This window comes from Paenibacillus farraposensis (genome assembly GCF_020736845.1).
In the GTDB taxonomy this organism is placed as follows: Bacteria; Bacillota; Bacilli; order Paenibacillales; family Paenibacillaceae; genus Paenibacillus; species Paenibacillus farraposensis.
This window is the reverse complement of the sequence record NZ_JAFFQR010000064.1, coordinates 115,344-171,745: the sequence shown is the minus strand read 5'-3', so window position 1 is coordinate 171,745 and position 56,402 is coordinate 115,344. Positions and strand designations below refer to the sequence as shown.

Sequence of the window (56,402 nt, the reverse complement as noted above, 5' to 3'; positions counted from 1 at the left end):
ATTTAAGAAATGGGTTAAGGGTTTGCTCAAGCAGCTTCGCCAATCCACCGGACTCGAAGGCTTTCAAATCTTCCGCATGTTGGACAAGGACCACCAAAAGGAGGCCATGCAGAAACTGCGTTCCAGCTTAAAACAGCCTGTGCGCGTTGACTTCATTAAAGCCAACACGATAGCGAACAAAGCTGTCTCTTCTAAGTACGGTCACCCGAAATTGCTCAAAAAGGATCAAATGACACCGGACATGCTGGTTACCCGCCAAGAGATTTTGGAAGATACGGTTGACTTGATGGGCACCAAAGAGCGGTTTGGATTGGACATTGCGGTGAGCCAGACGATTTACGATAAGCACATACATTAACCGAAAGGAGCATGCACACACATGCACAAGCCTAATGATGAAAGGTTACGTGAGCTTTGCGAATTCTTCGGCAAAATGGAACGCCGGATGTTAGAGAATGGTCGTGTTCTGATAGCTCTACACGCTCGGGGCCAGTACCGCAAGTATCATCGGCAGTTGGTAGGGCGGTGGACAGCATGAAGGTTTTGGTGTCAGGTAAAGACGCTTGCTGTGCTATATGCGGAAACGTAATGCATAAGCAGTTTCTACGCCGCTGGAACGACCAGGACGTATGTAGGCCGTGTATATCTGAAATGACTCAGGATTACCCGGAGGGAGGTGAACACATTGCAGAATCACGAACAGCAGTTATTCCTTCAATTCTACAACTCTCTTGCCCCGGAAGTGCAGCGGGACATTAAGCATTATCTATTCTTGTACGATTGGTACCTGGACGAGAAGGACCCGAAAGCTCGGGGAACGTTGCAGATAGAAATGAACATGCTGGAGCGCAAATACAATTTGGAGGTAACACATGGCGGTAATAAAAATAATCAGCCTGCGGGCGCATAACTTTAAGGCGCACCGTGACCTGTCAGTTAACTTTGGCGAGGTAACACAGATCACGGGCGACAACGCACAAGGCAAGTCCACTATTTTGGAAATACCTTCGTGGACATTGTACGGCACAGATACCATGGGTGGCAAGCTTGATCCTACACCCACGAATTATTCTTTTGATCATGTTAATGCCGAAACTCTGCTAGACATTGACGGAAAACAGGTGCTTCTAGGTCGTGGAATTGAGAAGGGCAAGGCTACCTATTACGTCAATGAGGTTCCCAGTAAATACGGCGACTTCGACGAAATCGTTAAATCTCTTTTTGATAAAGATTTGTTCTTGTCTCTTTATAACCCGTCCTATTTCTTCACTCTTCATAAGGATAATCAAAGGGATCTACTGCTGCGGTATGTGACTCCGGTTTCTAATAAGGAAGTATTTTCGGAAATGAGCCGGGCAAGCCCGGAACAGAAGATCAAGGACATTGCCTTAAATCCGCAGGCTGCCAAGCTGTCGGAGTTGGTTAAGAAGCACACGCTACCGGAGTTAGAAAGATTCCATAAGAAGAACAAGAACGACAAGGACACGGCCTATAAGCGGGCTCAAGGCCGGACAGAGGCGCTTGTCGATCAGCTCCAGAAGCTTCCTGCAACACTGGAGGATATCGAGGCGGTTAAAGCCGAGGATGCTGCGCTGCTTGAGCAAATACAGGTATTGGAGGTACAGACCGATCTTGCCGGGGAAACGAACCGCAAGCGTACCGTATTGGAAAGCACCATACAGTCCCTACAGCGGCAGATTGCCCAGGCCAAGGACAATTATATGAAGGTGTATAACGAGCCTATTGAAGATACCTGCCCAGCCTGTAAACGTCTGCTTGATACAGAGTCTGTAGAGGCAGTTACAAAGGATAAGGAGCGCCGGAAGGAAGAACTCCGGGCAGCGCACCAAAAGCTTATCAACGAGCGCAAAGAACTCGAAACCAAGCGTGCTGAAATTGAGCCTGTTGATATTTCAGAACAGATTGCACGAATTCGAGAACTGGAGCGGCATCGGGATCAAACAGCGGACATAATCGCAGCTCATAATTCACGTCGGGGCATGCAGGCCGACATCGACAAAGCCCGCGCTGACGAGGCTGATACACTTGCCAGCCGGAATGACTCTATCTTTGTTCTGGACGCAATCAAGGCGTTTGAAGCCAAGGAAGCCGAATTGCAGGCAGCCAAGGTGCAAGGCCTGTTCTCGACTCTATCAATCTCTTTATTTAAAGAACAGAAGAATGGGGAACGAAAGCCTGACTTTGTGATTGAAAAGGACAATAAGCCGTATCCGATCTTATCGCTTTCTGAATCTGTCCGTGCTGGTTTAGAACTGCGGGAAGTCCTGTCCGAACAAAGCGGCGTTATTTCCCCGAGCGCGGTGGACAACACCGAAAGTACCTTCAAGATTAAAAAATCATCCAGTCAGCTCATTCTGGTCAAGGCCGTCGAAGATGCGCCTTTAGAAATAAAACAGATCGGGGGCGATGCAGAATGAAGCCACATGAACAATTGGAATTTGAAATGGCAATGGAAAACATGCTCAAGGTCCTTCCTGCCATGTTGGGGATGTATGGGGCAGTAGCCAAGGCTTCAAAAGCATATTTTGACGAACTGGTCGCCGCTGGATTTAGCGAAGCTCAGGCAATTCATATCGTTTCTGCGCAGGGCATTACAGCGCGCTTAGGAGGCGGTCAGTCTTGAAAAACGGAAAGAAGCCTACCCGCCGCCAGCAGGACGCAATCACAGAAGCGAATTTAAATCCTGACAACTGGCTCGTATTCAAGGTTGAACCGGCTGCAATGCATATCGTACACCGCACTACTGGTAAGACTCAAATCATTAAATCATAGGAGGCTTTCAGCCCATGGCAAATACAAACAACCAATTAACAATCTATAACTCTTACGCTTTCGGAACACTCACCCAAGAGGATGTCCAAACAGTTCATCAAACAATTGCAAAAGACTGCAATGAGTCGCAATTCAGGCTCTTTATGGGTGTTGCGAAGGCAGCCGATGCCAATCCGCTGATTGGAGAGATTTACCCAACCGTCTATCAAGGAAAGCTCACCTGGCAATTCGGAATTGACTACCATATCCGCAAAGCAAAAGAAATGGACGGATATATGGGGTATGACGTGCAGGTTATCCATGAAAACGATGAATTTGAATATTCCATGGAACGTGCTGAGGATGGTCGTTATTATCTATCAATTGAGAAATATAAAGGCGGGTTTCCACTCGGCAAGCCAATTGGCGGGTACGCGATGGCCTACAAAGAGGGGTTCATGCCTTTCTCGGTCCTGATGGACATAGAAGAGGTTGAGCACTATAAGCGGTCTGCTATTGGGATGCAAAAAACGATGTGGACCAACAATTTCAAAGACATGTTTAAAAAGCACATGGTTAAACGGGCATTGAAAGCAGCCTTCGGCCTTCGATTTGATGATGGTGATGGAGAGCAAGGGGAAGGTCCAGCTCCATACAATCCATATGAACGCAAAGACATTACTCCAGAAGCGGATGCTGTAGCAGTGGCAGAAAAAGAAAAGCCACCTTTACAAGGGAACGGAGAAGAACCAGCAGTTAACCTGCTCGATCAGGCACGTTCGGACATGAAACGCAAGTTTAGCCAATTGGGGATAACCGACCCGGCAGACATGCAGTCATATATTTTGAAACACGCCAATCCAAAGGGGTCCAAGCCCACGCTTCCAGAACTCAAGGGCCTGCTGAAAATTATGGACATGCATATCGCTGAGAAGGCCGCCCAGGAGCAGGCGAATGACGAGCTTCCAGTATAACAACCAAGTTGAGATATACGTCCGCTGCGAGGACTGTCACGTTTGCGGCAATGAGATAAACCCAGGCCGAGAGGAGTACATCCGTAATTTGCGGGTGTGCCCCCGATGCTATGGGGATCTGAGGGGAGGCGGCAGAGTTGTCCGAGGACGTGGAGCAACTGGACCTGTTCGACTTCTCCGTTGATCCTCCTCAGTCCACAGGACCGGTCCTGAACGGAATGTACTACGAGCGCAGCACGGATATGTTTGTCTCTTACGTCAAGGGCCGCAGGCATTACGAGGAGCCTGCCAAGGGGTGCCAACACCTTAAAGAGTGGCAAGAGCGGATTAAAAAGGAGAGGTCCATATGAAGCAGATTACCCAAAAACACTTAACTTTTTTAAAAGAAGCGGCAGAAGCTTTCGAGGGGAATGACCGTTGGGAGACTTACACCAACGAAGAAAAAGACCTTATTGCCTTGCGGTACGGAGTAGATAGAGATTGCATTAAGGTGATTGAACTAGGGGATGAGGTTGCATTCTTTGCGCAAATGATCAGTTCCTCTACTACGCCACGGCAATCCGTACATGATTTTTATCTTGAAATGGAACGTCAATTACAAGCCAACGATCATAGAGGCGGATGGGAGAATCGTTCGATAGAAGCTCTTGCAGCGGGGATTACCAAAAATTTTGGGAAGCTGTGGAAATGTCGGTCTCATGAGGAGTTTCGCCGCCGCTGTGCTAATATTGCCAATTTCACGATGATGATGTACGAAAATGACCGCCGAGAAGAGGCTGAGCGCAAATGAAAGTTGATATCCTGGCATCCGGCAGCAAAGGCAATTGCATCGCGCTCACATCACAAGATCAAACCATCCTAATTGACGCAGGGATTGCCAAGACAAAAATCGAAAAGCGGCTGCTGGACGTTGGTGTACGGCCTGATCACATTGCGGGTATATTCATCACTCACGCTCACAGCGACCACATTAAGGGCCTACCGATGGCGAACAAGTACCGGATTCCGGTATATGCGACTGAGGGTGAATGGAAAAGCATATCGGGTGTTGATGCTGACCTGCGGTGGACAGCGGAAACCCGCTACGGGAAATACGAAACTATCAAGATGGGTGAAACCTGGATCTATCCATTCCGAACCCATCACGATGCTTACGAGCCAGTTGGTTATGCAATCGAGGACGACAGCCGGGAACGGGCTTGCGTATTATTCGATACCGGAAAGTACGATCAGGAAATGCTCGACATGATGGAAGGCAGTATTTACGTGCTTATTGAAGCTAACCACGAACCCGACATGGTAGAGGCTTCTGATTACCCTATCAGCATTCAATCTCGTATCCTGAGCGACCTTGGACACCTGAGCAACCAACAGACAGCCGCGGCGCTCCAGAAGCTTATACAAGGCCGTGGAGAGCGAATATACCTTACGCACTTATCTAGTAAAAACAATATGCCCGCGCTGGCTGAAATGACCGTAAAGGCGGCTCTTAAGCAGCGGGGATTCATAGCAGGAGAACATTACACATTGGAGGTCGTGAGCGAATGAAGATAAAAATTGTTAAAGAGTTCCGCACAAAAGGAGAGTGGTTCTTGGCTGGAGAAGAGCACGAGGCCCGCCGCCTCTCCTATGCGTTAATTGATTTTACAACACCTTTCCAAATTGTATCCGGTCCAAAATCAGGCCACTCAGTTCCGTTCAAGCATGCAATGATCCTGCCGGACGAGCCAAGGCCTACACAGCAGCAGTATGACAGACTCAGCCAACAAAATGCTGATTTATTGGATGAGTTGGAACAGATAAATGCGGTAATAGGCAAGTGTGATGGGCAATTAGTGGATGCGGTTTTGCAACTGGTGCAGGATAAGGCCGAATTACTCCAGAAGATTGAGCGCCACACGGACGAGCAGCTTAACAGCGAAAAGCTTCTGCAGCGTATCCGAGAACTGGAGACGGTAGCCGGTGGTCGTGCCGAGTTTATTACAACTTTCACAGATAAGCTTGTTCCTTATGTGAACAACGAAGAAATGGGACTGCACGAGGTTATTGACCGCATCCTTGAAGAACTGGAGGAACTTCGATCTGCTCAAAAGCCAGTTGAATTGCCGCAGGATGTTGTCGATGCGTTGGATTCTCTGAAATCCTCACGCCATAACGCAGCACAGATTATAAGGCTTGCATTAGATGGCAATAACGGCCCTTCGGAGTCCCAGTCCTTATATCAATTCGTTTCAACGCGAACAGGTCTGAACGAATTAATTTACGCCTTGGTATACGGATATACAGCAGCGCCAGAAAAGGACGAGGCTGCCTCCATGTTGGAAGGTGTGACTGCTCTTGTAGAGAAGTGGTATCACGCCCCTTGCGCGAATGATGATAAAGAGGTCTTGGTTGAACGAATCTGCGATTTCATCAGAGAACGGGAGATAGCAGATAGTAATAAGTGGATTTTTTAAAGCAGGTGAATTGAATGGCAGGACCAGAGCTCGACAACGGATATACCCGTGTAGCGAATGAAATTTACGAAGAGGTGGCAATGCGAAAGTTTAATGGCATACAGCTTAGAATGCTGCTGATCGTCTGGCGTTACACCTACGGGTTCAATCGGAAGTCAGCGGAGTTGTCTGCCACATTCCTTGCTACTGCCCTACGTTCTGACCTGAGCGGCACCAAAAAAGAACTGAAAAAGCTCTTGGATATGCATGTCTTGAAAGTGTTCAGACAGGCTCAAGGTAAACATGGTCGCATGATCGGCTTCAATAAATATTATGAGCGGTGGCTAGTGGGGTGCAATCCTCCACCGCAACCATTAGAACCCGATGAATCTACTGGTGGAGAATCACACCCCCTTCCAGTGGACGATTGTCCCCCTCATGAGGGGGAGGATTGTACCCCCAAGAAAGAAAGTATAAATAAAACTATAAAGAAAGGTGAGATAGTCTTGCCTAGCATACATGAAGAAATCATTTCCTATCTCAATGAAAAAACAGGGAAGAATTATAACTTCAAGGTGAAAACCACCAAGGAGTTTATTAACGGGAGAATCAGCGAAGGTCGGACCGTTGAAGATTTCAAAAATGTGATCGACATCAAATGCAGTCACTGGCTTAATGATCCGAAAATGAGTCAATACCTTCGTCCAGCCACTTTGTTCCGGCCTAGCAATTTTGATAATTATCTTAATCAGGAGCCAGAAGAAAAAGAGGGCGACAATCCAGGTCAGATGTCGAAAGATGAAAAGATTGACTATGACGATGCCATTAGAGAGTGGGTGATGAAAGGTAATGACCCAGCAGATTTTAGATTCGACACCAATGATTGATATCCAGGCCGAGCTTTCCACGCTTGGGGCAGTGTTCCTTGATTCCAGTGTGATTGACGAAATCAGCTTTTTAGAGGAACGGGATTTTTCCACCACTACACACCAATTGATCTATAAGGTTATGCGCTACTTGAACGAGAGAGAGATCCCGATTGACCTTGTTACGGTTACTCAGGAGTTCGTCAAATTCGGTAGGACTGAGGAAATGGGTGGGGTTAGTTATCTTGCTAAATTAGCACAGTCTTCACCAACTGCCCGGAATGCTGCTTATTACGCCAATATCGTACGGTCCAAGGCTATTCGCAGACGCGGAAGTGACAAAGGCGCTCAGATCATGAACCTTTCTTACGAAAACTTTGAATCTGACGAAGACTACTTTTCTGCAGTAGAAGATATTATTGACGATTTACGTCCTAGCCACGTTGCGAAAATGCAAAGCATGCGGGATTCTCGGGACAGATATTTTGAACACATTGAGAGCAGCCCTGAGAAGCTCAAGACAGGACATTTCAAACAGTTTGATAATTGGGCCCAGTTATGGCGTGGGTGGCTGTATATCATTGCTGGAAGGCCTAGCGTGGGTAAAACGGCAAAGGCTCTGCAACTCTCCCATGGTATAGCGGTCATGAATCCTGACGCTGGCCCCGTGCTTATTTTCTCACAAGAGATGGACAAGAACGAGTTAATGGATCGGCTTGTTGCCATGGTGGCTGAAATCAATTATCCGCGCTTGATAAATAAAGGCGGTCCCGAAGGTTTCACCAATGAGGAATGGACAAAAATTTACGATGCTTATAAAAAAATCGAACTGCTCAATATTTTTGTACAGGATTCTGCTGGTGTAACGATTGATGAAATCAGATCCACCGTGAAACAGTTCAAGAAGAAATACGGAAAAATAGCTGCGGTCATTGTGGATTATCTACAGATTATGGAGATACCACAAAAACGATCAGAAACACGAGCGCAGGCAATTGGGAACGTGACTCGGACAGCTAAGAGCCTTGCACGTCGTCATAAATTCGTATTCATTATGCTGTCGCAGTTGGACCGTGCTGTTGACGATGAAGAACCGAAATTGAAGCATTTGAAGGAATCGGGCTCTATCGAGCAGGACGCAGATGTGGTTGAGTTTCTATACCACGATGCGAAAAACCAGAAGGACCCGACAAAGAAAATCATTGACTCTATTTTTGCGAAAGGCCGGAACGTTGGCACTAATAGATTCAGATACGAGTTTCGTTGGTGGCACCAGCGTTATGTAGAACTCCAGAAGAGAGAGGCGGCGCAGGACAATGGCGGTAAGGGTTCCCGAGCGAATCGAAAATGACGAGCAGTATAACGAAGTGCTGGCACGGATCGTGAAGGGGGCCGAGACACTTGACCACCCGCTTACTACTCCAGAGAACCGTGTAAAGCTCATGCCGCTGTACGACTCTCTTGTAGAAGTGGCCCGCAAGTATCGTACTGGAGGCGCAGCAGCCTTTGATCTACCATCCTTAAAAGAAGAGACGACCAACACACCTACCGAGCCTGAACAAGCTCCAGAAACGCCACCAGAGCCACCAAAATCTAAGCCGGATCTATCAGGCTGGTTGGATTAATTTAATAGGGAGAGGATGAACGGTATGCCTTACAAACCGAATCAAATTTACGATTTTGACCACGACTTTTGGGATGAACCAAGCGAATTCGAGCAACAGGTAGACGAATGGAAGGAAGCGCTCATGAACAGCATGAAGGAGGGACACAAACAGGAGATTGCTAGACTCCAAAAGGAAAATGGTGAACTGCGGTTAGTGAAAAGTCAATTGGAAAACATGAAACTCGAACACAGACAGAAGCTGCATGAACTAGATTTGCAAAAACAAGACCTCGAACGCAAAGTGAGGAGGGAACGACTCGACACATTGATGGAGGATTTCATACTTGAATTGTGGGTTCCTGAGTCTGATTATAAACTCGGTGAGAAATGCGATAAATGCGACGATAATCGCAGATTCCATTACAAAACACCAATGGGCCGTGATGACTCGGAGACTTGCGGTTGTGCGGTGAAAATCCCTTATTACAAGCCCGAATTATATACCGTCTATTCATTTGGGATGAAAGACGACGGAAAAAAACTCAGACCATGGTACAGAAAAAAATACCGTGATCAAGATTATTACGAATCCGACAGTTCATACGCTGCCGAAGCCATCTATGAAGGTGAAACATTCGAAGAATTCAGGAAGAAAGCAACGAATGAATATCGTGCGTTTTTTAAGGACAAAGGCGATTGTCAGGCGTATTGTGAATGGCTGGCAGAAAGAAGGAAGGAAGAGATGAAAAAGGCGGAGGAGAAGAAATGAGAATAAAAATTAACAACCTTCGGGCAAAACATCTCAATTATTCTGAGACTGTTAGTGTGTTGTCAGTTGATTTGGAAGCCGAAACATTCGTTTGGTATATGAATGGAAATGAGGTCCTTGATTCACTTGACTACGTTGAATATTGGGAGGCTGACGAGGCATGAGCGAACAATTTATAGTTTTTGCACTCCCCGTACTGGACTATCCGGTTCAGGGGTACCAGCCCGGCGATATGCGTGTGAAATTGCAAGAGGAAGTTAATGAGCTAATTGAGGAAGTGGAGTCCAAGGATTACGACCAGCGCCGGACTCTCTCAGAACTGTTCGACGTGCTGCAGGTGACGGTAGGGCTGATCCGGCAGCAGGCACGCGAGAGCCTTCCACCTGGAGAAGCTACCAAGGTCCTGCAAAACGTGATTGCCCGAGCCAATCAGGACCACCTATATAAGATTACAGAGTATGGGCGGCAGCGTAACTGGGAGGCGGCGAAGCGATGACTCTTTTGGAAATTGACCCGGCTATGAGATTTGTGGGAATCGACCCAGCGACGACAACAGGGGTTGTTGCTTTGGACATTGAGGGCAATGTGCTGGTCGAGAAATTATTACGGGGTAAAGGGAGAGACGTCCCAGGTGGCATAACGCCAGAACAGAAGGTGTCTCTTGAAAACCAACTCTTCCAGTTGCTCCAACCTGGGGACGTGATCGTTAAGGAGGGCATTGCAAACAGAACGCCCAAACTCATCACAACTTCCAAAATTCACGGGGCTCTTGAAGGAATGATCACCCGAAAAAAACTATCCTTCGATGAAGCAGCTCCTAACGCGGTTAAAAAATTTGTGGCTGTAACCGGCTGGAAAGGTCAGCAGGGAAGCAAAGAGCGTCTGAAAGGCACCAAGGAAAAAAAAGCAGCTATGGCGGCTGCAGCATTGAAGCACTTCAATTACAGCAATCCAAGCAATGATATAGTGGACGCGTACATTATCGCTAGAATATCACTTAATCTATATCTGGCTCGTGAATCCAAGCCTATGCTTGACACGTTTCCATACCAAATCGAAGTTATAGAATCCATCTTAAATAAGGCATAACACCCGGGGCTATTGGGTCCTGCGGCGGGTAGCTGCGCCCAAAAACGCTCAGAAAGGGGCATTTCATGGGAACATCCGTCCCAAATTGGAAAAATGAGTTGTCTTCGCAAGGTCAGGGTGATGTTAAAACGTACACACTCAGCCCGGAAGAACTCGAAAAGATTGTCGGCAAGCCTATACCAAAATCGCACACAAAGCCCTTATCATTCCGCGCCAAGACGAAGACTATTAAGGAGGAAATACCTGTGGCAAAAGTAAAGGACGATCCAAAACCTGTTGCTCCAATTGCAGAAACTGCAGCAGAAAACCCGCCTATCACTCAACCAGACGACGCACTCTCTAAACCTGTTCTGAGCAAGGCGGAGGACGAGGCTATTAAATGGTTACTGACCGAGTGGGATAAACAATCTCTTCTGCACGAACACGCTGCATCACCAAACGGTTGGCAGATCGGAACGCAAGCGGAGGCTTTGAACGGTATGTCTATCTGGTTGCTGGCTCAAGCGCTTATCTCAGGCTACGCGGTTAAACTAACTCCGGCTGAAAAGATGCTAGAGGCATTTGAAAGTAAATACGGATACGACAGAACTGATTATAGCGGAACAATGCCAGAAGTCCGGGCGTTTCAGGCTGGTATGATTACTGCCCTCGAAATAGCTGGTTTGAGATTTAAAGGCGTTAATAGGATATAGCCCCCAAGGGCAGAGAGGACAAACACATGAAAATTCAAATTGAAGGAAGTTTATATCTGGAGTCGGACGGTATGCAGTTCATTTTGAAAGAGTATACAGGCAAACAATCGGTCAATAAAAAAACTGGCGATTCCACAGATTTATATAAAACTCATGGATATTTTCCAACTGTGAAAAGCGCTCTTGAAAAGGTTGTAAAAATGAAGATCATGGACAGCACTGCTACAACGATTGGAGAGCTTTTAGAGGAGCTTGAGAATATACGTCAATATATTGAGTCCGAGGTAACTGTTTGACGCTTGTACAAGGCACGCATAGCCCCATAGGGGTTAAGAAAGAGGGTAACAGCCCTCCATAAGGGGGATAGACATATGATACTACACGGTAATTGCCTGACAGTAATGCCAACACTCCCAGCAGGCCAATATCACACTTCTGTTACGTCACCCCCATACTGGGGCCTTCGTGATTATGGCCTGCCCGAATCAGACTGGCCTGAGGCAACATACACACCTATGCCCGGCCTGTCACCTATAACAGTACCAGAGTGGACCGGATGCCTTGGGCTGGAGCCTACGCCGGAAATGTTTGTAGCTCATATGGTGCTTGTGTTCCGGGAAGTATGGCGGTTGCTTCGTGAGGATGGAACACTCTGGCTTAATTTTGGAGACAGCTACGCCGGGGCAGGACCGCGACGGGATGAAGGTTTTAACGCCAGATACCACGGAAAACATTATTCATCGAATAAGCAAGGAGATATTGATCGAGTGCGTCCTGGTAGATTTATGCCGAATGGGCTTAAAGCTAAGGACCTAATCGGCATACCGTGGCGGGTTGCCTTTGCCCTACAAGCGGACGGATGGTATCTCCGCATGGATAACATTTGGAACAAACCAAACTGCATGCCGGAGAGTGTACAGGACAGGCCGACGAAGGCCCACGAGTATGTGTTTCTGCTCACCAAATCAGAGAGGTACTACTATGACAAAGATGCCATCAAGGAACATATGGCAGAATCGAGCATTGCAAGATTATCTCAGGATATCGAGGGCCAGCGTGGGAGTGATCGGGCGAACGGCGGGGCCAAGACAAACGGGAAAATGAAGGCGGTTGGTAAGGCGTATAGCTTCAAGCGGAGAGTGAACGAAGGTAAAGTACCTGGACAGCCCAAGCAGCACAGGGAGGACAGGGAGGACAGGGAATATTATGGTTCCCGGAATAAACGGTCCGTTTGGACAGTGGCCACAGCACAATTCAGCGAAGCTCACTTTGCTGTAATGCCAAAAAAAATAGCGGAGATTGGAATATTGGCCGGGGCTCCGGTGGGGGGATGTGTGTTTGATCCATTCGGGGGATCCGGAACGACACTTGAGGTCGCGCTGGAGAACAACCGAGAATGCACGATTATCGAGATGGGCAGTCAGTACGTAGAGATCGCAAAGCGCCGGACAGCTACAGTACAACCCAATCTAATATTTTAGGGGGATACACCCCCTACTACCTATAAAGGAGAGATAACGATGGAAGTAACCAGAACGACAGAAGACGGTTTAACGCAAGAAATTTGGTCATTCCGGTGTCATCCAAACCATTTAATGGGGACGATTGAGGTCAGCCTGGGCCAGTACACACTGTCGAATCGCCCGAGTAAACGTCATAAATTCAGCACTGTAAAACAATATGATGCATTCCGACCAAATGCCAAATATCGAAAATATATTGACAAAGACGATGTTCCGATGCCGGATGAAGTCAAACAAGAGATTATCGAATTGATCAAAACTCGCATACATTTGGTGGATATAGATTGAGGCATAACAGCCTCTTACCCTATACCCCTATATACCTTAAAGGAGAGATAGCGATATGAAATCGAAAGAGTACACCACTGGAAAAGGTAGTAAGCAGCGCAAGAAAGACCGCAGGTATCTCGGATGGCTAACAGCCAGAGGGCAGAGGCTGCTTATATGACATTATCCAATAGGGATTAAATCATATCGGGGAGGTAAACGGAATGATCAGACGTCAGTGCCGCCCAGGCGGTCAGATCAAAGAGCAGCGCGGGGCGAAACCTCCAGGGCCAGACGGTCGTGACGATCCGCCTCAAGGGCCTGACCTGCTATTAAAAAGTCTTCAAACACCGCTACCAAAGGACAAGCTCAAGAAATTGCGCGAATTAAATCGTAAGGGACTGACCCGTTCTCAAATTGCCAAGCAGCTCAATATCCCGAAATTAAGAGTAGTCCACGAATTGGCAATGCTGGGCGTGGTGAAACCGGACCCGAATAATAAATATGCTCACAAGAGCAAGCCGAAGAGGTGACCAGGAATTATGTGGTTTAAGATTCTGCTGGGCTCTATTATAGTAATCTCTTTCCTCGGAACAATATCGGAGGGAGATCGTAATAAAGAGTCTGCCCGCAACATGGCATGCATCTGTGTTGCAGCTATTATAGCGTTGTCGATATTGTTCGTTTTCTATAAATAAAAATAAAACAACTGAGAGGGGTAACCACCCATGGCAAAAGCACAAAAATTTCATTCCGAAGCATCGAAAGAAACTTATGAATTGCTGGAGGATATGATAGAGAAACATCATGACCGACTCGAAGACACATCGTTTCTGATTCTCTTCAAACATGGCGGCTGGAAGACTAAGGGGAAGACGGTATTCAGCAAGTTTAAAGTCCTGGCTGACGATCTCCGCCGAACACTTAATAAGGACGCAATTCTTTATCTGAACGCTGATATGTGGTTGGCCCTTAGCGATCCTCAGAAGCGTTATGTGCTCGACGATGCTCTTTACACGATTACACCTAAATACGACAAGCATGATTGCGTTATAGAGGCTGCCGATGGTCGTCCGTTGCTCACCACGCTACCACCTGACATTGAGGGCTTCACAGAGGTAATCAAACGTCATGGAGCAATCACGGAGGACGTGAAGCGCCTTGCCAGAGCTCTGACGGAAACCAACCAGCTCACCATTGAGGACGTTACACAGGCAGAGGAAGATAAGCCGCAGGACAAGCCTGCCGAACCGCGCGAGGGTGTAAAGGGTATTATCAATCCTGACGGGACAATCGATATTAACGATCCAAATCAGGCCAAGCTTCCTTTGGACGACGAAGAAGCCGCAGCCGCTGCAATTGCCGCAAGTGCTGCAGGTGGAGATAACCCGCCTCCTGGAGATCACCCCGACGACGATTTGCCTTTCTAAGCAAACCGCACTTATACACTCCCCGGCTTCGGTCGGGGGATTTAATACAGAGCATGAGGTGATTACCAAGTGGGGCAACAAAGCTTTCTTCCTGAAATTGATCGGAAACGGACGCAGGCTGCTGTCGAGGCGGCTCTTGAGAAATACAGGATATATAAGTACCTATATATAATAGAAGAAAGGGAATCAAGCACGACAGCCGCTTATAGCGACATGCCGCGTAGTAGCCCGACGAATGTTACTAGCGATCAGACAGCCAACATCGCTATTCATAATGTAGATTCTCAGGCATATCGTGAGGAATATTGTAAACGGGTGGAACGAGCTGTAAAGCGTATGCCCAGGATGGAAAGTTTTTTAATTGAGTCGCGGTATATGACAAAGGAACATGATTACATTACAGATTATTATGTATATAATTTCGCTTTCCAGCCTCCCATGAGTGGTGGCAAGTATGCGACCATCCGTTGGAAAGCCTTCTATAAGTTTGCTTCTATTATGAACCTTCTTGTTGAGAAGGAGCAGAGAAAGGGTGGGGATAATGAACGGAATTGATGTAACTAATGACTGGGCGCAATATCCTATGACTCTGCGCCCCAAGCATGTTGAGGAAATAATGAAAATGAGCCAAAAAAAGACCTACGAGTTTCTGGCAAACCCACCCTTTCATGTGGCTCGGGCTGGCAGGGAAATATATATCAGTAAATTGGTATTTCGTAACTGGCTTGAAGGTACTAATTTTGATGTGTTCCAAAACAACGAAAGCAGCGGATCATAGCCGCTGCTTTTTCGTATCAAAAAGTGATTCGTATCAAATTCGTATCAGAACCATATTTCGTATCGGATAAGAGTTTATAAAAAGAAGAAAAACCCCTTATAAATCAAGGGGTTTTCGTTATAGGACGGATGGGGATCGAACCCATGACCCTTACCCTGTCAAGATAATGCTCTCCCGCTGAGCTACCGTCCTGTAGTTATTAGACTATAACATGTATAAATCATATATGTAAAGCAGAAAAATAGTTATATCTTATACTTTGTTGCCATTTTTATATATAATTCAAACTTACCAGGTTTTCCATTGGATTAGTGATAGGAGGACAAGATGGCCGCAGAAATTATAAGTGTAACGACAGAGGACCAACTGAAGCAAGCGATATCCATCCGTACCCAAGTGTTTGTCGAGGAGCAAAAGGTACCTGTTGAACTGGAGATTGATCATTATGATCAATTGGGGGACACAGCCCATCATTTGCTCATTTGTGACCATGGTGAGATGGTGGCTACGGGCCGATTGACGTACTATGACGAAGATACTGCAAAAATGCAGCGTATTGCCGTCCTTAAGGAGCATCGTACAGCGGGTTACGGGAGCGTATTGCTGCTGGCACTGGAAGAACGCGCGCGTGAGCTGGGATTGAGATATTCATTGTTGGATGCCCAGTGTCAGGCTGGAAAATTTTATGAAAAGCTTGGTTATGAGACGGTATCCGATGAACCTTTTGACGACGCCGGAATACCGCACGTACGTATGCGTAAAAAGCTGTAGGTATAATACAGAATGCATACAATTCTGTGTCAGCGTGCATGCTAGTGAAAGTTCCGCCACTATAACTATAGATAAGGAGCGATGCAGCATGGCTAATACAGAACGGGAACAGATTATGGCAGTACGCAAAAACGGAGATGGTGATCTTACGTCTTTTCAGACATCTACCGGCCGAATATTGGATTATAGTCAGGCATTGAATGAAATAGAAGCAGGCTCGATCGCAGGTGTAAATGTGTTCAAGGCGAAGGATGGAAGCAAACGAATTCGCGGTGATGCAGATGGGGACCCTACCAATAATCTGGATCAACTGCCGTTGTTCTGATCTTGAGTTCAATCCCTTTAATTTAACCCCATCATCAAATGCAACAATAGAAGGAAGCCGCCAGCAATCCTTTATGGGATAAGCTTGGCGGCTTTTTTGTTATTCCGCAAGGCAGTATTGATTACTGCTTTACACTTCTAATTCGGCAAGGTGATATATACGTTGCTGCTCCAAAAAGGACATGACCCCTGCCTTCCCCCGGAATTGTTCCATATCATCGCTATAGTGCATCAGATGGATACGTTCTTGAAGAGGTTTCGGTAAGCTTAACAGCTCGTCCAGTGTCGTGTGGACTTCTCCCGCGCCCTGTAGTTGAACCTCATGCAGAATACCTCGGCATCCCCGTTCGTGTACCAGATGATGAAGCAAATCAGGAGCAAAAATCATATCCGCACTGTAAAAAAGACGGTCATTAATGAATAGGGAGTAGCTGTTTTTACCGGGAATATGCCGGGTAGGAATGAGCTCTACCTTAATACCAGGTACTAATGTAGCAGATTTATCAGGCGTTAGTACATTTACCTCAAACACATCTTCGAGCTTATCAATCATGCCTTGCTGTGACATGCCACCCTTGAGTGTATGCTCCCATAGTGGATGAATTAGAGGTTCAGCGATATAAAGTACAGGCTTGCGACGGTGGAGAATGTTCATTTGAAAACCGAACTCCTCTAGGCCTCCGACATGATCCGCGTGAATATGAGTAATTAAGATAGCGTCAATTTCAGACAAAGGGACGCCTATTTGGTGCAGAGCGAGAGAAGCGGTTGTTCCGCAATCAATCAGCAGCTTGCCTTCTCCGCTATCCAGCAGCGCGTTATTATTGTAATAACGCTTAGCAAAGGCATTGCCGGTGCCCAGCATTTGTATAGACAGGCTCATTGTGGGTTCACCCTCCAGACTAAGTGTACAGGATATTCTACAGTCGTATTTTATCATCTAAATGGATGGAACTAAAGATTTAGCTTTCGGTGTAAAAACTTCGGACAATTTGTGAAGCACAGCGCAACTTGTGCGGCTAAGCAAGGTATAAATGTACAATAGAAGGTTTTAAACAGATGACGATGGAGGGATATAAAGTGGCGAAATGGAGAAAAGTAATGGGCCTAGTAATGGTCTTTTCAATAATAGGAGGGACCGTTATTTCGGCGGAATCCGCTAAGGACCAAGTGCAGCTGATTATTAATGGAGAAGTGTCGAAGGATGGCGCAGTTGTCATTGATGGAAAAACGTATGTGCCTATTCGTGATTTTAACGGCCTTGTCAATTTTGATCCATCTGGCGGAAAAGTGGTTTTCGACCAGCCCAACGTGCATATGTTCCTATTTAAAGGAGATACGGTGTTCGGGAACGTGAATAAAGGCAACAAAGTGAAATTCAATGTATTCAGTCAAATTGATACCTTGAAAACGGATATCTCCGGAGTGAAGGTAGCGATTACCGATCCTGCGGGCAATACAAAGGATATTCAGTCTCAGGATATCAAAGGAGCGCAAAAGGATAACTTTTGGTTCCGTACCAGTGACTTTACGTATGATTTCAAAACAGCAGGGAATTACCGGGTTGGTTTTTACATTAAAGAAAGCAAAGACGGCAATTATACATTAGTGTCCGAAAAAGTTATTACAGCGTTAAATTAGGCATGCCACAAATTGACCTGCATCCTTGATCATGTTACGATACGGGGGAATACAAAACAAATTGAAGGTAGGTATTTCCATGAGTGATCACAAACATGAACACGGTGAAGCCTGCAACCACGATCATGACCACGAACATGAAGAAATGGTTCTTACGCTAACTGATGAAAATGGCAAAGATGTAGAAATGGTGCTGGTAGAGACCTTTGACGTAGAAGATCACGTTTACGCTCTTCTGTTGGAGCGGGACAACCCTGAGGCGGATGGCATTATTCTTCGCATGGAAGAAGAAAACGAAGAAATGGTGCTTTACAATATTGAGGATGAAGATGAATGGAAACGTGTAGAAGCTGCATATAGCGAGCTTGTTGCCCAATACGAATAGGACTTGCGTGCAGCATCAGCTACAAGCTTTTTAAAAACATTAAAAAGCCCCTAAACAGGGGCTTTTTTTGTTGATCATCAACGTATTTTGCATACATGTACTGACAGATCCATATTATGAAATGGCATTCGTTTCGACGATAACCTTAACCTGATGTACCGTTCGGTCCTCAGGCCCTTTTACAGGCAGGCCTACTTCCACATGATCGACAATATAATCTATATTGTCCTGCGAAATCACTTCCCCCGGCAGCAGGATCGGAATTCCGGGTGGATATACATAGATAAACTCTGCAATAATACGACCGGCCGATTCCTTGAATGGAATGACTTCCGTATCTCCGTAAAAAGCATCCCTTGGAATGAGGGAGAGCTGGGGAATATCCGGTATTTTTACAACCAGCTCATGCTGCTGACCTGTAGAATAGTGTATGGAAGCCAGTTCACGCAGAGCATTCAACAGAATCTCGATGTCCTCTTTGGTATCCCCAGGGGTTACCAGACAGAGAATGTTGTACATATCGCTAAGCTCAACCTCGATATTGTAGTGATCTCTCAGCCAATTTTCCACGTCGTACCCGGTCAGGCCCAAATGGCGGATATGAACCGTAATTTTGGTTGGATCATAATCGTAGGTAGCTTCTGTGCCGAGAATTTCACTACCGAAGCAATACAATCCTTCGATTTTGTTGACCTCTGCACGGCAATATTCAGCTAAATCCAGCGCGTGTTGTGCAATTTCATGGCCGTTAAGCGCCAGGTTGCGCCGAGATGTGTCCAGCGAAGCCAGCAAAATATACGAAGTGGATGTCGTAGTCAGCATACTGAAAATCGTTTGTACACGCTGTGGATTAATGAATCCGTTCTTGGTATTCACATTCAAAATCGAGCTTTGGGTCAAGGAGCCGCCGAGCTTGTGAACGCTTGTCGCTGACATGTCTGCTCCCGCCTCCATGGCGGACATCGGCAGGTCAGTATGAAAATGGATCAGTACACCGTGAGCCTCATCGACCAGGACCGGCACATTATAGCTGTGAGCGAGATCTACAATTTCCTTCAGATTGGCGCACACACCGTAATATGTCGGGTTGATAACAAGGATACCCTTGGCGTCAGGGTGCCGTTCCAATGCCCGGCGTACGGACTTGGTTGTAACCCCGTGGTGGATACCCAAATTCTCATCACTGACTGGAGATATGAATACTGGCTTCGCACCGGCAAAGATAATGGCAGACATTATGGATTTGTGTATATTTCGGGGCACAATAATTTTATCACCAGGCAAGCAAATGGACATAATCATGGTGATGATGGCTCCGCTTGTCCCCTGTACACTGTAATAAGTATAATCGGCTCCAAAGGCTTCCGCCGCAAGCTTTTGAGCTTCTTCGATGACGCCTGTCGGCTGATGCAGATCGTCCAATGGAGCGATGTTGATCATATCTATGGAAAAGGCATTATCCCCCATAAATTCGCGAAATTCCGGATCTGCGCCCACTCCCTTTTTATGACCTGGGATGTGAAATTGAACCGGGTTGCTCTGAGCATGCTTTTTCAAAGCACTAAAAAGCGGGGTGTTGCTTTGATTCATTAGTGTTGTCACAACCTTTCCTGCAGGATTTCGACAATCCTGTGCAATTGATAATAGAACAAAATTGAGTATAGCAGTTTGAAGTAGGAATGCAAGCGGTTGAGGATGCATTTATTTGCCGAAGATCGGAGCAGGTACAGAACCTGGGCTGGATAGACAAAAAAAGGGCGGGAGGATGTGGAACAGATGGATGAAATTGGACGAAAACAAGCTTCTGGACGGCTGTGGTCTCCTTTTTTTGTGCAATTATGGGTGCTGGTATTTCTGGTCGAATTTATGAAGGGCTCTCTGCTGGTGGCCATCTTGCCTGTATATATGGGAGAAGCGCTCGGATTGTCGGCGGGAATTATTGGTTTGGCCTTTTCGCTTCAATATTTTGGTGACAATGCGTTTCGGGCACCGGCAGGCTGGTTGGCTGAACGGCTCGGTTACCGCGGAACGATGTCGACTGCGCTGTTATTTACGCTGGCTGCGATCATTATGCTGAGCGTGCTGAGGGAGCCTGTATGGCTCATAGCAGCCTGCCTGCTGCTCGGACTAGGCACTTCTCCGCTTTGGCCTTGCGTCATGACCGGGACGACTGAAATGTCCGGACCTAATAATAGCAACGGCGCAGCGATGGGAACACTGGAAATCGCATCTATGGGCGGAACGGGAGTCGGACCGCTCGTTATGAACTTTGCTATGGCATATTACGGGCATTCTTACGGAATGGTGTTTCTAATTTTGATTGGCTGCAGCATTGTACTGCTGCTGGTTGCACTCATGCTGCCTGGATCAAATAAATCAGCAGTTGCAGAAGGCCTCGAACGAAGCGCTGCAGCATCCTGCGACGGGGCTATAAAGCAGAAGCATCCACTATGGAAGGGCGTCAAAGAGACGATCAACACGCTCAAAACCAAGCTAAACGTCAATCCGCTAATTTATCCGGCCCTGTTTTTACAGTCGTTTGTCATCGGTTTGATCAGCCCTGTGCTGACACTGTACGCCCGGACGGACCTCGGAATTTCACCCAACCTGTACAGTGCGCTTTTGATTGTGGGCGGTGGCGTAACAGTGCTGGCACTAATCCCGTGCGGCAAGCTGGTAGACCGATGGGGGACGAAGTATTTTTTGCACATTGGCTTTTTGCTTGCCGGAATCACGTTGTTTTTCTTCTCAACCGTTCAAGCGATCCCGCTTGTATTTGTAGCCGTAGCGCTTATCGGCTTGGGATATGCGCTCATTTTGCCTGCATGGAACACGTTTCTTGCCCGACTGATCCCGGAAAGCGAACGAGCGACTGTATGGGGCTTTTTTCTAACACTCCAAGGCTCCGGGATGGTCATCGGTCCGCTCGTTTCAGGAGTGCTGTGGGACCGTATCGGACACTCAGCCCCGTTTATCATCAGCGGTGTTGTGATGCTGTTGATGTTCGGCTGCCATTTGGTACTGGCCCGTCATCCGCGCAGAAAAACGGTTGAGGCCTGATGTACCTTAAAAATGAGTAAGAGCTATTCTTTCGGAAAAGCCATGCGGTACAGCGGCAGCAAACTTGTAAAGGCAGAACGTACCGTTTGCAGCAATGCGGTTTCGTCACCGGCCAGAGGATCATCCCGATCAATACGGACTCCACACATGATCTCGGCTTTTTTCACCTGCTGCAGCTTGTTAATGATGGTTTGAAAATCTTTTGTGTCCATTTGCTGCTGTACTGTGCCTTCAGGAGCCATATGGTCCATGGACCAGTAAAAATGGTCCGGTATGCTAAAACGTACATCGCTCAGGTTGGCTTCAAGCGCCTGCGCAAACGTGATTTTGTTTGGACTTTCATAAATGACTGCGAAGATGACAAAAATATGGGAAGCGAACAATCCCACCTCAAAATGCGGCAATGCCTTGTAGCCTCGTTTGCTCGCTGCCCAGGCTACCCAGGTATCCCTGGGAGGATTAACTTTGCGCCGTGCATGCTTGGCAACGTGAACGTGCATCGTCTCGCCGCATAATTCGGTCAGGAATGGCGAGAGTTCCTGGCCAATCGCCTCCAGCTTGGGCCGAACCTGCTGAATCAGCATTTCCATACGAGGCTCCAGCCCCGGTATTTCAAAAACATCAAAATCCTTTGCCGTAAATCCGCTGAATGTCATTTCCGTTTCCTCCTGTATCTGGGTTGAGCCATACCGTTTGGCGTAATATGTCTGATTATACCATAATGCCGACAGCCTGACCGACTGTAGACCAGGCTCTGAACTGGCATATAAGGCAAAAGTAGGATTGTTCGCTGTTGCTCATAAAAATAGGTCAAATAACCAAGTACCCTTACATAAAATGAAGTATAAAATAGAGCAAGGGAAGATCAAGCGGGAAAGCCGCAGGCTTGCTGTAGCCGGACTTCTTGAATCGGACTTGAAAAAGGAGGGAATGCCGTGAACAAGGGCTGTGAGGTAGAATATTGTAATCTAGAGCTCCGGTTTAGCCGTCGGCATATCCATAATCTGATCAAGGATTTGATATCGGAAGGGTATTCGCTGTACTGGAGCGAAGATGAGTCGTATCTGGTTTTATCGGTGAGAACCGGGCGCAAGCTGGTAAAGCTCCGTTTTCAACAATTGCGCACCGGGCATTACAAGTTGGCTGGAGATTATGTGATCCGCGACGCCAAGCTGGCTGAGTGGTTGGAAAAGCTGATTGGAAGCACCAGAGGTCATGCCGTTGTCAAAAGAGTCAAGGACCATCATATTTTAGTGGAAAATATTTTGTTCGGCGAGGTCATTCGACTGGTTGAGGTAACCGGCTTTAAGCAGCGCGTTATCTATCAGAAGGGGCCGGTGCTGTCCGTACAGGAAATGGAGGATATGTACACCTCCAATGAAGGGGAGACCCGTCTGCTGCTTCTCAAAATGGAAGTAGACGATGAATTAGAGAAGTTATTCGCGGCGATGACAGAGGGGGATACGGCTCAGGCCGGGAATTGTCAAGAACGCCTGCAAACGCTATCCCGCCAACTGCTGATGATGGAAGCGTAGTACATCTAAACACCTCATGAAAATGGGGTGTTTAGATCTGTGAAATAGGCAGGGGTTCACTTATGACATCAAAAACGTTAAAATAGAAATGCGCGTGTTCCGATTCACATAATAGTGTAATGCGGTAAAGCGGCGATATAGAATGAAAAATATGTTGCAAAGGATGAGGAACCAGATGGCAAAACAGCAGATTGGTGTGATCGGTCTGGCGGTAATGGGTAAGAATTTGGCCCTTAATATTGAGAGCAGAGGCTTCACCGTCTCGGTTTTTAACCGCTCTCCAGAAAAAACACATGATCTTCTCAAAGAAGCAGAAGGTAAAAAACTGACGGGTACATTCTCCATTGAAGAATTTGTGAACTCACTGGAATCGCCCCGTAAAATCCTGATCATGGTTCAAGCGGGCAAAGCAACAGATGCCACAATTGAACAGCTTGTGCCTCATCTGGACAAGGGCGACATTATTATAGACGGAGGCAATGCCTACTTCCCTGATACACAGCGCCGCAGCAAGGAGCTGGAGGAAAAAGGGCTTCGCTTTATCGGTACAGGCGTATCCGGTGGTGAAGAAGGTGCCTTGAACGGTCCTGCCATCATGCCGGGTGGACAAGAAAGTGCATACAAACTGGTAGAGCCGATTTTGACGGCGATCTCTGCCAAAGTGGATGGCGACCCGTGCTGTACATATATCGGTCCTGACGGTGCTGGTCACTATGTGAAAATGGTGCATAACGGAATTGAGTATGGCGACATGCAATTGATTGGTGAAGCTTATCACCTGTTGAAATCCGTTTTGAACGTAAGTGCCGAAGACCTGCATGAAATATTTTCGGAATGGAATAAAGGCGAACTGGACAGCTACCTGATCGAAATTACGGCTGACATCTTCTCCAAATATGACCCTGAAACAGGCAAACCGATGGTAGACGTGATTCTGGATGCCGCAGGCCAAAAGGGTACAGGAAAATGGACAAGCCAAAGCGCGCTTGATCTGGGTGTACCACTGTCCATGATTACAGAGTCCGTATTCTCCCGTTTCTTGTCTGCCATGAAAGAAGAGCGTACGGCTGCAAGCAAAGTGCTGAGCGGTCCTGCTGTTGAATCCTTCAGCGGTGACAAAAAAGAATTTATCGAAAACGTGCGTAAAGCACTGTTTGCAAGTAAAATCGTGTCTTATGCCCAAGGCTTCGCTCAAATGCGCGCCGCCTCCGACGAATACAATTGGGATTTGAAATATGGAAATATCGCGATGATCTTCCGTGGCGGCTGCATTATTCGTTCGCAGTTCCTGCAAAACATCAAGGATGCATATGACCGTGATCCTGCCCTGAAAAACCTGTTGCTGGATTCCTACTTCAAAAATATAGTGGAAAATTATCAAAATGCATGGCGTCAGGTGATTTCCGTAGCTGTATCGCAAGGGATTCCGGTGCCTGGATTCTCCAGCGCGCTTGCATACTATGACAGCTACCGCACTGAACGTTTGCCAGCCAACCTGCTGCAAGCACAACGTGATTACTTTGGTGCACATACATTCAAGCGTGTGGACAAAGAAGGCGTATTCCATCATCAATGGTTCTAATGAACGATCTGATGGACATACGTGATTAGCAATATCATCTAAAACGGAAGCTTTTTTGGCCTAATCGGGTACAAACAAAGCTTCCGTTTTTTGATTTGCGTGTGATAGGCAAGAGAGGGATAGGATTGTGCTATCTTTTGACACTGTGGTATGATTATCACAAATATTTTAATGCGTCACCGCGTCTAAGCCTCGGGCTAAAATAAAGAGACGGGAAAGTCCCGTCTCTTTTGGCAAGCAGCTTTTACAGCTCCTGTGACCATTGCAGCATGCCGCCGGTCATGTTGGTACAGCCTTCGTAACCGAGCTGTTGCAAATATTCGCAGGCCCGTTCGCTGCGATAACCGCTCCGGCAAATAAAGATGATTTCACCGGTGCGCTCAATTTCTTCAAGACGGCCCGGAAGCTGTCCGAGCGGAATATGCTTGGCACCTTCAATCATGCCTTCTGCGACTTCTTCCGCTTCGCGGACATCGATCAATTGCAGTTGTTCTCCTGCTTGCAGGCGCGCGCGAAGCTCAGAAGGTTCAATCAGGGCGATTTGCGTCATGGCTGGACCTCTTTTCTGATGTAAGATGGGGACTGCTTGTGTTGTAAAGTGTGTCAAATATCACACCCTCTATGTATGATAGCCAAGCAATCTCTAGGCTGTCAATTGGACGAAGCCTGAGGAGAGCTTGAAACGAACCAAGCTGCGGAATGATACTCCGGTGTACCTGGATGAATATTTCAATATTTTTTTGGGGTGGAGAAATGAATGCTGCAGCTTGTATAATGAACCTAGACTAAGGATGGTTTGAATCGAAAAGGAGCATGTACAGTATGGATGTTATCATTAGACCTACCCCTTCTTTGCAAGGAGAGATCGGGGCCTTGTCCTCCAAGAACTATACTACTCGTTATCTGCTTACAGCCGCACTGGCAGATGGGAAAAGCACCATTTATTATCCGGCACATAGCGAAGACAGTGATGCAATGCGCCGCTGTATCGCCGATCTGGGTGCAGTGCTGGAAGAAGATGACGAAAAAATAGTCATTACAGGCTTCGGCGGCCATCCAAGGCCAGTGAAGGAATTAAACGTAGGGAATGCCGGAGCAGTGCTCCGTTTTTTGATGGGAATTGCATCCTTATGTCCGGATGTTACTTTCATGAATACCTATCCTGACTCCCTGGGTAAACGACCGCATGATGATCTGATCGATGCGCTGGGTCAATTGGGGGTGAGAGTAGACCACCGTGAGGGCAAGCTGCCGATTCGGATTCAAGGCGGGCAAGCCAAGGGGGGCAAAATTCAGGTGTCCGGTTCGGTCAGCTCACAATACTTGAGCGCTTTGCTGTTCCTTACACCCTTGCTGGAAGAAGACAGCGAAATCGAAGTGCTGCATGATTTGAAATCCAAGGTCGTCATCGGACAGACGCTGGAGGTATTGCAAGAGGCCGGCATTATCATCCATGCCAGCGATGATTACATGTCTTTCCGTGTTCCGGGGCGACAATCCTATCAGCCACGTACATATATAGTACAGGGGGATTATCCAGGGAGCGCTGCAGTGCTGGCGGCGGCGGCGGTAACGAATTCCGATGTTACCATCAAGCGGCTAAAAGAGCAGAGCAAGCAGGGAGAGCGTGCTATCGTAGATGTGCTGCGTATGATGGAGGTACCGCTGACGCACGAGAATGACACCGTGGTCGTGAAGGGCAATGGCCGGTTGAAGGCGACCCAGTTTGACGGCGATGCGGCGACAGACGCTGTGCTTGCCATGGTAGCTGCGGCTGTATTTGCTGAAGGCACGTCCCGTTTTTATAACGTGGAAAATCTACGTTACAAGGAATGTGACCGGATTACCGATTATTTGAATGAGCTGAGCAAGGCCGGAGCCCGGGTAGAGGAACGTCAGGCGGAAATTATCGTTCATGGCAGACCGGAGGGGGTTGAAGGCGGTGTGGAAATTAATGCCCACTTTGATCACCGCGTCATTATGGCTTTGACGGTCGTAGGCTTGCGTGCGCAGAAGCCGCTGCTGATCAAGGATGCGCATCATGTCGCCAAATCATATCCACAGTATTTTGACCATCTGGCAACGCTTGGTGCTTCTGTTGAATGGGTAAAATAAAGGGAGTTAGAATGCAAACAGGAGGGGATAAGTATGGCTTTTGAAAATCCGTCCAGAGAAGAGATTAAAACCATTTTGGAGCAAGTAGGCAATATTGCGGTTGTTGGCTTGTCCGACAAATCAGACCGAACCTCGTATATGGTCTCCTATGCCATGCAGAAGCGGGGATACCGCATTATTCCAGTGAATCCTGCGGCAGCAGGACAAACGATTCTTGGAGAGACTTGCTATGCCAGTCTCGCTGAAGTACCCGAACCTATCGAACTGGTCAATGTATTCCGTCGCAGTGAATACTGCGCTGAGGTGGCACGTGAAGCAGCCGCGATTGGAGCCAAGGTATTGTGGCTTCAACAAGGGATTACCAGCCAGGAAGCCGCTGGCATTGCACAGGAGCATGGAATGACGGTCATTATGGATCGCTGCATCAAGGTAGAGGATTCGGTGACCCAGCCTGTTCGTAAAGGATAACCACGAAGCAGCGCTAAAAACCTTCATCCCTCGCTTGGCAAGGATGAAGGTTTTTTGGCGCGAAATAGGGATTTCCTACAGTATATTATTTTTACCGGAATCCATATAATGGATGTAGGGCTTTGACAAAAGTATTTATTCAGCTTACCATCAGGGTTAGAAAGGAGAGGAATGCCATGAATTGGCTCGGATCCTTACAACAGCTTGGTCGTGCTGTCATGCTACCGACGATGGTACTACCAGCAGCTGCAATATTGCTAAGTCTCGGCAGTCTTCCTTGGTCTACCTGGGGATTCCCCATGGTGTCAGATATGGCAAATGCGGCGGGACACGGGATTTTCTATTTTTTACCTTACCTGTTTGCAGTTGGTGTTGCGCTCGGCATGTCGAATCAGGCAGGTCAGGCGGGACTGGCGGCACTGGCGGGAATGGCAATATATGATCAGGTCACATCGAGATTTGGAAACGGACTCATTCAGCCGGCGACACTTATCGGTATCATTTTGGGGGTCATTTCCGGGGTGGTCTATAATCGTTTCAAAAGCATTAAGCTGCCTGAGGTGCTGCAGTTTTTTGGAGGCACCCGCTTTGTTTTGTTGCTTATTGGCTTGTTTTCTGCTGTGTTCGCAGGCTTTATGCTGGTTGTTGCTCCGCTTATTCAGAGAGGGCTACAGTTTATAGCAGGTCTGGAATCAAGCCTGGGTGGCTTTGGGTTGTTTGTTTACGGTATTTTATATCGGCTGCTGGCTGCCTTTGGTCTACATCATCTGCTTAATAACATATTTTGGTTTCAACTGGGTACATATCAAACGCCGTCAGGTCACATTGTACAGGGAGATCTGCCCCGGTTTTTTGCTGGCGATCCAACGGCCGGCTTTTTTATGTCCGGGTTGTTCCCGATTATGATGTTTGCGATCCCGGCCATTGCGCTGGCGATCATTCAGGAAGCGCGTGAAGATTTGAAACCAAAGGTGCAAAAGACGTTTTTGACAGCCGCGCTCGTTTGCTTTTTTACCGGCGTATCGGAACAGATTGAGTTTGCTTTTTTGTTTGCTGCTCCTTATTTGTTCCTCGTTCATGCAGTCATGTCCGGGCTGGCGATGTGGCTTACCTTTGAACTGGATATTCATCACGGTTTTTCATATTCGGCCGGTTTTATAGATTATGTGCTCAATTTTCATCTGTCACATAACGCGTGGTTGCTGATTCCGGTAGGGGTGGCGTATGGACTCGTATATTATGTGCTGTTTCGCTGGGCCATCCGGCGTTTCCGCATTCCGACTCCTGGCTGCGAGGAAGGTTCGGTTCTGGAGGATTGGGCTGGCAATATTCCTTACAGGGCTCCGCTCATTTTGGAAGCGCTTGGCGGGAAGGAAAATATTGTGCAGGTGGAGGCTTGTATCACACGTTTACGGCTGACCGTCCACAATGACAGACTGATTGATACCGGAGCGATAAAGGCTTTAGGATCGGCCGGTCTAATCAATCTGGGCGGGGGGAACTTGCAGGTCGTATTTGGAACGTATTCAGAACTGATTCGTGAGGAAATTGCCAAGCTGATGGAGCGTGATCTCCCTCAAATTTTGTTCAACGCTCCTGTACATGGAAAAATGTTGCCGATTCATGAAGTGCCTGACAAAATTTTTGCGTCAAAGCTGGTCGGAGACGGTGTTGCTTTTGTTCCTGAACGGGGTGAGCTTGTGTCTCCAGTCTATGGAACTGTGATGCATCTGTATCCGACCATGCACGCTTTAGGCATTTCCACACGAGAGGGGCTTGAGGTTCTGCTTCATATCGGGATTGATACTTCACAGCTAAAAGGAAAATTTACTGCTATGGTAGAAGCAGGCGATACGGTGGAACCTGGGCAATTGCTGATCAAATTTGATCTGCAGGCGCTGCGGGCGCAAGCTCCATCATTGGTGACTCCTATGGTCATTACGAATCCGGATCGCGTAAAGTCGTGGAGCTTTGCTCCGTTTAAAACAGTGAAAAAAGGTCAGGCCTCGGTAATGTCCGTTGTGCTGCATGACAGGAATGTTGGAGGGGTAGAAACATGATAGAAGGCATCGGCGCCGCTACAGGTGTGGCAATCGGGAAGGCATTTGTCCTGCCGAGCTGGGAATGGGATTTACCTGATCAAAAAATGGATGCGGTGGATCTTGCAAAAGAATTTGAACGGTTGTACGAGGGGATACGCACATCCAAAAGCGAAATCCAGTTTATCAAGGATGAGTTTCGGGAGATGGTAGGGCCGGAGGAATCCAGCATTTTTGATGCTCATCTTGCGATATTGGAAGATCCGGAGTTCATGAACGAAATTCGCGGAATTATTGAGCGCCAGTACAAGGCAGCCGAGGTGGCTGTAAAAGAAGCTATTGATCATTTTGTGACCATGTTTGATGTGCTGGATGATGAATACATGAAGGAGCGGGCAATCGATATTAAGGATGTGGGGAATCGGCTGCTCAAGCATCTACTGGGCGCACCGGAAGTGAATCTTCCCAAGGATACACAGCCTTATATTCTGGTAGCCAAGGAGCTGTCACCCTCCCAATCGGCGCACTTGAATCCTAGCTATGTGCTGGGGATTGTAACCATGAACGGTGGCAAAACGTCGCACTCCGCGATCATGGCCCGCGCGCTTGGGATTCCGCTCGTTTCGGGACTGGAGAGCAATCTTAATTTGACTGTCCAGACTGGAGATATAATGGTAGTCGACGGGGATCTGGGCAGAGTGTATGTGAATCCGGATACATCAATTATCAATCATTATACGGTATTGCGTGACGAGCAGCGCCTTAGAAAAGAGCAGCTTCAGGTACTTGCCTCCGTGGAAGCTGTGACCAAAGATAGCATCTCACTCAGGCTGGCGGCCAATATTAGTTCCGTTAAGGAACTGGAGACAGCCTTGAAGCATGGTGCGCAAGGGGTGGGGTTGTTCCGTACGGAATTTTTATATATGGATCGAAAATCGGCTCCTAATGAAGAGGAACAGTATGAAGTGTACCGGCTGGTAGCGGAGAGGGCAGGAAATCACTCTGTAGTCATCCGCACATTGGATATCGGCGGAGATAAACCGCTGGATTACCTCCAACTGCCGCAGGAGGAGAATCCTTTTCTGGGCTACCGGGCGATACGGATCAGTCTGGATTGGAAGGAATTATTCAAAACCCAGTTGACTGCCATTTTACGGGCCAGTGCAGCAGGAAACATCAAGCTAATGTACCCGATGATTTCATCCGTGGAGGAAATTCGCCAGGCCGATACGCTCTTAAAGGAAGCTATGGCTGATTTGGATGCGAGAGGGCTTGCTTACAATCCGAACATTCAACGAGGAATTATGATTGAGGTGCCAGCCGCGGCGATAATTGCTGATCTGTTGGCGGCGGAAACTGATTTTTTTAGCATCGGGACCAATGATTTGGTTCAGTATGTGCTGGCTGTAGACCGCATGAACGAGCAGATTGCACATATGTATAACCCATACCATCCGGCGGTGCTGCGGATGCTGCGGACGACAGCACAAGCGGCACATCAAGCAGGCATTGAGGTGAGTGTGTGCGGTGAGATGGCTGGGGATGAACGCTCCATTCCCCTTTGGCTGGAGCTGGGGATACATCAGCTCAGCATGTCCCCGCAATCTTTATTGCGGGTCAAGCACCGTGTACTGAACACGACAGCATCTGAGGCGATGTTGGTCGCTCAAGCCTGCTTCGGCATGTCCACTGGTGCAGCAATTGAAGACAAGCTGACCGCAGCCAGTGTCAACTGTATCCCGGCTGACCCCGGGCAGCAGTAATATTGTGCATGGTCTTGAAAGCCGCAGCCATCATACAGAATGAAAAAACACCTTCAAGCCCAGTTGGTTTTGAAGGTGTTTTTGTATAGGCTACGTTGATCGCCGCTTATCATGATGAACAACTTCATCTGGAATCATCGTTATAAGCGGCATGGTCATCAAGCAGGTAATTCAAGCTGAACGTAGTGTCAGGACTTGATATCTTATTTAGGGCTGCTGTCTGCTAACAGGTCACAGAATGCTTTTCCGTAAGGTGGAAGATCAGGTGGACGGCGAGCAGACACAATATGTCCGTCCGTTACAACAGGCTCGTCTTTCCAGATCGCTCCTGCATTCTCCATATCATCACGAATACCTGGTGTAGAGGTTACCGTAACACCATCCAAAATTTTGGCGGAAATCAGCACCCAGCCTGCATGGCAGATTTGTCCGATTGGTTTATGAGCGGCGTGAAATTCTTGTACGAGCTGAATCACCTTGGGATAGCGGCGCAGCTTGTCAGGCGCCCAGCCACCTGGGACAAGAATCCCGTCGTAATCGCTGCTGTTCAGTTCTTCAAAGGCATATTCTGCTTCTGCAGGTACACCGTATTTTCCAATATACTTTTTACCCTTTTCGGCACCGGCCAGATGCACTTCCGCGCCTTCTTCACGAACACGGTAAACCGGGTACCATAACTCCAGATCCTCAAATTCCTCATCCACCAGGGCAATGACCTTTTTTCCGGCAAGTCTTGACATCCAACCATCCTTTCGCGTGCCACATGATGACACGGCTGTTTTGTAGTCTCTACCTCTACATCTTAAGAAAAAGAATAGCCGAAGTCCACATCCATTACCCTCTCATTTCTCCATTTTTCTCCACCAATCCTTTGGTAATTTGTTCATAACTGCAATCTGTGGAAGGATTTGAGGCTCTCAAAGTCGAAATAAAACAAGGCATGAAAGATTTTATAGAATTAACCAAGCTTTTAAAGACTAGTAGATAGATATATCTGGATTCTGAAGTGATCCTCATATAGCTTGATCCTGGTAATGGGGTGATTAAATGCATAAGCAATGCCTATGTGGTAAAACGATGGTGTTGGAACTACGAAAGGTGATTTATGCCCGAAAGGTTGAAATACTGCACGTTCCTGTATTTTCATGTCCGTCATGCTGTTCCAGCGAGGTTCTGCAGCATGTGGCGAACGATATCAAAGAGCTGCTGCAAAGTCTGCGAGATCAGCCCTCGTCCCAGCGAATTTCCTTTGCCCGCAATAATGAGCTGGCTGAGATTATACGCAAGCTGGTAATAGAGGAAGCGGGTAATCCAAATGCAGACTGGCAGTCCTCTCTGGAGGAGCAATTGGAGCTTCGAATTAACCTCTTGCTCGATCTTTATCGTTATGCGAGAAGTTTGGGAGATGAGGATTGGATGAACGATGTAGAGAAAAGACTGACTCAATTATCCGGTTTTACCAGTAAATCGGTATTTACAAATACAAAAAACTAAAAAATATGAAAAATTTCATGGTCACCATTGGATTTTACATGTTCTTTTTGTTACGATGTGAATAGGTCCATACGACAAGACAAAGAAAGGAATGTATATCCAATGGCGACGATGACGAAAATGAATACTGTTCAACAATTAACTACAGCTCTGGAAGCGTCATCAGACAAGCCGTTGCTTATCTTTAAGCATAGCACGCGTTGTCCGATTAGTTCAGGCGCCTATCAGGAGATGGAGTCTTATTTGCAAACTGCTCCTAACGAAAATATTGAATACGGTATCATTTATGTAGTGGAAGACCGGCCAGTATCCGATGAGGCTGCAAACCGGCTTCAGGTAAAGCATGAATCGCCGCAGGCCATTTTAGTTAAGGACGGAGAGGCTGTTTGGCATACATCCCATTCGAATATTACAGCCCATACGCTCCAAGATCATCTCGCCTAGGAGATGAAGTGCTATCGTTGCATAATGTAGTATTTTGTCGTATCATGGTTCTGATTAGTTAGTTTCGATTCGGTTGAAAATTTATTGGCAATGGAGAGAAGGAATGTGACGGTAACGATCTATGATGTAGCTCGCGAAGCCGGTGTCTCAATGGCCACGGTGTCCCGTGTAGTTAACAATAATCCTAATGTAAAACCTCAGACACGTAAGAAAGTATACGAAGCAATTGAACAATTGGGATATCGCCCAAATGCGGTGGCTAGAGGTCTGGCCAGCAAGAAGACAACAACCGTAGGCGTAGTTATTCCGGATATATCGAACTCAATTTTTGCAGAAATTGCGCGCGGTATTGAGGATATTGCGAATATGTATCACTATAATATTATTTTGTGTAATGCCGATAAGCGGAAGGAAAAAGAAATTCGGGTCATCAATACGTTGCTTGAAAAGCAAGTGGATGGACTTCTGTTCATGGGCGGCACAGTAACGGATGAGCATATTCAGGCGTTTCATACAGCCGCTGTTCCAATTGTTCTGTGTGCAACTAGTGATGAAAAAGGCAGCTATCCATCGGTCGATATTGACCACGAAGCCGCTGCATTTGACGCAGTAAGCACATTGATCCGCCATGGCCACCGTCAAATCGCGATGATCAGTGGTACGCTTCAAGATCCTGCAAACGGCTATGCACGTTTCCAAGGCTACAAGCGAGCATTGGAATCCGCCGGAATTGAGTATCAAGAGGATCTTGTGCGAATCGGGAACTACCGTTATGAGTCCGGTGTTGAGGCTATGAAATACTTCCTGGGCTTGAAGAAGAAGCCGACCGCGATTTTTGCTGCTACAGATGAAATGGCGATTGGCGCTATTCATAGCATCCAGGACGAAGGCTTAAAGGTGCCTGATGATTTTTCCGTAATCAGTGTCGACAATATTCGTATGGCATCCATGGTTCGTCCTCAGTTAACAACTGTTGCGCAACCGATGTACGATTTGGGTGCGGTAGCGATGCGTTTGCTGACCAAACTGATGAAAAAGGAAAATGTGGATAATTCTCACGTCATTTTGCCGCATGAAACGATTTTGCGGTTGTCAGTCAATTATCTGGACTAAGCGTAGTGCTTAATAGGATATATTTTTGATGAAAGCTCCTTTGATGGGGCTTTTTTCACGGATACATAACTTCGTGCAGATATAATCATCATCCAACCAGGAAAAGAGGGAGACGTTATGAGCCGGATTTATGGGTTGATGGGTGCCATGGATGAAGAAATTGAATTACTCCTGTCAGCGATGACGGATGTGAGTACGTCGATCAAGGCCGGAATCACATACACTACAGGCAACATTCACGGGCATCAGGTTGTCGTATGCAAATCCGGTGTCGGCAAGGTCAATGCTGCGGTCACCACACAAATCCTCATTGATCGTTTTGGCGTGGAACAGATTATTTTCACGGGAGTGGCCGGAGCAGTACAGCCTGATTTGAACATTGGGGATATGGTTATCTCGTCAACATGCATGCAGCATGACATGGATGTAACGCCTTTGGGTTTTGCCAAAGGGATCATACCTTATCAGGAAACGTCGGAGTTTGCTGCTGATCCCGGGCTTGTCCGCCTGGCTGAACAAGCCTGCCAATCGCTTGGTGACCGTTATATTGTCGGCAAGGTTCTATCAGGCGATCAATTTGTTGCAAGCCGTGAATTGGTAACCGCATTACATCAGGAGATGGGCGGCGCTTGCACTGAAATGGAGGGTGCAGCGGTAGCTCAGACGGCTCATATGAACGGTGTACCATTTGTTGTCCTGCGGTCTATGTCAGATAAAGCCGACGGCTCGGCGCACGTTAATTTTGCTGAATTTGCGGTAAAAGCATCTCATCGCTCGCATCGTATTGTAGAGTACATGCTGGGGCATCTGGATTAACAGTGTCCCATTTAGTACATGAATCTTCGTACAAACCGGATGCGGTCAAATTGCTCTCGCGATGCAAGAGGGATGTCATCTCCCATACGTACCATCAGGCAGTTTGCCGGGTGTGAGCATATTTCGGGATCATCCGTAGCGTACCAGACCATATCCACGGTTTTCATCAGACGTTCCATCATGCGGCGGTACTCCCATACGGAAAGGCCGCTGCCCTTTAAATCCCAGTGCCAATAGTACTCGGTCGTAAAAATAATATAGGACTCAAGCTGTCCGTCCTCAAAGGCAAGCCGGATCATTCGGCTTCCGAGGCCCAGTCCTCGATAGTCGTCGGCGACTTCAATGGCGCCAAGCTCCAGCAGGTCCTGCATGCCCGCTTCCGACCAGCGTTCCAACTCGTCCGGGTAGTGGAAAGTGACGTATCCCAGCAGGGTTTCTCCATCATGGGCAATGATAATTCTACCCTCCGGCAGCTCTGAAATTTCCACAAGCGCGCCGAATTGCTCCTTGGGTTTACGGAAGGCGTCCAATTGCGTGTGCATTTGAAATGCATGCAGTTGATCAGCGGATACGGGGCCTTCTATATAGATTGTCTGTCCGTTATGATCCAGCGTGTCCAAGTGGTGCAGTTTTAAATGCTGCATATGCACAGCCTCCTTGTTTACCATTGGCTAATACTCTTATCCCCTACTTATAGCAAAAAAACAAATAAATGAAAAGGATGGTCGTCACATCCTTATCTATGCTATACTGTTTTAGACATAAAATGTTCACAATTAGATGTTTTAAATTAGACGTCAAACCGAAGTATACATTTCCTTTTTTTGATTTTGTAAGCGTTATCTTGTTTTGTTTAAATCTCATTATCATATTGTAAGGAGGCTGTATGCATGAAGATTGAAGAACTTCAGACTGTAGTTCCATCATCCAACATGGGCCCGTATGAACAAGCTTACAACCAATTTCAGTGGGAAGATGCAGAACGTCATTTTACGTGGTATGAAACAGGCAAGGTAAACATGGCGCATGAAGCTATTGACCGGCATGTTGAGGAAGGTCGTGGTGAAAAAACAGCCCTTTTGTACTGTGATGCCGACCGTCATGAAGCGTATACTTTTTCTCAGCTTCGTGCCAGCTCTAACCGATTTGGCAATGTGCTGCGTAAATACGGTATTGGCAAGGGAGAGCGGGTATTTATTTTCATGCCGCGTTCACCTGAGCTGGTCATTAGCTTGCTCGGCGTTTTAAAGGTAGGGGCTGTTGTGGGCCCTTTGTTTGAGGCGTTTATGGAAACAGCGGTCAAGGATCGGCTGGAGGATAGCGGGGCGGTGGCGCTTGTAACTACACCTGCACTTTTGTCGCGGGTAAAACGTGAGGAGCTTCCTGAGCTGCGGCATATCTTTGTGGTTGGTGATCTGGACAGACGAGAGCAGGGAATTATTGATTTTGAAACGGAAATGCTTTCGTCCTCAGAAGAGCTTGAGCCTGAATGGCTAAGTCGTGAGGATGGACTAATCATTCATTATACGTCAGGCTCTACAGGCAAGCCGAAGGGCGTGTATCATGTGCAAAATGCGATGATTCAGCATTATTATACTGGCAAAATGGTGCTGGATTTGCAAGAAGGTGATGTCTATTGGTGTACTGCCGATCCCGGCTGGGTTACCGGAACTTCATACGGCATTTTTGCTCCATGGCTGAATGGAGCGACGAATGTTATTCGTGGGGGACGATTCAGTCCGGAGGATTGGTACCGGACGATTGAGCGTTACGAGATAACCATATGGTATAGCGCTCCTACAGCGTTTCGGATGCTGATGAGCGCGGGAGAGCAGGTTGTTGCCAAATATGACCTCAGCAGCCTGCGGCATGTGCTGTCTGTCGGAGAACCGCTCAATCCTGAGGTGGTCAAATGGGGCTGGCAAGTCTATTCGCAGCGCATTCACGATACATGGTGGATGACAGAAACGGGAGGACAGTTAATTTGCAATTACCCTGAGCTGCCGATTAAACCCGGTTCGATGGGAAAGCCGCTCCCGGGGATTCAGGCTGCTATTCTGGATGACAAAGGGCAGGTGCTGCCTCCTGACCGGATGGGGCATTTGGCGATTCGTACACCGTGGCCATCCATGATGAACCGTATATGGAACAATCCAAACAAGTATCAGGAGTATTTCCGTTTTCCCGGTTGGTATGTATCCGGCGACTCTGCCTACATGGATGAGGACGGATATTTCTGGTTCCAGGGACGGATTGATGATGTCATTAATTCCTCAGGCGAACGAATCGGGCCTTTTGAGGTCGAGAGCAAGCTTCTGGAGCATCCTGCTGTAGCGGAGGCTGGAGTCATTGGTAAACCGGATGCCGTACGAGGAGAAATCATTAAAGCTTTTGTCGCACTGCGTGAAGGCTACACACCTTCGGAGGCTTTGCAGCAGGATATCTCGCGCTTTGTCAAGGAAGGGCTGTCAGCCCATGCGGCTCCACGCGAAATTGAATTCAAGGAAAAGCTGCCCAAAACCCGTTCTGGCAAAATTATGAGACGTGTACTGAAAGCCTGGGAGCTTAACCTTCCTACAGGGGATTTGTCTACCATAGAGGATTAAAGCGCTGCTCATAGAATAATAAAAAGGGAGTCTCCAAAGCCGTATTGGCAGAGGAGACTCCTGTTGTTTTCTGCTTTTATTTGCCGTTAAGGACGGACAGCTCCAGAAGGAGGCGATTCGCCTACTGCATTAATGGAGGTGACACGGAACCAGCCTTTTGGCTTTTTGCCAGCTTTGTATTCAAAGCTGGTAGATGCGGTAGAGCCTATGTTGGTAAAGGGCTCCGCACCGTTTTCGCTGTAGTACACCTTATAGCCGGTAATAGCGTCTGTAGGCTTCCCGGCATTCCATTGAAGCGCTACGGAAGAGCCTGCTGCTTTAGCCTGGGGCTGCCCAGGAGCCGTAGGAACCTTTGTAGGCTGCACGCCTGTTGCATCTCCCTCACCCGGAACGGCTGGGGAATCAGAATTTACTGGCGGCAATACAGATGCTGCGCTCGTTTGGGCACTTGGCTCGGACTCATGTCCGCCTACATCAACGGCGGTCACGTAGTAGCTGGAGCTGCTGCCCACAGGACTATCGGAGAACACCTTAGAGCCATCAGCCATGACGACCTTGCCAAGCCTTTGGAAACTGCCCCCATCCGTAGAACGGTAGAGACGATATCCGACGACGTCGCTGTTGCCGCTTGGACTGAAGCTGATTATGACCTTTCCATCATTGTAGCTTATACTGATGCTCGTTGGAGCATTAGGGGCTACGCCATCGTCCTTGCGTGGATCAACTTGAGTAGGAGCTTCCTTATCGGCATCCTCTGGCAGATAGTAAGACAACGAGTTATGTCGTCTCATCACCGAGAAGGCTTGCTCAAGCTCTTTAATCAATTCAGAGATTGGTTTTTCTCTTTTTCTAACCGTCCGTTCATACACCATATCATCCGGTGTACCATCGCGTGGAATGTAATTCACACCCTGATAGGTAATATATTTGGCACGGGTAACCCCATTTTCGCTGTTTTTGGGCAGATATTTAACATTGTAAATATCCGAACCATACGCAGATGCTGTCCGGCTTACAATTCCGTCAGGTCTTTTGAAGCTGGCTGTCTGGAATAACTGGGAATCTTTAGACGTTACTTCATTCATAATCAGCGCCCATAAGCGGCGTGCGCGCTCTTTTTGTGCTTTCGTTTCAAGCTTATTGACAGGCTGTTTGTAACCGACCCATACACCCAGCGTAACGTCAGGCGTAAATCCCTCGAACCAGACATCGGTATAGGATTGTGTAGTACCTGTCTTGCCGGCAATCGGAATTTTGCCAGCCTGATTAAAGTTGCGCTTCACCAATTTGCCTGTACCTTCCGACACCGCTGTGCGCAGCATGTCCGTCATCAGGTAGGCCGTTTGAGGTGTAAAAGCTTGCACAGGATTAGGCTGATGGTTATATACGATATTGCCTTCCGAATCCACAATCTTTTCGATCATATAAGCGTCGTTAAATACGCCGCCATTAGGAATGGCTCCATAAGCATTCGTTAGCTCCTCGACCGTCACCCCATGAGCCAGGCCGCCAAGTACACCCGTCTGGGCGTTGTTATCACTCGGTTCCAGGGTGGTAATGCCCAGCTTTTTGGCGAACGCCCAAGCCTTGCTGATCCCTACTTTTTCATTAAACAGCTTGAGTGCGATCGTATTTAGCGATTGGTTCAGTGCATAACGCGCCGTAACCAGGCCCTGATAGCGGTTGTTGGCATTTTTCGGGATATGGTATCCATTGCTGCCATCCTTTAAAATAATAGGAGCGTCATCCACGATACTACCGGGCTGCACAAGACCACTGTCCAATGCAGGGAGATAGGCGGCAATGGGTTTCATGGCTGATCCCGGCTGGCGCACCATCTGTGTGGCATAATTCATCTGTTCCTTCTGGAAGTCCCGACCTTCCATCATCCCGAGAATTGCACCTGTTTTATGCTGAATCAAAATGGCTGCTGCCTGCTCATCGCCCTTGGTTTTGCTGGTGGGCGAGAAATTGTCCTTATTTTCAGCTATTTGACGCATGGAATTGTACACACTCTTATCAATGGTTGTATAGACCATGTAGCCGCCCGTGCGAAGTTGCTGTTCGGCTTCTTTGAGCAAGTCGTTTTCATCCTTGGACTTTGCATCTGCACTGGCATTGGGCGTCTGGCCCGGATTCGTGACAGACATCAGTGCCTGTGCGGCTTGCCGCTCTGTCTCCATCATAAGGTACGGATAGGTGTTATAAGCTTTGACAGTACGTGGTGCAAGCGATTTTTTAATATCAAAAGCCATTGCTTCATCATACTGTGCTTTATTGATTTTATTTTCCTCCAGCATTCGGCTGAGCACCAGATGCTGACGGTTTATTGCCCTTTTAAAGCCGGACTCGTTAAACTCACCCTTACCGTTGAAGGCGGAGTAAGAAGAAGGAAGCTGAGGCAAACCTGCCAGATAGGCGGCCTGGGCCACATTGAGCTGGTTCAGATCATTCTCATTAAAAATGCCTTTGGCTGCTGCTTTGATGCCAAAGACGTTGTAGCCGCTTGAGCCGTTTCCAAAAGGTACCTTGTTGAGATAGGCAGTAATAATTTGCTGCTTGCTCAGAAAGCGTTCAAGGCGGAGAGACAGCAGGATTTCCTTCACCTTGCGGTCATCTGTGCGGTCGAGATTCAGAAAAACACGTCGCGCAAGCTGCTGAGTGAGGGTGCTGCCCCCGGTTTGTACCGATTCATGCAGTGCTTTTTGTTTTACAGCACGCAGCGTCCCCGATAGATCGACACCTTTATGCTCATAAAAGTGGTTATCCTCAATAGCAATAACTGCATCAATGACGAGCTGCGGAATTTCTTTAAATGTGACGGGCCGCCGATCTTCTTCTGTCCGGAGCTGCCCGATTGGAGTGCCGTCATTGAAATATGCGAAGCCCGTAATTGCATTTTTATTGACTTCCTGTTCAATCATGGCTCTGGAACGCACCGGCTCATTTTTTACAATTGAGGCCACATAGCCGGCGGCGGCTCCTCCTATGAACAGTGCTCCCACAAAACCGATGATGACGACCCACTTTATGATACGAACGAGCCTTTGCATGTATGTCCGGGAGCGGGAAGGCTTTGGCTCTGATACGTTGTTGTTTTCTTCAACCATGAAGTCTTCCTCCTTTTTAACAGCCATTATTATAGCATAGAATTACAAAATGAACCCATATGCTAAAAAGCCTGTCTTTTGGTGTCGTTGACGACATAAAAACGGTATGTTATAAATAAGTCAAAGTGAATATTGTGAAAAGCTGAGAAAGACTTCAGTAGAAGGCGGAATTACGTTGCACAGAGAGCCGATGGGTGGTGTGAATCGGTAGCGTCCCTCCTTTGAATTACCGTCTGGAGCTGTCTGGATGAATGGGAAGCTTTGCAGATTTGCGAAGCAGCTATAGTAATCCAGCACCGGGTGTAGGCCCGTTATAAATAATGAAGTGAAAGAAACGCTTGTTTACGGTATACGTTTCTTTAATTAGGGTGGTAACGCGAGCAGCTCCTTCTCGTCCCTTGGGATGAAAGGGGCTTTTTGGTTTGTTTAACATGTAATATCTGGAATATGAAAGAGGAGGATGCAGAATGAAATGGGAAGAATTGAAGCCTGAGCAACAGGCAGAGGTAGAGCGACAGCTCGATGTCATTCAGCGTGGTGTGGCGGAAATTGTACCGGAGGATGAGCTGAAGCGTAAGGTGATCAAATCGGTCGTTAGCGGTGAGCCGCTCAAAATCAAGCTTGGTCTTGATCCGTCTGCCCCTGACATTCACATCGGACATACGGTTGTGATGCACAAACTGCGCCAGTTCCAGGAACTGGGTCATCAGGTACAGCTGATTATTGGAGATTTTACAGGCAGAATCGGTGATCCGACAGGCAAATCGGAAACTCGGAAGCAATTGACTGAGGAAGATGTGCAGCGCAATGCGCAAACATATAAAGAACAGATCTTTAAAATTCTTGATCCTGAAAAAACAAAGGTATACTACAACTCCGAATGGCTGGGACCGATGTCTTTTGCTGATGTTGTCACTTTGTCCGCCAAGGTAACCGTTGCCCGCATGCTGGAACGGGATGATTTTACAAAGAGATACCAGAACGGCTTGCCGATCAGCATCCATGAGTTCTTTTACCCGCTGATGCAGGGCATGGATTCCGTCGCTCTCCAAAGCGATATTGAGCTGGGAGGAACGGATCAGAAGTTCAACCTGCTGATGGGTAGAACTTTGCAAAAGGAATACGGCGTGGAGCCGCAGGCGACTATCACGCTGCCACTACTTGAAGGGCTCGATGGCGTACAGAAGATGAGCAAAAGCTTGGGCAACTACATCGGTGTGGATGAAGAGCCGAACGAAATATACGGAAAATCGATGTCCGTACCTGATGAGCTGATGCAGAAATATTTTGAACTTGCGACGGATATCAGCAATGAGGAGCTTGCAGAGCTGGCCAAAGGCATTCAGGATGGCTCCGTTCATCCGCGTGATGCGAAAATGAAGCTGGCCGGAACGCTGGTGCGCATGTACCACGGCGAGGAAGCAGCAGAAGCAGCCAAGCAGCATTTCGTGACTGTATTCCAGCAGCGTGCCCTGCCTGACGATATCGAAGAGTTCACCTTGACATCTGATCAGTTAGAGGATGGCGGAATTCGTGTGATCCAGTTGCTGACTCATCTGGGCTTTGCAGCATCTAACGGCGAAGCGAAGCGCAGCATTCAGCAGGGTTCGGTCAAAATCAACGAAGAGAAATGGACCGATGTGAACGGAGCATACACGCCACAGGAAGGAGATATTGTTCAGGTAGGTAAGCGGAAATTTGCTAAAATCAAGCTAGGCTAGTTTAGTTACAATTATTTGCAGCGTTGAGATCTGAATAGCATCTCTGCGCTGCTTTTTTTATGCTTTAAGATTGGCGGCCATGGTAAACTTAGCACAAATAATCAAACAAGCAGGTGCTGAATTATACATAATGGATTGTGAGGGCTTGCTCCATTTGGATGTATGGATAGATGGCAATAACGATAACAAGTATGGGGAAGGATTGTATGGACTATTTTAAACGAATTCAAAATGCAATCGAGTTTATTGAACTGAATCTGCGGGAGGATTTGAACATTGCCGAGATCGCTTCGCAAGCTTGCTTTTCAGCCTTTCATTTTCAGCGGGTTTTTCAGGCGATTTCGGGCTTTACGGTGCAGCAATATATAAGAAGGAGAAGATTATCCGAGGCGGCTGCACAGCTGAAGCAATCCCATCACAAGGTATTAGACATTGCTATGGAGTATCAGTACAACTCACAAGAAGCATTTACTCGTGCTTTCGAAAAGAGCTTTGGCATCACCCCCGGCAAATACCGCAACAGCGATATGGAACTTCCTCGCCAGAACAGGATCAATTTTCTCGATTACCAAAAAAAACCGAAGGGAGATTTGGATGTGGATAAGCCAGTCATACTAGAGCTCGAAGCGATTAAAATTATAGGGTACAAGTACAACACGAATTTGAACAATGAGCAGCACTATAAGGAAATTCCGGGTTTTTATCAGCATTTTGGAGCCAATGAATATTTTATGTGTATTCCGGACAAGGTTGCACCAGGGATGTCCTATGGTATTGCCTGTTGCTTTGAAAATGACGGTGCTTTCTCGTTTGTGATTGGGGAGGCTGTCGAAAAAGAACCGAAAGAATTGGCAGAGGGCTTCATATATATGGAGCTTCCAGCTGGGAAGTATGCCGAATTTGACGCTTCAGGTTCAAACGGACGGGTTGAGAATATACGAAACTACATCTACGGAACATGGCTTCCGAATTCCAATTTTGAGCGAAGGGAGGGGCCTGACTTTGAAATTACGGATGTAATGAATTCCTCCTATCCTGATCATTTGAGCATGAAAGTGTATATCCCCATTGAATAAAATGGTCAGGCCAAAACTTTTAGTCACAAAAAAAGCACCCGAACAAAGTTCGGGTGCTTTTCAGTGCTAATCCAAGGATTAGCGGTTGTAGAATTCGACGATTTGTTTTTCATCGATATCTTGGGACAATTCGCCACGCTCAGGCAAACGAATGTATTTACCTTCCAGAGCAGCGTCATTGTACTCCAGGTAAGCTGCCAAGTGGGTGCGGTTTTCCAAAGCTTCTTTAATGGAAGACAGGGAACGGCTTCTTTCACGAAGACCGATCACGTCGCCAGGGCTTACTTGGTAAGAAGCAATGTCAACTTTTTTGCCGTTCACAGTAACGTGGCCGTGAGCCACCAATTGACGTGCACCTGCACGGGAATTAGCAAAGCCAAGACGGAACACGAGGTTGTCCAGGCGGCTTTCCAGCAAGAACATGAAGTTTTCACCAGCGATACCGTGCATGTGTTGAGCTTTGTTGAACAGGGTACGGAATTGTTTTTCACCCATGCCGTACATGTGGCGCAGCTTTTGTTTCTCTTGAAGCTGCATACCGTAGTTGCTCATTTTTCTCCGTTGGTTTGCACCGTGTTGTCCCGGAGGGAAAGGGCGTTTCAATTCTTTACCTGTGCCGCTCAGAGAAATACCGAGACGACGGCTTAATTTAAATTTAGGACCAGTGTAACGTGCCATTATAGAGTTAACTCCTTCATAATTAAAATTTGAGTTGGGGCTCTCTTTGCGCTCCAATTTGTTCGGCGCTACCTGTCAAGGCGAGACGCACTACTGACAAAAAAGTTCAGCCGCTGTTCTGTCAGCAACAAAAAAGATGAGGGTGACACAAACTGTTACGCCCAAAATTTAAGATCCGCACAGTGAATGATTCTGCTGCACAGTCTTTTTCAATAATATATATTATATGTAGGGATGGGTCATTGTCAAGAAGAGAAAAAGAATGAAAACGTCAAAATTTGTCGATAGGTCTTTAGAACTAAAAAAATAGGTTAAATCTCTGAAAAATGGATGCAAATTTCTAAAGTTGAGAGTAAAATAGACCATATTATGAGTTATAGTGGTGTATAGCCACTGTCTTGGTACAGTAATTTTGCTGTGAAGGAGCGCCTTGATATGTCGGAATTTTCAACAACGGATCAGCAAACGCTTGGCGGTACAACGGTCCAGGCAAGCGGTGCTCCGCTGTTTGATGATATTGAATATACGTCTCTTGCCTGGCTCCAGAGCATGGATATGACACCCTATGACTTCCCTTATATTAACCAGCTTCTTGTTCAAGGATATCGGGACTGGTTGCAGCAGGGCAATGGTATACCCTGGATTCATGAACAATGTACTGCTGTTTTTAATTTTGCGGGTGTCCGGGTTGCAGGTAAGGAAGAGGATGATGATGAGGATTTGGGATTAGTCGAGCGCTGCTGCTTTTCCAGAGAGATCGAAGTGAGTCAGCGTAAACTTCGCGACGGAAGCCCGGCATTAGTATACATGGTTCCCCTCCTATGCCGCAGCCACAAGAGGGAGCCGTTTGCTGCTCTTCGTTTTACACGGCCCGCTCGACAGCTTGTTCCCGAACCGGACACTTTTTTGGCGGCTGCTTTACATTTTAGATCCTGTTTTTATTCGAAGTTTGAGCATAAATTTATCGAAGATATTCTTAGCATGCGGAATCGAAATGATCATGAGGGCAGACGCCGCTCTATTTTATTTCAGATTGTAAAGCGGATGCATGACAAGATTGACGTGGAAGGCGTACTGGATGAAGTATTTGACAGTATCGCCTATTTCTTTCCTTATATGGATATTACGTTGTACATGAGCCAGGACCGGCACAGCCGCAATCCACAGGTCAAGCCGTTGTTGCTGCATGAACGGGATGATGATGTATGCGTGCGTGCATTTATGAAAGGGCAAATGACCGTAAATGAACCTGTCGGCACACAAAATGAAGTGACTGAAATCGGTATCCCATTACGTGGCAAACAGGGTGTGTACGGTGTTTTCCATATGACTCTTCCGTCAGGATCGGATCATATGAAAAAAGTGGATGTAGAACTGATTGCGATGATGGCGGATACTGCTGGGACCGCCTTTGAAAATGCGAAGCTGCTAGAGCAATCGAACGTGCTTATCCATGAGTTGCGTCTTATCAATGAGCTGGTTCAGCGCTTGAACCAAAGTCTAAAATTAAATGAAGTGTTTGAGTTTGCCATGCAGGAGCTGTTAAAAATGTTTATGGCTGACTATTGCTGTATCGTACAGCTTGATCAACAAGAAAGCTGTTATACGGTCACGTCGAGCAATGTGGAACTTTTAAGACAGCACAGCTATCCTCGTGATGATGGGCTTGCCGGATTGGTATGTAAAACAGGGGAACCTGTTATTGTGTCGGACTATAGAGAAGGGAAAATATCCTCACAGTTTATGGATTTGACGGGTTCCCTGTCTTTGATGGCTGTACCTATGAAAAACAACGGTACCTCCAGAGGAGTTATTTTATTGTCCAGCAAGCTTCCGAACTTTTTCTCATATGATAATTACAAGATGCTGCAAATGCTGGCTCCCCATATCGGACTGGCCGTAACTAATGCCATGCTCCATGCTGAGGTGGGGCGGCTGGCAAATATGGATATGTTAACAGGACTGTATGCACGTCATTATGTCGATCAGTTCATCCAGCAGCATCAGAAGAAGGATTTCTGCGGATCACTTATTTTGGTAGATATTGATCAATTCAAGAAGGTGAATGATACGTATGGACATCAGACAGGTGACGAGATTCTGAAAAGCGTCAGTGCTATCGTTCGCACCGAGACCCGTGAGGAGGATGTATGTGCCAGATGGGGCGGCGAGGAGCTTGCGATCTATTTGCCACAATTGGGTGTCCAGCAGGCGCTTCAATATGCGGAAAAGATACGTTATTGCGTGCAGCAAGAAACGGAGCCACGGGTAACGGTTTCCTGTGGAATTGCCGAATGGAATTGGCTGGACGAGCATATTAGCATTGAATCATTATTTTATAGGGCGGATATGGCGCTGTATGAGGCCAAAAATGAAGGACGCAATCGAACCGTTATTGATCATGAGGCTAATGCATAGAGAATATTCCATCAGGAATGTTCTCTTTTTTTGTCTTGCATAACTCATTGCTTACAGGAAATCCTAATCATAACTTATATTTACGATAGGACGGATGATGGATGCATTTGAGAAAACAGTGGGTTATGGGGCTTTATATATTTGTTGTTCTATGTTTGCTCAGTGGTTGTACGCTGATCGAGCGGCAAAATACACCTGATCAGATTTTTAAAAGAGCCGTTGCAGGAATGGCCGGCAAAGAGAGGTTAACATTTACTGGACGAACTGGGGTTAGAGTTAACCAGAGACTGCCCATGAATAAACAGTTTGAATATCGCGGGGATGTCAAGAACCACGATGTACTGGTCATGTACTGGGGCTCTACGGAAGCTATTCGCAAGCAGGGAGGTTATGCAGCACTGAAACAAGGCAAGCTCGGGCAGGGAGGGACACATGAACGTTTTATTCGTAAAAATGGAAAATGGAATGCAATGACAGCCGGGGATAGTCCTATAGCTGGTGAAGGCATGCTGGATCGCTTTAATCCGATTCAGGAGCTGGAGGAGCTGAACACGCTGAATAAGACGATTCGTATGGAGAGCAATGCTGCACGAGGGACCTGGGTATTGCGGATTGAGCCGGAACCCGCCTCGGCCAAGCGCTGGTTGAAAGAACGTTTAATGAAAGAGATGAATGCCTTAAACCCGCAGACCGTAATATTAAATTCGAAGCATAAGCAGTCCAATCAAAAGCTGCAACAAAAACTGAATCAAGTATGGACGCACGGCTGTGAAGATCTGGGCAGCAAGCTAGAGCAATCTAATGTGCAGGCGGTGTACCATCTGACCATCGATCGTCAAACAGGCTTGCCCTTGAAGCTATCATCGGAGTGCCGAATTTCCAGACAGGAAGCGGCTGAAAAAATGCATATAGAAGCACTCATTACCAGAGTTGCTTTTGAGGACTACAAGTAACACAGCAGGCATGATACAATGGGCTTTGAATTAACCATTGTTCAAAAAGTATGAAATAGAGAAGGAGAGAGACAACTCATGAAAGATCCTAGAATGCTCAAGCTGGCGAAAAACCTGGCCGGATACTCGGTTGATGTACAGCCGGGAGAAAATGTACTGATTGAGATGATTGGTGCAGAGCGCGACTTGCTTAACGCCATTATTCATGAAGTTGGTAAAAAAGGCGGCAATGTGTTTGTCCAGCTTACGGACCGCAAGGTACAAAGCGCCATGCTGCGTCATGCAACAAAGGAAATGCTGGAAACCTGGGCTGAAATTGACCTCAACCGAATGAAGCAGATGCATTGCTACATTGGGATTCGCGCTGGAGAAAATGTAAATGATCTGTCAGATGTACCAGAAGAAAAAATGAAAATGTATAATTCCATTTATCACCATGCGGTACATAGCGAGCAACGGGTGAAGCATACAAAATGGGTCGTATTGCGTTATCCGAATAACAGTATGGCTCAATTGGCAAACATTAGCACCGAAGCGTTCGAAGATTTTTATTTCGATGTGTGTAATCTGGATTACGCTAAAATGGACAAGGCACAGGATGCTTTGGCAGACCTGATGAACCGGACAGACAAGGTACGGATTAAAGGGCCAGGCACAGACCTGAACTTCTCTATCAAGCAGATCGGGGCTGTCAAGTGCTCGGGTCAATGCAATATCCCGGATGGTGAAGTCTACAGTGCGCCTGTGCGTGATTCCGTTAACGGAACCATCAGCTATAACGCACAAACATTATATAATGGGATCACTTTTGAAAATGTCAAATTCCGTTTTGAAAATGGTAAAATTGTGGAAGCGACAAGCAATGATACAAAGCGGTTGAATGATATTCTGGATTCCGACGAGGGAGCGCGTTATGTTGGCGAGTTTGCGATCGGGTTCAACCCGCACATTTTACATCCGATGAAGGATATTTTGTTTGATGAGAAGATTGCGGGCAGCTTGCATTTTACACCAGGCCAAGCTTATGAAACCGCAGATAACGGCAACCGTTCTTCGATTCATTGGGATCTGGTGTTGATTCAACGTCCAGACTATGGCGGCGGAGAAATTTATTTTGATGATGTTTTGATCCGTAAAGACGGTATTTTTGTCCTGCCTGAGCTGGAGCCGTTAAATCCTGAGAACTTGATATAGCGATATCCCTTCTTGCTGAGAAAGCGATTTCAATGTATCATAATGTATAAGCAATGATGCATGATAATCCAGTAAAGCGAGGGATTTCGATGCCCAACAATGCGGCGGTTGTTGAAATTGCACAGACGGCGAGCAAATTCACTTCTTCTATCGTCCTACACTCGGAAAATAAGTATATTGATGTGAAAAGTATACTGGGCTTGTTTACGACGTTGGTAGGCAGCCACAGCTATGAATTGCATGTTCACGGTCCTGATGCCGAGGAAGCCCAAAAGGCAATCGTTGAGGTGTTCCAGAAGCACGGGCTCCACATTTCAGTAGCCACCTAACTTTCCGTGCAGCAAAAGCATCCTTACCTGTAACTGTAGGGATGCTTTTTTTGTCAGGTTCTTGTATTAGCTTGCAATTTGGTCTAATATTAAGGTTAGGACGTCTTGTGCGACATTGAGACATAGGGGGGAAGAATCCATGACTTCATCTGATTTGCAGGAACAATTGAATATCAAGGCCATTAACCTGCTTCAGGAAGATGCAGATAAAATAAAGAAGCTTATTGAAGTACAGATGGAGAATCTGGCAACCCGTTATTGCCCTCTCTATGAGGAAGTGCTGGATACTCAGATGTACGGGTTTTCCAAGGAAGTGGATTTTGCGGTTCGCGCTGGTCTTCTTCCGGAAATGGCAGGTAAACAGCTGGTCAGTGAGCTGGAACGCAATCTGGCTATTCTATATGAGGCCATGAACAACAGGGCTAATTAAAAAGACGGTTTGATCGAAATGAGAGCATGCGGAGTCCAAAGAGCATGCTTTTTTTGATGCCTGTACATATGAAATGGGAACGAGTCTGTCGTAAGCTTTCACCTTTGCCCTTGAAATTTAACCGCTTAAGGGGTCATATCCATTTGAACAATTCAAGGGCAGCAGTGATTAGAAGATTAAATGGAACGCGAAGCGGACACCACCTTCCCAATGTGCATTTTTACACGAGGAAGAAGGAAACGCCCAAAAAGACATACACCACCAGCAGCATCAGACCTTCATACCAGTTGGTTGAACCGTCCTGCGTAATGGACTTGGCAATAAATACAGAGACAGCAATGGCCACCAGCTCAACGGTGGTGAACACGATATTCATGGTGTTTCCCATAAAGTAACTGACAAAAATCAGCACAGGGGCCACAAATAGCGCAATTTGCAGGCTGCTGCCTACTGCAATTTCGACGGATGCGCCGATTTTGTTTTTCATAGCCAGCAAAATGGCGGCACTGTGTTCGGCTGCATTCCCGATAATTGCGACAAGGAAGGCACCGACGAACAGTTCACTAAGCCCAAACTGAACGGTAAATACCTCCAGTGTCTTTACCAGCCATTCGCTGACAAACGCAACCATGACGGTGGCCAGCAACAGATAGAGAATGGACTTGTTTCTTGACCACACTGGAGTATGCTCATGCGGCAATTCTTCATCCTTTTGTTCGGTTACATCGTCCAAGTAGTCCTTATGCGTAATCATGGAAAAAATCAGCCACGCAATATAGGCGATAATGAGCGTACCGGCTACAATGAGACTGAGCATATCCGATTCTTTATCTGTGATGACATTTGTATTCAAAAAGACAGCCGGGACAAATAAAGCGATCACAGCCACAATCATCAGCGAGCCGCTGAGTGAGGCCAGCGATACATTGAAATTTTGCACTTTGTATTTCAATCCGCCAGCGAACAGACTCGCCCCGAGGACCAGCAGCAGATTGCCGATGATGGAGCCGGTAAGACTAGCCTTTACCATATCATAAAGGCCTTCTTTGACCAGAAAGATGGCGATGATCAGTTCGGCTGCGTTGCCAAAGGTGGCATTTAAAAATCCGCCCAGGCGTTGCCCGGCATAATGTGCTACACTTTCGGTCGCTCTGCCGAGAAAGCCGGCTACGAACACGACAGCAACCGCACAAATGATGAATTGGGCGATCGCGTTCAAGTGCATGTAATGAGCGACTGCACTAAGCACAAATGTCGCAATAAGCAAAGCGGGGGATAACCGTTTTTTCAATGAAAAGCACCTCGATATCCATGGATAAGTACAAGTGTGATGAATGCTGTCACTTGTACAGATTTTTCTAAATTAATATACCCAAAATAATAAAGGTTGTAAACGAAAGTTGTTTTTCATTCCTAAGGTTTGCATTTAGAGTGGCTGAGGCTTTACAATACAAATAAAGGATGGATGAAGGGGGACATAGGTCATGGCAGAGCAAATTCAACAACTGGAAGCAGGAAACATCAAGATTTCCGACGATGTCGTAGGTAAAATCGCGGGAATGGCCGCGTTAGAGACGCCGGGCATTGCTGCAATGACAGGCGGCTTATCGGAAGGCTGGGCCAAAAGGCTGAGCGGTAAAAACGTGCAAAAAGGCGTATCTGTGGAGGTCGGACAGCTTGAAGCTGCCATTGATCTGCGTATCATCGTGCTTTACGGAACACCTATTCATGAAGTGTCCCGAATACTTCAGCAAAATGTGCGGGAAGCTGTCGAAAGCATGACAGGCTTGCGAGTCGTGGAAGTGAACGTAAAAGTAGAAGGTGTTGCTTTCAAGGACGACGCGATCTAAGTACATATATCAAAAAGCTTCCAAAGCCACTGTTGTAAGTGGTCTGTGGAAGCTTTTTTTAACGATAACGTTTGGTTCTGCGGGCTTGAAAGCGATTGGGCACTTCGCTGCGGATCGCTACGCCTGTCGTACGTTCCTGCACCGCTGGCTTCGAATTTTCACGTGAAATGCTGAGCATGATGCCCATGGAGAACATGGTCACAAGCAGGGAAGAGCCGCCGAAGCTGATAAAAGGAAGCGTTACTCCAGTGATCGGAATCGTCTGGGTTACACCCCCGATATTGATGAATGCCTGAATGGCGATCAATCCCATAATGCCAGTGCCGACCAGCGTCCCGAACGGATCGCGGCAGCGAAGGGCCACAAGCATCCCTCGCCAAATAAGATACAAATACAGCATCAGGAATATGGCTGTTCCAATGAATCCGAATTCTTCACCAATGACGGAGAAAATAAAATCATTAAATGAATTGGGCAGATAGTGAAGCTTGATAATGCCCTTGCCGAATCCGGATCCGCTTATCCCGCCTTCACCTATAGCCTGCAAGGACTGCACCAGATTATACCCGACTCCCTGCTTATATTTCATCGGATTGAGAAAAGCTTGAAAGCGTCCAATTTTGTAATTTTGCGTTGCAGCAGCCTGTTCAACCGCACCCCCAGAATCTCCTTCAAATAGCGACCCGATCCCAAAAACGATGGATGCCCCTAACACTAGGAGAACAATGGATGCCGTAATATGCTTGACACTGGCTCCCCCCACATAAATAATCAGACCGCTGGTGGCTACCAAAATGAAGCAGGAGCCAAGATCAGGCTGAAGCATGATGAGCCCTGCAACAAAGCCTACAATGACGGTTACGGGTATGTAGCCGGTTCGCAAATCTCTAAACCGTTCCCCTTTTTTGACAATCAGAGCGGATAAGTACAGTATAATCGAGATTTTCGCAAGCTCCGTTGGCTGAAACCCGATGCTGCCGAACCTGAACCAGCTTTTTGCGCCATTAAGAGAGCCTGTGAAAAGTACGATAACCAGCAGCAGTATAGTGATGAAAAATAAAGGCACAAACAGCTTTTTATATTTTTCCATCTTGATATTCATCGCTACCAACATAATGAAAAGTCCAAGTACAGCAAATGCCGCTTGACGCTTCACAAAATATAAAGAGTCAAAATTGTTTTCTTTATTTAACAGAGCGACGCTGGAACTGGCGCTAAATACCATAATTACACCGAATCCAACCAGCAACAAAGTGAGGATCAGCAATTGGAAATCCGGTGTGCCTCTTCGTCGAGCCTCCGGCTTCGTATTTCTCATATCAGCTTCCCCCGGTATGCGCTGCAAGGTATATCCTTGCAGACGTGATCATTTTATTGATTGTCCATTTATCATATTATGTTTGATGGGCTTCTGCAACCTCTGCGGGGCGACAGATATCGTAACAATTCCATATCTGCTACAATAAGAAAAACATGAAGGCCAAAGAGCAGGCAATGCAGGCGCAGGTGGAGCTGCTGCTTTAAAAGGAGAGATGGAACGCAGATGGCACAACATTCGATAGACAAGTCCTGGTTTAATCAGTTGCAAGAGCATATGGTGAAGTGGCGCAGATATTTACACAAAAATCCCGAAATTTCTTTTCAGGAAAGCAATACGGCTGCTTTTGTAGCGAATAAGCTGGAAGGCTGGGGGATAGAGGTTCGTCGTCAGGTCGGGGGAAACGGTGTTGTAGGAACGATTCGTGGTGCCCAGCCCGGACCTGTCGTGCTGCTGCGTGCAGATATGGATGCTCTTCCGATTCAGGATGAAAAAGAATGTGAATATCGTTCCAGTGTGGATGGGGTGATGCATGCTTGCGGGCATGACGGGCATACGTCCATATTGCTTGGAACGGCACATTATTTCAGTCTGAACCGTCACGAGCTGCAAGGAGAAATTCGCTTGCTGTTTCAGCCTGCGGAGGAATTGCTGCCTGGCGGAGCGGTAAATGTCATCCAAGATGGTGTATTGGAAGGTGTGGACGTCATTTACGGTATTCATTTATGGACACCATTTCCAATCGGCACGGCTGCCAGTTGCGCAGGGCCGCTGATGGCAGCGGCAGACGATTTTTATATTGACATCACAGGTAAGGGCGGACATGGAGGCATGCCTCAGTCTACGAATGACAGTGTGGTGGCTGGCTCAGCACTCGTAATGCAGTTGCAAACCATTGTGAGCCGTTCAGTCGATCCGTTGCGGCCAGCGGTGCTGACAGTGGGGACCATTCAAAGCGGCTCAGCGCAAAATGTGATTGCGGAAACCTGCCGCCTGAGTGGGACGGTCCGAACGTTTGACGAGGAAACACGGACGGTGATGAAAGAACGGCTTCATGCGGTGACAGAGCTTACGGCGGCAGCATACGGTACAGCAGCACAGATTCGCTATATTATGGGATATCCGCCTGTTGTGAACGATGCACATGAGGCTTCGCGTTTTTTTAAGGAAGCTGGGCCGGTTTTTGGCAAGGAAAATGTGCAGGAGGCGTCAAAGCTGATGCCCGCAGAAGATTTTGCGTATTATTTGGAACGTGTACCAGGCTGCTTCATGTTTGTAGGGGCGGGAAATCCGGCTAAAGAAGCGGTGTATCCGCATCACCATCCGAAATTTGATTTTGATGAAGATGCGATGATTCATGCAGTTCATTTGTTTATTGCAATGGCCACCGGATATGCAGCAGAGCGAAATGCAGGGACGGACAGTTAGAGCTGGGAGGACAAATAGATATTGTATCGGAAGTGGATCAATTTGAAGTATGAGCTTAATGAAATGGGGTACCCTACTCATGAAAAGGAGGGAGTACCCATGAAAAAAGTTCAGGAAGTTATGACTAAAAAATGCGTAACGGTGACCCCACAGGACAATATTTATGAAGTTGCTGTCAAAATGAAGGACAACGATACTGGTTTTATCCCGGTTGTGGAAAAGGAAGACAATGACAAGCTGATCGGTGTAATTACGGACCGTGACCTTGTTATTCGCGGGTATGCGGCCAAGCATTCCGGCTCCACCTCAGTCGACACGGTAATGACAACAGGTATTCGCACAGCCCATGCGGACATGTCGGTGGACCAAGCAGCCGAGCTGATGGCAGAGCAGCAAATTCGCCGCTTGCCCGTAACGGAAGGAGATCGCTTGATCGGGATTGTTTCGATTGGCGACTTGGCTGTACGCAATATTTTTGCAGACAATGCGGGTGAGGCGCTCAGCCAGATTTCCGAGCAGGTTCACTAGCAGAAAAATAAGGTTAGCCAGCCTTTTGTGACTGTCTTTATTCTTATTGCTTTGCTCAGAAGTTCAACCTGAATACGGGTTGAACTTCTTGTTATTCCGGTTGATAACGCGTATAAATGGACAAATTGTCTATAATATAAAACTTTAGATTGATGATGGATCAGATTGACGGGAGGTAGCTATGAATCCGGATCATCCTTGTATTGTACAACGTGACTTTACTATTTTGCTGGAAATGGGCTTGCCTCATTCGGAGTATGCCCGTTCACAGCTGCAGGTGTACGCGGAGCTGGTTAAAAGCCCATCCGCATTTCATACATATTACATCACTCCGTTGTCTCTGTGGAATGCAGCTGCCCTCGGGTGGAGTGCCAAGGATATTCAAAATAGCTTGCAGTCCATGTCCCAATGGGATATTCCGGGTGATCTGCTGAAGGATATTGAACAGCTTGTTTCCCGCTACGGAACGTTGACATTGTCACGGGGTAGAGCCGAGGAAGAACAAACTTATAGCCCAAATACAGTTGATGCCTATCGTATCGAGCATTATGAGGCAAATGAGGAAACGAAGACAGGCTCAGCTAACAGTTTAACCATTGGTGACCGCTTGGTTCTGACAGCGGACAACCCCGCTTTAATGGAGGAGCTGCTGGCAAGGCAGGAGCTTAAACAGCTTGGTTTACTTTGCACTGGTGAAGCAAGCGCTTCTGTACCGCCCGAAAATCGCGGCTTGCTCAAACAGGAATTAACTCGCCTCGGGTATCCGGTTATCGATACGGCCGGATATCTGGAAGGGAATCAGCTCCGCTTTTCTTTGCGACAGGGACAAGCGGCGCTGCAGCTTCGTGAATATCAAGTAGAGGCCGCTGATGCGTTTGAAGGAGCTGACGGCTTGGGAGGCAGCGGTGTACTGGTGCTTCCCTGCGGAGCAGGAAAAACAGTGATCGGCATGGCCGTGATGAATCGGCTGCAGTGCGAAGTGCTGATTTTAACCTCGAATACCACCTCTGTTCGCCAATGGATAGAGGAGTTGAAGCAAAAGACGGATATTCCGGCCGATTCGCTCGGTGAATACACCGGACAGAAAAAAGAGGTGCGCCCGATTACGGTGGCAACCTACCAGATTTTGACGTATCGCCGCAACAAGGGCGGGGAGTTTGAGCATATGAAGCTGCTGAGTGAGCGGAAGTGGGGACTCATTGTGTACGACGAGGTTCATCTGCTGCCCGCGCCTGTCTTTCGGGCGACAGCGGATATTCAGGCCACCCGTCGTCTGGGATTGACGGCCACGCTGGTCCGCGAGGACGGCTGCGAGCGGGATGTGTTCTCATTAATCGGACCCAAGCGGTATGATATGCCCTGGAAGGAGTTGGAGCGGCAGGGCTGGATCGCTCAGGTCCATTGTGTGGAGCTGCGGCTTCTGATGACAGCCGAGCTTTTGGAGCGCAGCATGCGTGCCGGAGGCAGGCAGCAGTACCGGATCGCGGCCGAAAATCCGGCCAAGCTGAAAGCGGTGCGTAGTCTGCTGCAGCGGCACAGCGGCTTGCCCACACTTATTATTGGTCAATATTTGGACCAATTGCGCATGTTGGCCCGGGAACTGGGCGTGCCGTTGATTACCGGGTCTATGAGCCAGGCTGAGCGGGTACGGTGGTTCGATGCGTTCCGCAAGGGAAGCATTCGAACCTTGCTAGTATCGAAAGTGGCCAATTTCGCAGTGGATTTGCCTGATGCGGCTGTAGCGATTGAGGTATCCGGCAGCTTCGGCTCCCGTCAGGAGGAGGCGCAGCGGCTTGGCCGTATTTTGCGGCCAAAGTCCGGGGAGAATAAAGCTTATTTTTATGCACTGGTGACAGAGAATAGTAAGGAGACTGATTTTGCTGCCCGTCGTCAGCTGTTTCTGATTGAGCAGGGCTATGAATATGCCATTTGCAAATTCAGTGCCTCAGAGGCTGAAGAAAGTCTGGATGATGGGGCTGAAGAAGGTGAAAAGAAAAGGGAGGCGTAACCAA

General features: G+C 47.3%; 62 protein-coding genes, 1 tRNA gene and 1 other annotated feature (1 of these 64 only partly in view). Of the genes, 52 read left to right on the top strand and 11 right to left on the bottom strand.

Annotated elements, in window-relative coordinates; all coding sequences use genetic code 11:
* From JO375_RS10480 to JO375_RS10360, 25 genes are all read left to right on the top strand, one after another.
* Positions 1-358, top strand: the 3' portion of a protein-coding gene (locus JO375_RS10480) for a BRO-N domain-containing protein (protein ID WP_229524414.1). 263 nt of this gene lie to the left of the window's left edge; 358 of the gene's 621 nt are visible here — the last part of the coding sequence; the start codon falls outside the window, past its left edge; its stop codon occupies positions 356-358.
* Between the two features lie 327 nt (positions 359-685).
* Positions 686-910, top strand: coding sequence for a hypothetical protein (locus JO375_RS10475; RefSeq protein WP_229524413.1), 225 nt, complete (start codon positions 686-688; stop codon positions 908-910).
* Positions 873-2,438, top strand: a complete 1,566-nt coding sequence (locus JO375_RS10470; RefSeq protein WP_229524412.1) for an AAA family ATPase — start codon at positions 873-875, stop codon at positions 2,436-2,438. Before JO375_RS10475 ends, JO375_RS10470 begins: the two co-directional genes overlap by 38 nt.
* Complete coding sequence (locus tag JO375_RS10465) at positions 2,435-2,644, top strand: hypothetical protein (RefSeq protein ID WP_229524411.1); 210 nt, start codon at positions 2,435-2,437, stop codon at positions 2,642-2,644. Before JO375_RS10470 ends, JO375_RS10465 begins: the two co-directional genes overlap by 4 nt.
* The gene (locus JO375_RS10460; protein WP_229524410.1) at positions 2,641-2,793 is read left to right on the top strand and encodes a DUF6906 family protein; all 153 of its coding nucleotides are present in this window, start codon (positions 2,641-2,643) and stop codon (positions 2,791-2,793) included. Before JO375_RS10465 ends, JO375_RS10460 begins: the two co-directional genes overlap by 4 nt.
* A gap of 14 nt (positions 2,794-2,807) precedes the next feature.
* Positions 2,808-3,746, top strand: a complete 939-nt coding sequence (locus JO375_RS10455; protein WP_229524409.1) for a RecT family recombinase — start codon at positions 2,808-2,810, stop codon at positions 3,744-3,746.
* Positions 3,747-3,883: 137 nt separating this feature from the next.
* Positions 3,884-4,096, top strand: a complete 213-nt coding sequence (locus JO375_RS10450; RefSeq protein WP_229524408.1) for a hypothetical protein — start codon at positions 3,884-3,886, stop codon at positions 4,094-4,096.
* A complete protein-coding gene (locus JO375_RS10445; RefSeq protein WP_229524407.1) occupies positions 4,093-4,536 on the top strand; it encodes a hypothetical protein in 444 nt (147 codons plus the stop codon). Before JO375_RS10450 ends, JO375_RS10445 begins: the two co-directional genes overlap by 4 nt.
* Positions 4,533-5,294: an MBL fold metallo-hydrolase gene (locus tag JO375_RS10440; protein ID WP_229524406.1), complete on the top strand. Its 762-nt coding sequence runs from the start codon at positions 4,533-4,535 to the stop codon at positions 5,292-5,294. The genes JO375_RS10445 and JO375_RS10440 overlap by 4 nt, the downstream gene beginning before the upstream one ends.
* Positions 5,291-6,202: a hypothetical protein gene (locus tag JO375_RS10435; RefSeq protein WP_229524405.1), complete on the top strand. Its 912-nt coding sequence runs from the start codon at positions 5,291-5,293 to the stop codon at positions 6,200-6,202. Before JO375_RS10440 ends, JO375_RS10435 begins: the two co-directional genes overlap by 4 nt.
* 14 nt (positions 6,203-6,216) lie before the next feature.
* Entirely contained in the window at positions 6,217-7,068 is an 852-nt protein-coding gene (locus JO375_RS10430; protein WP_229524404.1) for a conserved phage C-terminal domain-containing protein, read from the top strand.
* The gene (locus JO375_RS10425; RefSeq protein ID WP_229524403.1) at positions 7,031-8,398 is read left to right on the top strand and encodes a replicative DNA helicase; all 1,368 of its coding nucleotides are present in this window, start codon (positions 7,031-7,033) and stop codon (positions 8,396-8,398) included. Before JO375_RS10430 ends, JO375_RS10425 begins: the two co-directional genes overlap by 38 nt.
* Positions 8,364-8,672 carry a hypothetical protein gene (locus JO375_RS10420; protein WP_229524402.1) on the top strand — a complete coding sequence of 103 codons (309 nt, stop codon included), beginning with the start codon at positions 8,364-8,366 and terminating at the stop codon, positions 8,670-8,672. Before JO375_RS10425 ends, JO375_RS10420 begins: the two co-directional genes overlap by 35 nt.
* 24 nt (positions 8,673-8,696) lie before the next feature.
* Entirely contained in the window at positions 8,697-9,422 is a 726-nt protein-coding gene (locus tag JO375_RS10415) for a DUF3450 domain-containing protein (protein ID WP_229524401.1), read from the top strand.
* Positions 9,368-9,586 carry a hypothetical protein gene (locus JO375_RS10410; protein WP_229524400.1) on the top strand — a complete coding sequence of 73 codons (219 nt, stop codon included), beginning with the start codon at positions 9,368-9,370 and terminating at the stop codon, positions 9,584-9,586. Before JO375_RS10415 ends, JO375_RS10410 begins: the two co-directional genes overlap by 55 nt.
* The gene (locus tag JO375_RS10405) at positions 9,583-9,918 is read left to right on the top strand and encodes a DUF2019 domain-containing protein (protein ID WP_229524399.1); all 336 of its coding nucleotides are present in this window, start codon (positions 9,583-9,585) and stop codon (positions 9,916-9,918) included. The genes JO375_RS10410 and JO375_RS10405 overlap by 4 nt, the downstream gene beginning before the upstream one ends.
* Positions 9,915-10,511, top strand: coding sequence for a hypothetical protein (locus JO375_RS10400; protein ID WP_229524398.1), 597 nt, complete (start codon positions 9,915-9,917; stop codon positions 10,509-10,511). Before JO375_RS10405 ends, JO375_RS10400 begins: the two co-directional genes overlap by 4 nt.
* Positions 10,512-10,576: 65 nt before the next feature.
* Complete coding sequence (locus tag JO375_RS10395) at positions 10,577-11,203, top strand: hypothetical protein (RefSeq protein WP_229524397.1); 627 nt, start codon at positions 10,577-10,579, stop codon at positions 11,201-11,203.
* 26 nt (positions 11,204-11,229) lie between these two features.
* Positions 11,230-11,499, top strand: coding sequence for a hypothetical protein (locus JO375_RS10390; protein ID WP_229524396.1), 270 nt, complete (start codon positions 11,230-11,232; stop codon positions 11,497-11,499).
* Between the two features lie 75 nt (positions 11,500-11,574).
* Positions 11,575-12,684 carry a DNA-methyltransferase gene (locus JO375_RS10385; RefSeq protein WP_229524395.1) on the top strand — a complete coding sequence of 370 codons (1,110 nt, stop codon included), beginning with the start codon at positions 11,575-11,577 and terminating at the stop codon, positions 12,682-12,684.
* Positions 12,685-12,723: 39 nt separating this feature from the next.
* On the top strand, positions 12,724-13,014 hold the full coding sequence (locus JO375_RS10380) for a hypothetical protein (RefSeq protein WP_229524394.1): 291 nt from the start codon (positions 12,724-12,726) through the stop codon (positions 13,012-13,014).
* 203 nt (positions 13,015-13,217) lie between these two features.
* Positions 13,218-13,526: a hypothetical protein gene (locus JO375_RS10375; protein WP_229524393.1), complete on the top strand. Its 309-nt coding sequence runs from the start codon at positions 13,218-13,220 to the stop codon at positions 13,524-13,526.
* Positions 13,527-13,721: 195 nt separating this feature from the next.
* On the top strand, positions 13,722-14,423 hold the full coding sequence (locus tag JO375_RS10370) for a putative metallopeptidase (RefSeq protein WP_229524392.1): 702 nt from the start codon (positions 13,722-13,724) through the stop codon (positions 14,421-14,423).
* 69 nt (positions 14,424-14,492) lie between these two features.
* Positions 14,493-14,978 (top strand): ArpU family phage packaging/lysis transcriptional regulator, encoded by a 486-nt coding sequence (locus JO375_RS10365; protein ID WP_229524391.1) that lies wholly within the window; start codon positions 14,493-14,495, stop codon positions 14,976-14,978.
* Entirely contained in the window at positions 14,965-15,201 is a 237-nt protein-coding gene (locus JO375_RS10360) for a hypothetical protein (protein WP_229524390.1), read from the top strand. Before JO375_RS10365 ends, JO375_RS10360 begins: the two co-directional genes overlap by 14 nt.
* Before the next feature lie 120 nt (positions 15,202-15,321).
* Here the strand turns inward: JO375_RS10360 and JO375_RS10355 are convergent.
* A tRNA-Val gene (locus JO375_RS10355) sits at positions 15,322-15,393 on the bottom strand.
* A gap of 135 nt (positions 15,394-15,528) precedes the next feature.
* On the opposite strand from JO375_RS10355, the gene JO375_RS10350 reads away from it, so the two are divergent.
* Together JO375_RS10350 and JO375_RS10345 are read left to right on the top strand one after the other, a co-directional pair.
* Positions 15,529-15,972 carry a GNAT family N-acetyltransferase gene (locus JO375_RS10350; RefSeq protein ID WP_229524389.1) on the top strand — a complete coding sequence of 148 codons (444 nt, stop codon included), beginning with the start codon at positions 15,529-15,531 and terminating at the stop codon, positions 15,970-15,972.
* An 88-nt stretch (positions 15,973-16,060) separates the two neighbouring features.
* On the top strand, positions 16,061-16,297 hold the full coding sequence (locus JO375_RS10345) for a DUF3892 domain-containing protein (protein WP_229524388.1): 237 nt from the start codon (positions 16,061-16,063) through the stop codon (positions 16,295-16,297).
* 129 nt (positions 16,298-16,426) lie between these two features.
* Here JO375_RS10345 and JO375_RS10340 read toward each other — a convergent pair whose 3' ends face one another.
* Positions 16,427-17,179, bottom strand: coding sequence for an MBL fold metallo-hydrolase (locus JO375_RS10340; RefSeq protein WP_229524387.1), 753 nt, complete (start codon positions 17,177-17,179; stop codon positions 16,427-16,429).
* A 182-nt stretch (positions 17,180-17,361) separates the two neighbouring features.
* Here JO375_RS10340 and JO375_RS10335 point away from each other — a divergent pair, with 182 nt between their 5' ends.
* Entirely contained in the window at positions 17,362-17,937 is a 576-nt protein-coding gene (locus JO375_RS10335) for a copper amine oxidase (protein WP_229524778.1), read from the top strand.
* A gap of 79 nt (positions 17,938-18,016) precedes the next feature.
* Positions 18,017-18,322: a DUF1292 domain-containing protein gene (locus JO375_RS10330; protein WP_229524386.1), complete on the top strand. Its 306-nt coding sequence runs from the start codon at positions 18,017-18,019 to the stop codon at positions 18,320-18,322.
* Between the two features lie 114 nt (positions 18,323-18,436).
* Here the strand turns inward: JO375_RS10330 and JO375_RS10325 are convergent, their stop codons facing one another.
* Positions 18,437-19,912 (bottom strand): aminotransferase class I/II-fold pyridoxal phosphate-dependent enzyme, encoded by a 1,476-nt coding sequence (locus JO375_RS10325; protein WP_229524385.1) that lies wholly within the window; start codon positions 19,910-19,912, stop codon positions 18,437-18,439.
* A gap of 186 nt (positions 19,913-20,098) precedes the next feature.
* On the opposite strand from JO375_RS10325, the gene JO375_RS10320 reads away from it, so the two are divergent.
* Complete coding sequence (locus JO375_RS10320) at positions 20,099-21,382, top strand: MFS transporter (RefSeq protein WP_229524384.1); 1,284 nt, start codon at positions 20,099-20,101, stop codon at positions 21,380-21,382.
* A gap of 23 nt (positions 21,383-21,405) precedes the next feature.
* On the opposite strand, the gene JO375_RS10315 is transcribed toward JO375_RS10320, so the two are convergent.
* Complete coding sequence (locus tag JO375_RS10315) at positions 21,406-22,038, bottom strand: YktB family protein (RefSeq protein WP_229524383.1); 633 nt, start codon at positions 22,036-22,038, stop codon at positions 21,406-21,408.
* A gap of 279 nt (positions 22,039-22,317) precedes the next feature.
* On the opposite strand from JO375_RS10315, the gene JO375_RS10310 reads away from it, so the two are divergent.
* Both JO375_RS10310 and gndA read left to right on the top strand, forming a co-directional pair.
* Complete coding sequence (locus tag JO375_RS10310) at positions 22,318-22,917, top strand: hypothetical protein (RefSeq protein ID WP_229524382.1); 600 nt, start codon at positions 22,318-22,320, stop codon at positions 22,915-22,917.
* Positions 22,918-23,092: 175 nt separating this feature from the next.
* On the top strand, positions 23,093-24,499 hold the full coding sequence (gene gndA / locus JO375_RS10305; protein WP_229524381.1) for an NADP-dependent phosphogluconate dehydrogenase: 1,407 nt from the start codon (positions 23,093-23,095) through the stop codon (positions 24,497-24,499).
* 244 nt (positions 24,500-24,743) lie between these two features.
* Here gndA and JO375_RS10300 read toward each other — a convergent pair whose 3' ends face one another.
* Positions 24,744-25,049: a rhodanese-like domain-containing protein gene (locus JO375_RS10300; protein WP_229524380.1), complete on the bottom strand. Its 306-nt coding sequence runs from the start codon at positions 25,047-25,049 to the stop codon at positions 24,744-24,746.
* A gap of 272 nt (positions 25,050-25,321) precedes the next feature.
* Between JO375_RS10300 and aroA the strand changes: the two genes are divergently transcribed.
* From aroA to ptsP, 4 genes are all read left to right on the top strand, one after another.
* The gene (gene aroA / locus JO375_RS10295) at positions 25,322-26,614 is read left to right on the top strand and encodes a 3-phosphoshikimate 1-carboxyvinyltransferase (RefSeq protein ID WP_229524379.1); all 1,293 of its coding nucleotides are present in this window, start codon (positions 25,322-25,324) and stop codon (positions 26,612-26,614) included.
* 33 nt (positions 26,615-26,647) lie between these two features.
* Positions 26,648-27,082 carry a CoA-binding protein gene (locus JO375_RS10290; RefSeq protein ID WP_229524378.1) on the top strand — a complete coding sequence of 145 codons (435 nt, stop codon included), beginning with the start codon at positions 26,648-26,650 and terminating at the stop codon, positions 27,080-27,082.
* A 176-nt stretch (positions 27,083-27,258) separates the two neighbouring features.
* Positions 27,259-29,142: a glucose PTS transporter subunit IIA gene (locus JO375_RS10285; protein ID WP_229524377.1), complete on the top strand. Its 1,884-nt coding sequence runs from the start codon at positions 27,259-27,261 to the stop codon at positions 29,140-29,142.
* Positions 29,139-30,884, top strand: coding sequence for a phosphoenolpyruvate--protein phosphotransferase (gene ptsP, locus JO375_RS10280; RefSeq protein ID WP_229524376.1), 1,746 nt, complete (start codon positions 29,139-29,141; stop codon positions 30,882-30,884). The genes JO375_RS10285 and ptsP overlap by 4 nt, the downstream gene beginning before the upstream one ends.
* Positions 30,885-31,087: 203 nt before the next feature.
* Here the strand turns inward: ptsP and JO375_RS10275 are convergent, their stop codons facing one another.
* A complete protein-coding gene (locus tag JO375_RS10275; protein ID WP_229524375.1) occupies positions 31,088-31,624 on the bottom strand; it encodes a type 1 glutamine amidotransferase domain-containing protein in 537 nt (178 codons plus the stop codon).
* A 307-nt stretch (positions 31,625-31,931) separates the two neighbouring features.
* On the opposite strand from JO375_RS10275, the gene JO375_RS10270 reads away from it, so the two are divergent.
* The 4 genes from JO375_RS10270 (at position 31,932) to JO375_RS10255 (ending at position 34,751) form a co-directional block, all read left to right on the top strand.
* Positions 31,932-32,378: a hypothetical protein gene (locus JO375_RS10270; protein WP_229524374.1), complete on the top strand. Its 447-nt coding sequence runs from the start codon at positions 31,932-31,934 to the stop codon at positions 32,376-32,378.
* Positions 32,379-32,480: 102 nt separating this feature from the next.
* Entirely contained in the window at positions 32,481-32,822 is a 342-nt protein-coding gene (gene ytxJ, locus JO375_RS10265) for a bacillithiol system redox-active protein YtxJ (protein ID WP_229524373.1), read from the top strand.
* Between the two features lie 105 nt (positions 32,823-32,927).
* Entirely contained in the window at positions 32,928-33,935 is a 1,008-nt protein-coding gene (ccpA, locus tag JO375_RS10260) for a catabolite control protein A (RefSeq protein WP_229524372.1), read from the top strand.
* 117 nt (positions 33,936-34,052) lie between these two features.
* The gene (locus tag JO375_RS10255; RefSeq protein ID WP_229524371.1) at positions 34,053-34,751 is read left to right on the top strand and encodes a 5'-methylthioadenosine/adenosylhomocysteine nucleosidase; all 699 of its coding nucleotides are present in this window, start codon (positions 34,053-34,055) and stop codon (positions 34,749-34,751) included.
* Between the two features lie 11 nt (positions 34,752-34,762).
* Here JO375_RS10255 and JO375_RS10250 read toward each other — a convergent pair whose 3' ends face one another.
* On the bottom strand, positions 34,763-35,395 hold the full coding sequence (locus JO375_RS10250) for a GNAT family N-acetyltransferase (RefSeq protein ID WP_229524370.1): 633 nt from the start codon (positions 35,393-35,395) through the stop codon (positions 34,763-34,765).
* A gap of 246 nt (positions 35,396-35,641) precedes the next feature.
* Between JO375_RS10250 and acsA the strand changes: the two genes are divergently transcribed.
* Positions 35,642-37,357: an acetate--CoA ligase gene (gene acsA, locus JO375_RS10245; protein WP_229524369.1), complete on the top strand. Its 1,716-nt coding sequence runs from the start codon at positions 35,642-35,644 to the stop codon at positions 37,355-37,357.
* A gap of 86 nt (positions 37,358-37,443) precedes the next feature.
* Here acsA and JO375_RS10240 read toward each other — a convergent pair whose 3' ends face one another.
* Entirely contained in the window at positions 37,444-40,467 is a 3,024-nt protein-coding gene (locus tag JO375_RS10240) for a transglycosylase domain-containing protein (protein ID WP_229524368.1), read from the bottom strand.
* Positions 40,468-40,602: 135 nt separating this feature from the next.
* Positions 40,603-40,869: a binding site (T-box leader), on the top strand.
* A 65-nt stretch (positions 40,870-40,934) separates the two neighbouring features.
* Between JO375_RS10240 and tyrS the strand changes: the two genes are divergently transcribed.
* On the top strand, positions 40,935-42,188 hold the full coding sequence (tyrS, locus tag JO375_RS10235; RefSeq protein ID WP_229524367.1) for a tyrosine--tRNA ligase: 1,254 nt from the start codon (positions 40,935-40,937) through the stop codon (positions 42,186-42,188).
* A 206-nt stretch (positions 42,189-42,394) separates the two neighbouring features.
* On the top strand, positions 42,395-43,264 hold the full coding sequence (locus JO375_RS10230) for an AraC family transcriptional regulator (RefSeq protein ID WP_229524777.1): 870 nt from the start codon (positions 42,395-42,397) through the stop codon (positions 43,262-43,264).
* A 78-nt stretch (positions 43,265-43,342) separates the two neighbouring features.
* Here the strand turns inward: JO375_RS10230 and rpsD are convergent, their stop codons facing one another.
* Entirely contained in the window at positions 43,343-43,942 is a 600-nt protein-coding gene (gene rpsD, locus JO375_RS10225; RefSeq protein ID WP_229524366.1) for a 30S ribosomal protein S4, read from the bottom strand.
* Positions 43,943-44,377: 435 nt separating this feature from the next.
* Here rpsD and JO375_RS10220 point away from each other — a divergent pair, with 435 nt between their 5' ends.
* From JO375_RS10220 to JO375_RS10200, 5 genes are all read left to right on the top strand, one after another.
* Positions 44,378-46,360, top strand: coding sequence for a sensor domain-containing diguanylate cyclase (locus JO375_RS10220; protein ID WP_229524365.1), 1,983 nt, complete (start codon positions 44,378-44,380; stop codon positions 46,358-46,360).
* A 101-nt stretch (positions 46,361-46,461) separates the two neighbouring features.
* On the top strand, positions 46,462-47,313 hold the full coding sequence (locus JO375_RS10215; RefSeq protein ID WP_229524364.1) for a hypothetical protein: 852 nt from the start codon (positions 46,462-46,464) through the stop codon (positions 47,311-47,313).
* A gap of 78 nt (positions 47,314-47,391) precedes the next feature.
* Positions 47,392-48,507, top strand: coding sequence for an aminopeptidase (locus tag JO375_RS10210; RefSeq protein ID WP_229524363.1), 1,116 nt, complete (start codon positions 47,392-47,394; stop codon positions 48,505-48,507).
* An 89-nt stretch (positions 48,508-48,596) separates the two neighbouring features.
* On the top strand, positions 48,597-48,836 hold the full coding sequence (locus tag JO375_RS10205) for an HPr family phosphocarrier protein (RefSeq protein WP_229524362.1): 240 nt from the start codon (positions 48,597-48,599) through the stop codon (positions 48,834-48,836).
* Positions 48,837-48,975: 139 nt separating this feature from the next.
* Positions 48,976-49,266: a YlaN family protein gene (locus tag JO375_RS10200; protein ID WP_229524361.1), complete on the top strand. Its 291-nt coding sequence runs from the start codon at positions 48,976-48,978 to the stop codon at positions 49,264-49,266.
* Between the two features lie 220 nt (positions 49,267-49,486).
* Here JO375_RS10200 and cax read toward each other — a convergent pair whose 3' ends face one another.
* Positions 49,487-50,557, bottom strand: a complete 1,071-nt coding sequence (cax, locus tag JO375_RS10195) for a calcium/proton exchanger (RefSeq protein ID WP_229524360.1) — start codon at positions 50,555-50,557, stop codon at positions 49,487-49,489.
* Between the two features lie 193 nt (positions 50,558-50,750).
* Here cax and JO375_RS10190 point away from each other — a divergent pair, with 193 nt between their 5' ends.
* Positions 50,751-51,116 (top strand): Asp23/Gls24 family envelope stress response protein, encoded by a 366-nt coding sequence (locus tag JO375_RS10190; protein ID WP_229524359.1) that lies wholly within the window; start codon positions 50,751-50,753, stop codon positions 51,114-51,116.
* A 58-nt stretch (positions 51,117-51,174) separates the two neighbouring features.
* Here JO375_RS10190 and JO375_RS10185 read toward each other — a convergent pair whose 3' ends face one another.
* Positions 51,175-52,434 (bottom strand): FtsW/RodA/SpoVE family cell cycle protein, encoded by a 1,260-nt coding sequence (locus JO375_RS10185; protein ID WP_229524358.1) that lies wholly within the window; start codon positions 52,432-52,434, stop codon positions 51,175-51,177.
* A 225-nt stretch (positions 52,435-52,659) separates the two neighbouring features.
* Here JO375_RS10185 and JO375_RS10180 point away from each other — a divergent pair, with 225 nt between their 5' ends.
* The 3 genes from JO375_RS10180 (at position 52,660) to JO375_RS10170 (ending at position 56,398) form a co-directional block, all read left to right on the top strand.
* Entirely contained in the window at positions 52,660-53,862 is a 1,203-nt protein-coding gene (locus tag JO375_RS10180; RefSeq protein WP_229524357.1) for a M20 family metallopeptidase, read from the top strand.
* Positions 53,863-53,961: 99 nt separating this feature from the next.
* Positions 53,962-54,390: a CBS domain-containing protein gene (locus JO375_RS10175; protein WP_229524356.1), complete on the top strand. Its 429-nt coding sequence runs from the start codon at positions 53,962-53,964 to the stop codon at positions 54,388-54,390.
* A gap of 181 nt (positions 54,391-54,571) precedes the next feature.
* Positions 54,572-56,398: a DNA repair helicase XPB gene (locus JO375_RS10170; protein WP_229524355.1), complete on the top strand. Its 1,827-nt coding sequence runs from the start codon at positions 54,572-54,574 to the stop codon at positions 56,396-56,398.
* Positions 56,399-56,402 lie beyond the last annotated feature (4 nt).

Bases quoted from the DNA above. Each gene is read 5' to 3' on its own strand.
- JO375_RS10470 (WP_229524412.1), top strand. From the start codon at position 873: ATGGCGGTAATAAAAATAATCAGCCTGCGGGCGCATAACTTTAAGGCG.
- JO375_RS10465 (WP_229524411.1), top strand. From the start codon at position 2,435: ATGAAGCCACATGAACAATTGGAATTTGAAATGGCAATGGAAAACATG.
- JO375_RS10455 (WP_229524409.1), top strand. From the start codon at position 2,808: ATGGCAAATACAAACAACCAATTAACAATCTATAACTCTTACGCTTTC.
- JO375_RS10445 (WP_229524407.1), top strand. From the start codon at position 4,093: ATGAAGCAGATTACCCAAAAACACTTAACTTTTTTAAAAGAAGCGGCA.
- JO375_RS10440 (WP_229524406.1), top strand. From the start codon at position 4,533: ATGAAAGTTGATATCCTGGCATCCGGCAGCAAAGGCAATTGCATCGCG.
- JO375_RS10435 (WP_229524405.1), top strand. From the start codon at position 5,291: ATGAAGATAAAAATTGTTAAAGAGTTCCGCACAAAAGGAGAGTGGTTC.
- JO375_RS10430 (WP_229524404.1), top strand. From the start codon at position 6,217: ATGGCAGGACCAGAGCTCGACAACGGATATACCCGTGTAGCGAATGAA.
- JO375_RS10425 (WP_229524403.1), top strand. From the start codon at position 7,031: ATGACCCAGCAGATTTTAGATTCGACACCAATGATTGATATCCAGGCC.
- JO375_RS10420 (WP_229524402.1), top strand. From the start codon at position 8,364: ATGGCGGTAAGGGTTCCCGAGCGAATCGAAAATGACGAGCAGTATAAC.
- JO375_RS10415 (WP_229524401.1), top strand. From the start codon at position 8,697: ATGCCTTACAAACCGAATCAAATTTACGATTTTGACCACGACTTTTGG.
- JO375_RS10410 (WP_229524400.1), top strand. From the start codon at position 9,368: ATGGCTGGCAGAAAGAAGGAAGGAAGAGATGAAAAAGGCGGAGGAGAA.
- JO375_RS10405 (WP_229524399.1), top strand. From the start codon at position 9,583: ATGAGCGAACAATTTATAGTTTTTGCACTCCCCGTACTGGACTATCCG.
- JO375_RS10400 (WP_229524398.1), top strand. From the start codon at position 9,915: ATGACTCTTTTGGAAATTGACCCGGCTATGAGATTTGTGGGAATCGAC.
- JO375_RS10395 (WP_229524397.1), top strand. From the start codon at position 10,577: ATGGGAACATCCGTCCCAAATTGGAAAAATGAGTTGTCTTCGCAAGGT.
- JO375_RS10390 (WP_229524396.1), top strand. From the start codon at position 11,230: ATGAAAATTCAAATTGAAGGAAGTTTATATCTGGAGTCGGACGGTATG.
- JO375_RS10385 (WP_229524395.1), top strand. From the start codon at position 11,575: ATGATACTACACGGTAATTGCCTGACAGTAATGCCAACACTCCCAGCA.
- JO375_RS10380 (WP_229524394.1), top strand. From the start codon at position 12,724: ATGGAAGTAACCAGAACGACAGAAGACGGTTTAACGCAAGAAATTTGG.
- JO375_RS10375 (WP_229524393.1), top strand. From the start codon at position 13,218: ATGATCAGACGTCAGTGCCGCCCAGGCGGTCAGATCAAAGAGCAGCGC.
- JO375_RS10370 (WP_229524392.1), top strand. From the start codon at position 13,722: ATGGCAAAAGCACAAAAATTTCATTCCGAAGCATCGAAAGAAACTTAT.
- JO375_RS10360 (WP_229524390.1), top strand. From the start codon at position 14,965: ATGAACGGAATTGATGTAACTAATGACTGGGCGCAATATCCTATGACT.
- JO375_RS10350 (WP_229524389.1), top strand. From the start codon at position 15,529: ATGGCCGCAGAAATTATAAGTGTAACGACAGAGGACCAACTGAAGCAA.
- JO375_RS10345 (WP_229524388.1), top strand. From the start codon at position 16,061: ATGGCTAATACAGAACGGGAACAGATTATGGCAGTACGCAAAAACGGA.
- JO375_RS10340 (WP_229524387.1), bottom strand. From the start codon at position 17,179: ATGAGCCTGTCTATACAAATGCTGGGCACCGGCAATGCCTTTGCTAAG.
- JO375_RS10335 (WP_229524778.1), top strand. From the start codon at position 17,362: ATGGAGGGATATAAAGTGGCGAAATGGAGAAAAGTAATGGGCCTAGTA.
- JO375_RS10330 (WP_229524386.1), top strand. From the start codon at position 18,017: ATGAGTGATCACAAACATGAACACGGTGAAGCCTGCAACCACGATCAT.
- JO375_RS10325 (WP_229524385.1), bottom strand. From the start codon at position 19,912: ATGAATCAAAGCAACACCCCGCTTTTTAGTGCTTTGAAAAAGCATGCT.
- JO375_RS10320 (WP_229524384.1), top strand. From the start codon at position 20,099: ATGGATGAAATTGGACGAAAACAAGCTTCTGGACGGCTGTGGTCTCCT.
- JO375_RS10315 (WP_229524383.1), bottom strand. From the start codon at position 22,038: ATGACATTCAGCGGATTTACGGCAAAGGATTTTGATGTTTTTGAAATA.
- gndA (WP_229524381.1), top strand. From the start codon at position 23,093: ATGGCAAAACAGCAGATTGGTGTGATCGGTCTGGCGGTAATGGGTAAG.
- JO375_RS10300 (WP_229524380.1), bottom strand. From the start codon at position 25,049: ATGACGCAAATCGCCCTGATTGAACCTTCTGAGCTTCGCGCGCGCCTG.
- aroA (WP_229524379.1), top strand. From the start codon at position 25,322: ATGGATGTTATCATTAGACCTACCCCTTCTTTGCAAGGAGAGATCGGG.
- JO375_RS10290 (WP_229524378.1), top strand. From the start codon at position 26,648: ATGGCTTTTGAAAATCCGTCCAGAGAAGAGATTAAAACCATTTTGGAG.
- JO375_RS10285 (WP_229524377.1), top strand. From the start codon at position 27,259: ATGAATTGGCTCGGATCCTTACAACAGCTTGGTCGTGCTGTCATGCTA.
- ptsP (WP_229524376.1), top strand. From the start codon at position 29,139: ATGATAGAAGGCATCGGCGCCGCTACAGGTGTGGCAATCGGGAAGGCA.
- JO375_RS10275 (WP_229524375.1), bottom strand. From the start codon at position 31,624: ATGTCAAGACTTGCCGGAAAAAAGGTCATTGCCCTGGTGGATGAGGAA.
- JO375_RS10270 (WP_229524374.1), top strand. From the start codon at position 31,932: ATGCATAAGCAATGCCTATGTGGTAAAACGATGGTGTTGGAACTACGA.
- ytxJ (WP_229524373.1), top strand. From the start codon at position 32,481: ATGGCGACGATGACGAAAATGAATACTGTTCAACAATTAACTACAGCT.
- JO375_RS10255 (WP_229524371.1), top strand. From the start codon at position 34,053: ATGAGCCGGATTTATGGGTTGATGGGTGCCATGGATGAAGAAATTGAA.
- JO375_RS10250 (WP_229524370.1), bottom strand. From the start codon at position 35,395: ATGCAGCATTTAAAACTGCACCACTTGGACACGCTGGATCATAACGGA.
- acsA (WP_229524369.1), top strand. From the start codon at position 35,642: ATGAAGATTGAAGAACTTCAGACTGTAGTTCCATCATCCAACATGGGC.
- JO375_RS10240 (WP_229524368.1), bottom strand. From the start codon at position 40,467: ATGGTTGAAGAAAACAACAACGTATCAGAGCCAAAGCCTTCCCGCTCC.
- tyrS (WP_229524367.1), top strand. From the start codon at position 40,935: ATGAAATGGGAAGAATTGAAGCCTGAGCAACAGGCAGAGGTAGAGCGA.
- JO375_RS10230 (WP_229524777.1), top strand. From the start codon at position 42,395: ATGGACTATTTTAAACGAATTCAAAATGCAATCGAGTTTATTGAACTG.
- rpsD (WP_229524366.1), bottom strand. From the start codon at position 43,942: ATGGCACGTTACACTGGTCCTAAATTTAAATTAAGCCGTCGTCTCGGT.
- JO375_RS10220 (WP_229524365.1), top strand. From the start codon at position 44,378: ATGTCGGAATTTTCAACAACGGATCAGCAAACGCTTGGCGGTACAACG.
- JO375_RS10215 (WP_229524364.1), top strand. From the start codon at position 46,462: ATGCATTTGAGAAAACAGTGGGTTATGGGGCTTTATATATTTGTTGTT.
- JO375_RS10210 (WP_229524363.1), top strand. From the start codon at position 47,392: ATGAAAGATCCTAGAATGCTCAAGCTGGCGAAAAACCTGGCCGGATAC.
- JO375_RS10205 (WP_229524362.1), top strand. From the start codon at position 48,597: ATGCCCAACAATGCGGCGGTTGTTGAAATTGCACAGACGGCGAGCAAA.
- JO375_RS10200 (WP_229524361.1), top strand. From the start codon at position 48,976: ATGACTTCATCTGATTTGCAGGAACAATTGAATATCAAGGCCATTAAC.
- JO375_RS10190 (WP_229524359.1), top strand. From the start codon at position 50,751: ATGGCAGAGCAAATTCAACAACTGGAAGCAGGAAACATCAAGATTTCC.
- JO375_RS10185 (WP_229524358.1), bottom strand. From the start codon at position 52,434: ATGAGAAATACGAAGCCGGAGGCTCGACGAAGAGGCACACCGGATTTC.
- JO375_RS10180 (WP_229524357.1), top strand. From the start codon at position 52,660: ATGGCACAACATTCGATAGACAAGTCCTGGTTTAATCAGTTGCAAGAG.
- JO375_RS10175 (WP_229524356.1), top strand. From the start codon at position 53,962: ATGAAAAAAGTTCAGGAAGTTATGACTAAAAAATGCGTAACGGTGACC.
- JO375_RS10170 (WP_229524355.1), top strand. From the start codon at position 54,572: ATGAATCCGGATCATCCTTGTATTGTACAACGTGACTTTACTATTTTG.